Origin of the sequence: Aminobacter sp. MDW-2 (genome assembly GCF_014250155.1) — a bacterium.
Classification (GTDB): Bacteria; Pseudomonadota; Alphaproteobacteria; order Rhizobiales; family Rhizobiaceae; genus Aminobacter; species Aminobacter ciceronei.
This window is the reverse complement of sequence record NZ_CP060197.1, coordinates 1,828,419-1,884,398: the sequence shown is the minus strand read 5'-3', so window position 1 is coordinate 1,884,398 and position 55,980 is coordinate 1,828,419. Positions and strand designations below refer to the sequence as shown.

At 64.2% G+C, this 55,980-nt stretch carries 55 protein-coding genes and 1 riboswitch (1 of these 56 cut by a window edge); of the genes, 30 read left to right on the top strand and 25 right to left on the bottom strand.

The window, feature by feature from the left end:
- Positions 1-353 carry the 5' portion of an alpha-ketoacid dehydrogenase subunit beta gene (locus tag H5P29_RS09235; RefSeq protein ID WP_067957526.1) on the bottom strand. Its footprint begins 661 nt before the window's first position, so only the first 353 of its 1,014 coding nucleotides appear in the window; its start codon is at positions 351-353; the stop codon falls past the left edge of the window.
- A 3-nt stretch (positions 354-356) separates the two neighbouring features.
- Positions 357-1,592, bottom strand: coding sequence for a 3-methyl-2-oxobutanoate dehydrogenase (2-methylpropanoyl-transferring) subunit alpha (locus tag H5P29_RS09230; protein ID WP_185910316.1), 1,236 nt, complete (start codon positions 1,590-1,592; stop codon positions 357-359).
- 188 nt (positions 1,593-1,780) lie between these two features.
- Positions 1,781-1,897: riboswitch (TPP riboswitch) on the top strand.
- Between the two features lie 109 nt (positions 1,898-2,006).
- Between H5P29_RS09230 and thiC the strand changes: the two genes are divergently transcribed.
- Genes thiC through H5P29_RS09200 form a run of 6 tightly spaced genes read left to right on the top strand, consistent with a single transcriptional unit; the run spans position 2,007 to position 7,118 of the window.
- The gene (gene thiC, locus H5P29_RS09225; RefSeq protein ID WP_154385622.1) at positions 2,007-3,833 is read left to right on the top strand and encodes a phosphomethylpyrimidine synthase ThiC; all 1,827 of its coding nucleotides are present in this window, start codon (positions 2,007-2,009) and stop codon (positions 3,831-3,833) included.
- Positions 3,830-4,816: a glycine oxidase ThiO gene (thiO, locus tag H5P29_RS09220; protein WP_154385623.1), complete on the top strand. Its 987-nt coding sequence runs from the start codon at positions 3,830-3,832 to the stop codon at positions 4,814-4,816. Before thiC ends, thiO begins: the two co-directional genes overlap by 4 nt.
- A complete protein-coding gene (thiS, locus tag H5P29_RS09215) occupies positions 4,800-4,997 on the top strand; it encodes a sulfur carrier protein ThiS (RefSeq protein WP_154385624.1) in 198 nt (65 codons plus the stop codon). The genes thiO and thiS overlap by 17 nt, the downstream gene beginning before the upstream one ends.
- Positions 4,998-4,999: 2 nt before the next feature.
- On the top strand, positions 5,000-5,773 hold the full coding sequence (locus H5P29_RS09210; protein ID WP_154385625.1) for a thiazole synthase: 774 nt from the start codon (positions 5,000-5,002) through the stop codon (positions 5,771-5,773).
- Entirely contained in the window at positions 5,770-6,375 is a 606-nt protein-coding gene (locus H5P29_RS09205) for a thiamine phosphate synthase (RefSeq protein WP_154385626.1), read from the top strand. The genes H5P29_RS09210 and H5P29_RS09205 overlap by 4 nt, the downstream gene beginning before the upstream one ends.
- Positions 6,345-7,118: a hydroxymethylpyrimidine/phosphomethylpyrimidine kinase gene (locus tag H5P29_RS09200; RefSeq protein WP_154385627.1), complete on the top strand. Its 774-nt coding sequence runs from the start codon at positions 6,345-6,347 to the stop codon at positions 7,116-7,118. The genes H5P29_RS09205 and H5P29_RS09200 overlap by 31 nt, the downstream gene beginning before the upstream one ends.
- A 16-nt stretch (positions 7,119-7,134) precedes the next feature.
- Here H5P29_RS09200 and fghA read toward each other — a convergent pair whose 3' ends face one another.
- From fghA to H5P29_RS09170, 6 genes are all read right to left on the bottom strand, one after another.
- A complete protein-coding gene (gene fghA, locus H5P29_RS09195) occupies positions 7,135-7,968 on the bottom strand; it encodes an S-formylglutathione hydrolase (protein ID WP_154385628.1) in 834 nt (277 codons plus the stop codon).
- 234 nt (positions 7,969-8,202) lie between these two features.
- Complete coding sequence (locus H5P29_RS09190; protein WP_067957500.1) at positions 8,203-9,330, bottom strand: S-(hydroxymethyl)glutathione dehydrogenase/class III alcohol dehydrogenase; 1,128 nt, start codon at positions 9,328-9,330, stop codon at positions 8,203-8,205.
- Between the two features lie 67 nt (positions 9,331-9,397).
- Complete coding sequence (locus tag H5P29_RS09185; RefSeq protein WP_067957496.1) at positions 9,398-10,045, bottom strand: glutathione S-transferase family protein; 648 nt, start codon at positions 10,043-10,045, stop codon at positions 9,398-9,400.
- Positions 10,046-10,054: 9 nt separating this feature from the next.
- Positions 10,055-11,821, bottom strand: coding sequence for a Rieske 2Fe-2S domain-containing protein (locus tag H5P29_RS09180; RefSeq protein WP_154385629.1), 1,767 nt, complete (start codon positions 11,819-11,821; stop codon positions 10,055-10,057).
- Positions 11,822-11,862: 41 nt separating this feature from the next.
- Entirely contained in the window at positions 11,863-12,768 is a 906-nt protein-coding gene (locus tag H5P29_RS09175; protein WP_067957489.1) for an aromatic ring-hydroxylating dioxygenase subunit alpha, read from the bottom strand.
- Between the two features lie 27 nt (positions 12,769-12,795).
- Positions 12,796-13,662 carry an aromatic ring-hydroxylating dioxygenase subunit alpha gene (locus tag H5P29_RS09170; RefSeq protein ID WP_154385631.1) on the bottom strand — a complete coding sequence of 289 codons (867 nt, stop codon included), beginning with the start codon at positions 13,660-13,662 and terminating at the stop codon, positions 12,796-12,798.
- A 244-nt stretch (positions 13,663-13,906) separates the two neighbouring features.
- Here H5P29_RS09170 and H5P29_RS09165 point away from each other — a divergent pair, with 244 nt between their 5' ends.
- The 5 genes from H5P29_RS09165 to H5P29_RS09145 all read left to right on the top strand — a co-directional run bounded on the left by H5P29_RS09165 (position 13,907) and on the right by H5P29_RS09145 (position 19,526).
- On the top strand, positions 13,907-14,677 hold the full coding sequence (locus H5P29_RS09165; protein ID WP_154385632.1) for a GntR family transcriptional regulator: 771 nt from the start codon (positions 13,907-13,909) through the stop codon (positions 14,675-14,677).
- 46 nt (positions 14,678-14,723) lie between these two features.
- Positions 14,724-15,818 carry a BMP family ABC transporter substrate-binding protein gene (locus H5P29_RS09160; protein WP_067957480.1) on the top strand — a complete coding sequence of 365 codons (1,095 nt, stop codon included), beginning with the start codon at positions 14,724-14,726 and terminating at the stop codon, positions 15,816-15,818.
- A 195-nt stretch (positions 15,819-16,013) separates the two neighbouring features.
- Positions 16,014-17,555 (top strand): ABC transporter ATP-binding protein, encoded by a 1,542-nt coding sequence (locus H5P29_RS09155; RefSeq protein WP_154385633.1) that lies wholly within the window; start codon positions 16,014-16,016, stop codon positions 17,553-17,555.
- A complete protein-coding gene (locus H5P29_RS09150) occupies positions 17,539-18,606 on the top strand; it encodes an ABC transporter permease (protein ID WP_154385634.1) in 1,068 nt (355 codons plus the stop codon). Before H5P29_RS09155 ends, H5P29_RS09150 begins: the two co-directional genes overlap by 17 nt.
- On the top strand, positions 18,606-19,526 hold the full coding sequence (locus H5P29_RS09145; RefSeq protein WP_083948481.1) for an ABC transporter permease: 921 nt from the start codon (positions 18,606-18,608) through the stop codon (positions 19,524-19,526). Before H5P29_RS09150 ends, H5P29_RS09145 begins: the two co-directional genes overlap by 1 nt.
- 32 nt (positions 19,527-19,558) lie before the next feature.
- On the opposite strand, the gene H5P29_RS09140 is transcribed toward H5P29_RS09145, so the two are convergent.
- The 4 genes from H5P29_RS09140 to H5P29_RS09125 all read right to left on the bottom strand — a co-directional run bounded on the left by H5P29_RS09140 (position 19,559) and on the right by H5P29_RS09125 (position 24,070).
- Entirely contained in the window at positions 19,559-21,031 is a 1,473-nt protein-coding gene (locus H5P29_RS09140; RefSeq protein ID WP_154385635.1) for a M81 family metallopeptidase, read from the bottom strand.
- 35 nt (positions 21,032-21,066) lie between these two features.
- Positions 21,067-21,894: a carbohydrate ABC transporter permease gene (locus H5P29_RS09135; protein WP_067957467.1), complete on the bottom strand. Its 828-nt coding sequence runs from the start codon at positions 21,892-21,894 to the stop codon at positions 21,067-21,069.
- Positions 21,891-22,760, bottom strand: coding sequence for a carbohydrate ABC transporter permease (locus H5P29_RS09130; protein ID WP_154385636.1), 870 nt, complete (start codon positions 22,758-22,760; stop codon positions 21,891-21,893). Before H5P29_RS09130 ends, H5P29_RS09135 begins: the two co-directional genes overlap by 4 nt.
- 74 nt (positions 22,761-22,834) lie before the next feature.
- Entirely contained in the window at positions 22,835-24,070 is a 1,236-nt protein-coding gene (locus tag H5P29_RS09125) for a sugar ABC transporter substrate-binding protein (protein WP_154385637.1), read from the bottom strand.
- Between the two features lie 190 nt (positions 24,071-24,260).
- Between H5P29_RS09125 and H5P29_RS09120 the strand changes: the two genes are divergently transcribed.
- The 9 genes from H5P29_RS09120 to H5P29_RS09080 all read left to right on the top strand — a co-directional run bounded on the left by H5P29_RS09120 (position 24,261) and on the right by H5P29_RS09080 (position 33,150).
- Positions 24,261-25,031 (top strand): SDR family oxidoreductase, encoded by a 771-nt coding sequence (locus H5P29_RS09120; RefSeq protein ID WP_185910315.1) that lies wholly within the window; start codon positions 24,261-24,263, stop codon positions 25,029-25,031.
- A 5-nt stretch (positions 25,032-25,036) separates the two neighbouring features.
- A complete protein-coding gene (locus H5P29_RS09115) occupies positions 25,037-26,101 on the top strand; it encodes an ABC transporter ATP-binding protein (protein ID WP_067966113.1) in 1,065 nt (354 codons plus the stop codon).
- On the top strand, positions 26,098-26,979 hold the full coding sequence (locus tag H5P29_RS09110) for a MurR/RpiR family transcriptional regulator (protein ID WP_067957457.1): 882 nt from the start codon (positions 26,098-26,100) through the stop codon (positions 26,977-26,979). Before H5P29_RS09115 ends, H5P29_RS09110 begins: the two co-directional genes overlap by 4 nt.
- Positions 26,980-27,453 (top strand): hypothetical protein, encoded by a 474-nt coding sequence (locus tag H5P29_RS09105; RefSeq protein WP_154385638.1) that lies wholly within the window; start codon positions 26,980-26,982, stop codon positions 27,451-27,453.
- A gap of 156 nt (positions 27,454-27,609) precedes the next feature.
- Positions 27,610-28,449 carry a MurR/RpiR family transcriptional regulator gene (locus tag H5P29_RS09100; RefSeq protein WP_154385639.1) on the top strand — a complete coding sequence of 280 codons (840 nt, stop codon included), beginning with the start codon at positions 27,610-27,612 and terminating at the stop codon, positions 28,447-28,449.
- A gap of 19 nt (positions 28,450-28,468) precedes the next feature.
- Positions 28,469-29,590: an ABC transporter substrate-binding protein gene (locus H5P29_RS09095; protein ID WP_067957449.1), complete on the top strand. Its 1,122-nt coding sequence runs from the start codon at positions 28,469-28,471 to the stop codon at positions 29,588-29,590.
- A gap of 118 nt (positions 29,591-29,708) precedes the next feature.
- Positions 29,709-31,454: an iron ABC transporter permease gene (locus H5P29_RS09090; protein WP_185910314.1), complete on the top strand. Its 1,746-nt coding sequence runs from the start codon at positions 29,709-29,711 to the stop codon at positions 31,452-31,454.
- Positions 31,451-32,545 carry an ABC transporter ATP-binding protein gene (locus tag H5P29_RS09085; protein ID WP_154385640.1) on the top strand — a complete coding sequence of 365 codons (1,095 nt, stop codon included), beginning with the start codon at positions 31,451-31,453 and terminating at the stop codon, positions 32,543-32,545. The genes H5P29_RS09090 and H5P29_RS09085 overlap by 4 nt, the downstream gene beginning before the upstream one ends.
- Entirely contained in the window at positions 32,545-33,150 is a 606-nt protein-coding gene (locus H5P29_RS09080; protein ID WP_067957442.1) for a histidine phosphatase family protein, read from the top strand. Before H5P29_RS09085 ends, H5P29_RS09080 begins: the two co-directional genes overlap by 1 nt.
- Positions 33,151-33,602: 452 nt before the next feature.
- Here the strand turns inward: H5P29_RS09080 and H5P29_RS09075 are convergent, their stop codons facing one another.
- The 7 genes from H5P29_RS09075 to H5P29_RS09045 form a co-directional block, all read right to left on the bottom strand.
- Positions 33,603-33,998 (bottom strand): cytochrome c family protein, encoded by a 396-nt coding sequence (locus H5P29_RS09075; protein ID WP_154385641.1) that lies wholly within the window; start codon positions 33,996-33,998, stop codon positions 33,603-33,605.
- 140 nt (positions 33,999-34,138) lie between these two features.
- A complete protein-coding gene (locus H5P29_RS09070) occupies positions 34,139-34,519 on the bottom strand; it encodes a cytochrome C oxidase subunit IV family protein (RefSeq protein ID WP_154385642.1) in 381 nt (126 codons plus the stop codon).
- A gap of 9 nt (positions 34,520-34,528) precedes the next feature.
- A complete protein-coding gene (locus tag H5P29_RS09065) occupies positions 34,529-35,251 on the bottom strand; it encodes a heme-copper oxidase subunit III family protein (RefSeq protein WP_154385643.1) in 723 nt (240 codons plus the stop codon).
- 12 nt (positions 35,252-35,263) lie between these two features.
- Positions 35,264-35,968 (bottom strand): cytochrome c oxidase subunit 3, encoded by a 705-nt coding sequence (locus tag H5P29_RS09060; RefSeq protein ID WP_154385644.1) that lies wholly within the window; start codon positions 35,966-35,968, stop codon positions 35,264-35,266.
- Complete coding sequence (gene ctaD, locus H5P29_RS09055) at positions 35,965-37,737, bottom strand: cytochrome c oxidase subunit I (RefSeq protein ID WP_154385645.1); 1,773 nt, start codon at positions 37,735-37,737, stop codon at positions 35,965-35,967. The genes H5P29_RS09060 and ctaD overlap by 4 nt, the downstream gene beginning before the upstream one ends.
- A gap of 70 nt (positions 37,738-37,807) precedes the next feature.
- Complete coding sequence (locus H5P29_RS09050; protein ID WP_154385646.1) at positions 37,808-38,653, bottom strand: cytochrome c oxidase subunit II; 846 nt, start codon at positions 38,651-38,653, stop codon at positions 37,808-37,810.
- 238 nt (positions 38,654-38,891) lie between these two features.
- Positions 38,892-39,089 (bottom strand): heavy-metal-associated domain-containing protein, encoded by a 198-nt coding sequence (locus H5P29_RS09045; RefSeq protein WP_067957421.1) that lies wholly within the window; start codon positions 39,087-39,089, stop codon positions 38,892-38,894.
- Between H5P29_RS09045 and H5P29_RS09040 the strand changes: the two genes are divergently transcribed.
- The 8 genes from H5P29_RS09040 (at position 39,064) to H5P29_RS09005 (ending at position 46,380) form a co-directional block, all read left to right on the top strand.
- Positions 39,064-39,297: a hypothetical protein gene (locus tag H5P29_RS09040; RefSeq protein WP_154385647.1), complete on the top strand. Its 234-nt coding sequence runs from the start codon at positions 39,064-39,066 to the stop codon at positions 39,295-39,297. The genes H5P29_RS09045 and H5P29_RS09040 overlap by 26 nt on opposite strands.
- A 63-nt stretch (positions 39,298-39,360) precedes the next feature.
- Positions 39,361-41,883, top strand: coding sequence for a heavy metal translocating P-type ATPase (locus tag H5P29_RS09035; RefSeq protein WP_154385648.1), 2,523 nt, complete (start codon positions 39,361-39,363; stop codon positions 41,881-41,883).
- A 110-nt stretch (positions 41,884-41,993) separates the two neighbouring features.
- Entirely contained in the window at positions 41,994-42,257 is a 264-nt protein-coding gene (locus tag H5P29_RS09030; protein WP_154385649.1) for a glutaredoxin, read from the top strand.
- Positions 42,254-43,273: a 2Fe-2S iron-sulfur cluster-binding protein gene (locus tag H5P29_RS09025; RefSeq protein ID WP_371818622.1), complete on the top strand. Its 1,020-nt coding sequence runs from the start codon at positions 42,254-42,256 to the stop codon at positions 43,271-43,273. Before H5P29_RS09030 ends, H5P29_RS09025 begins: the two co-directional genes overlap by 4 nt.
- 41 nt (positions 43,274-43,314) lie before the next feature.
- Positions 43,315-43,749 (top strand): hypothetical protein, encoded by a 435-nt coding sequence (locus H5P29_RS09020; RefSeq protein ID WP_154385651.1) that lies wholly within the window; start codon positions 43,315-43,317, stop codon positions 43,747-43,749.
- 70 nt (positions 43,750-43,819) lie between these two features.
- Positions 43,820-45,370 (top strand): multicopper oxidase family protein, encoded by a 1,551-nt coding sequence (locus H5P29_RS09015; RefSeq protein WP_154385652.1) that lies wholly within the window; start codon positions 43,820-43,822, stop codon positions 45,368-45,370.
- 166 nt (positions 45,371-45,536) lie between these two features.
- On the top strand, positions 45,537-45,932 hold the full coding sequence (cueR, locus tag H5P29_RS09010; protein WP_154385653.1) for a Cu(I)-responsive transcriptional regulator: 396 nt from the start codon (positions 45,537-45,539) through the stop codon (positions 45,930-45,932).
- Between the two features lie 10 nt (positions 45,933-45,942).
- Positions 45,943-46,380 carry a YqaA family protein gene (locus H5P29_RS09005; protein WP_154385654.1) on the top strand — a complete coding sequence of 146 codons (438 nt, stop codon included), beginning with the start codon at positions 45,943-45,945 and terminating at the stop codon, positions 46,378-46,380.
- A gap of 93 nt (positions 46,381-46,473) precedes the next feature.
- On the opposite strand, the gene H5P29_RS09000 is transcribed toward H5P29_RS09005, so the two are convergent.
- Genes H5P29_RS09000 through H5P29_RS08990 form a run of 3 tightly spaced genes read right to left on the bottom strand, consistent with a single transcriptional unit; the run spans position 46,474 to position 50,828 of the window.
- Positions 46,474-47,544, bottom strand: a complete 1,071-nt coding sequence (locus H5P29_RS09000) for an ABC transporter ATP-binding protein (protein WP_185910313.1) — start codon at positions 47,542-47,544, stop codon at positions 46,474-46,476.
- On the bottom strand, positions 47,544-49,799 hold the full coding sequence (locus H5P29_RS08995) for an iron ABC transporter permease (RefSeq protein ID WP_154385656.1): 2,256 nt from the start codon (positions 49,797-49,799) through the stop codon (positions 47,544-47,546). The genes H5P29_RS09000 and H5P29_RS08995 overlap by 1 nt, the downstream gene beginning before the upstream one ends.
- A gap of 3 nt (positions 49,800-49,802) precedes the next feature.
- On the bottom strand, positions 49,803-50,828 hold the full coding sequence (locus H5P29_RS08990; protein ID WP_154385657.1) for an ABC transporter substrate-binding protein: 1,026 nt from the start codon (positions 50,826-50,828) through the stop codon (positions 49,803-49,805).
- A gap of 196 nt (positions 50,829-51,024) precedes the next feature.
- Between H5P29_RS08990 and H5P29_RS08985 the strand changes: the two genes are divergently transcribed.
- A complete protein-coding gene (locus H5P29_RS08985) occupies positions 51,025-51,504 on the top strand; it encodes an NUDIX hydrolase (RefSeq protein ID WP_154385658.1) in 480 nt (159 codons plus the stop codon).
- A gap of 153 nt (positions 51,505-51,657) precedes the next feature.
- Complete coding sequence (locus H5P29_RS08980) at positions 51,658-52,677, top strand: substrate-binding domain-containing protein (RefSeq protein ID WP_154385659.1); 1,020 nt, start codon at positions 51,658-51,660, stop codon at positions 52,675-52,677.
- Here the strand turns inward: H5P29_RS08980 and H5P29_RS08975 are convergent.
- From H5P29_RS08975 to H5P29_RS08965, 3 genes are read right to left on the bottom strand one after another with little or no spacing between them, the layout of a single operon-like run.
- Positions 52,635-54,362 (bottom strand): metallophosphoesterase, encoded by a 1,728-nt coding sequence (locus tag H5P29_RS08975; RefSeq protein WP_154385660.1) that lies wholly within the window; start codon positions 54,360-54,362, stop codon positions 52,635-52,637. The two genes, H5P29_RS08980 and H5P29_RS08975, sit on opposite strands and share 43 nt — an antisense overlap.
- A gap of 29 nt (positions 54,363-54,391) precedes the next feature.
- Positions 54,392-55,024, bottom strand: a complete 633-nt coding sequence (locus H5P29_RS08970) for a dual specificity protein phosphatase (protein WP_154385661.1) — start codon at positions 55,022-55,024, stop codon at positions 54,392-54,394.
- 35 nt (positions 55,025-55,059) lie between these two features.
- On the bottom strand, positions 55,060-55,878 hold the full coding sequence (locus H5P29_RS08965; protein WP_154385662.1) for an inositol monophosphatase family protein: 819 nt from the start codon (positions 55,876-55,878) through the stop codon (positions 55,060-55,062).
- Positions 55,879-55,980 lie beyond the last annotated feature (102 nt).

Sequence of the window (55,980 nt, the reverse complement as noted above, 5' to 3'; positions counted from 1 at the left end):
GGCATGCGGATGACGATCGGACAGGTGAACTCGCCATTGGAGCGGTATCGCAACCGTGCCGCTTCCGAAACGATCTGGTCATATGCTGGATAGACGTAGTCGGCGAACTGGATTTCGATACATGGCTTGAGGCCATAGGCAGCCATGCCGACGGCGGCGCCGACGATGCCAAGTTCGCTGATCGGCGCGTCGAAACAGCGCTCCCGACCGTATTTCTGCTGAAGACCCTGGGTGCAGCGGAAGACGCCACCGAAATAGCCGACGTCCTCGCCGAAAACGACGACGTTGTCATCGCGGCCCATGGCGACATCCATGGCGCTGCGGATGGCCTCGATCATTGTCATGCGCGGCATCGGCTACACTCCCGCCTTCTGGCGCTGGCGACGGAGATGCGGCGGCATCTCGGCATAGACGCCCTCGAACATGTCACGCGTCGACGGCTTGCCGCCGGCATGCAGCGTGCCGTGGCTCTCGGCTTCCTTCTGCGCCGTGATCACCGCCTCGAGGATTTCCGCCTCGGTCTGCTTGTGGCGCTCGTCCGACCATAGGCCACGCTTGATCAGGTGGTTCTTCAGCCGGATCACCGGGTCACCCAGCGGCCAGGCATCGGACTCTGTCTTGGGCCGGTAAGCGGATGGATCATCTGACGTGGAATGTGCGCCGACACGGTAGGTGACATATTCGACCAGCGTCGGCCCGAGATTGAGCCTGGCCCGCTCCGTCGCCCATTTCGCCACCGCATGGACAGCGAGATAGTCGTTGCCGTCGACACGCAAGGCCGCGATGCCAAACCCAAGCCCACGCGCCGCAAACGTGCCGGAGCCGCCGCGGGCGATGCCCTGGAAGGTCGAGATCGCCCACTGGTTGTTGACGATGTTGAGGACGACGGGCGCCTTGTAGGTCGAGGCGAAGACAAGTGCGGCGTGGAAGTCGCTCTCGGCGGTGGCGCCGTCACCGACCCAGCCGACAGCGATCTTGGTGTCCCCCTTGATGGCGGATGCCATCGCCCAGCCAACCGCCTGGATATACTGGGTGGTCAGGTTGCCGGAAATCGAGAAGAAACCGTGATCCTTGGCCGAATACATGATCGGCAGCTGGCGGCCCTTCAGCGGATCCATCTCGTTGGAATAGATCTGGTTCATCATGTCGACCATCGGATAGCCGCCGGCGATCAGCAGGCCGGCCTGGCGATAGGTCGGGAAGTTCATGTCGCCCTGAACGAGCGCCTTGCGGAAGGCGCAGCTAACCGCCTCCTCGCCCATATGCTGCATGTAGAAAGAGGTCTTGCCCTGGCGCTGCGCCATCTGCATGCGCGCGTCGAAGGAGCGCAGCGTCATCATGTGGCGCAGCCCTTCGATCTGCTCCTCGTCGGTCAGCGTACCGGCCCATGGACCTACGGCATCGCCTTCGCGATTGAGCACGCGGATGATCGAATAAGCCAGGTCGCGGATCGTCCTGGGATCGACGTCGACCGGCGGCCTGTCGACCGAACCCGCCTTGGGGATCGGCACATTGGAGAAGTCGGGGGTGCCGCCCGGGCGCACTTCCGGCTCGGGCACATGGAACTTCAGCGGCGCGGGATTGTCCGTCACGGATGCTCCTCCTGTCGCGTGCGCAGGCCAATTGGTCCTCCCTGCGCGGCAGACAATTTATGTCAGTAACGCTGACCTATTATCCGATCGTCTTCGAAACCGCAATGGGTCTCGATGCTCCCGACTTTGGCATTCTCTCGGCCTCGGCGAAAGGCCGTTGACACGACGCCGGTTCCGCCTCCATGCTTAGGGTTCACCAGGGGGGTCCCGACAAGGGGCTGAGATTCTGCTGGCTCGCGCAGCGCAGTGACCCGTTGAACCTGATCCAGTTCATACTGGCGTAGGGACGGTGCGAGGCGCAGCAGGCCGGATATCCGGCTCAGGCATTCGGGCTCATTCTTGCCCGAAGTCCCCAGGCAAAACCTCTCCTCCTTCTCATCGCATGGACTGGGTCTCCAACCAGGAGGCTCACTCATGAATGCCCACACCCCATCAGTCACCGTTGGCGAACTTCCCGCGTCGCGGAAGGTCTACAAGCCAGGCAAGCTACATCCCGACATCCGTGTGCCGATGCGCGAGATCTCGCTTCATCCGAGCGCCGGCGAGCCGCCGGTCACCGTCTATGATTCGTCAGGCCCCTACACCGACACGTCGGTGACAACAGACATCGAGCGCGGCCTGCCGCGGCTGCGCGAAGACTGGATCATCGCCCGCGGCGACGTCGAGCGTTATGCAGGCCGCGCGGTCAAGGCTGAGGACAATGGCTTCGTCTCCGGCGAAAGGCTGACGCCGGAATTCCCGGTTCGCAACGCCCCGCTGCGTGCCACCGGCGGCCGCGCCGTCACCCAGCTTGCTTATGCCCGCGCCGGCATCGTCACGCCCGAAATGGAATTCGTCGCCATCCGCGAGAACCTCGGCCGCGAGCAGATCCGGGCCAAGCTTCAACGCGACGGCGAGAGCTTCGGCGCCGTCATTCCCGATTTCGTCACCCCGGAATTCGTCCGCGACGAGGTCGCTCGCGGCCGCGCCATCATCCCCTCCAACATCAACCACCCCGAGAGCGAGCCGATGATCATCGGCCGCAATTTCCTGGTCAAGATCAACGCCAATATCGGCAATTCCGCCGTCACCTCGTCGATGGCCGAGGAGGTCGAGAAGATGGTGTGGGCGACGCGCTGGGGCGGCGACACGGTGATGGACTTGTCGACCGGTCGCAACATCCACAACATCCGTGACTGGATCATCCGCAACGCGCCGGTGCCGATCGGCACGGTGCCGCTCTACCAGGCGCTGGAGAAGGTCGGAGGCATCGCCGAGGACCTGACCTGGGAGGTGTTCCGCGACACGCTCATCGAGCAGGCCGAGCAGGGCGTCGACTATTTCACCATCCATGCCGGCGTGCGGCTCGCCTACATCCACCTGACAGTTGACCGCGTCACCGGCATCGTCTCGCGCGGCGGCTCGATCATGGCCAAATGGTGCCTGCATCACCACAAGGAGAGCTTCCTCTACGAGCATTTCGAGGAGATCTGCGACATCTGCCGAACCTATGACGTCGCCTTTTCGCTCGGCGACGGCCTGCGCCCAGGTTCGATTGCAGACGCCAACGATGCCGCCCAGTTCGCCGAACTGGAGACGCTGGGCGAACTTACCAAGATCGCCTGGGCCAAGGACTGCCAGGTGATGATCGAGGGCCCCGGCCACGTGCCGATGCACAAGATCAAGGAAAACATGGACAAGCAGCTCGAGGTCTGCGGCGAAGCGCCCTTCTACACGCTTGGGCCTTTGACCACCGACATCGCGCCCGGCTACGACCACATCACCTCTGGCATCGGCGCTGCAATGATCGGCTGGTTCGGCACGGCCATGCTCTGCTACGTCACGCCCAAGGAGCATCTTGGCCTGCCCGACCGCGACGACGTCAAGGTGGGCGTTATCACCTACAAGATCGCAGCACACGCCGCCGACCTCGCCAAAGGTCATCCGGCCGCCAAGGTCAGGGACGACGCGCTGTCGCGGGCACGCTTCGAGTTCCGCTGGGAGGACCAGTTCAACCTGTCGCTCGACCCGGAGACGGCGCGTTCCTACCACGACCAGACCTTGCCCAAGGAAGCACACAAGGTGGCGCATTTCTGCTCCATGTGCGGCCCGAAATTCTGCTCGATGCGGATCTCCCACGACATCCGCGCCGAGGCGCAGAAGGAAGGGCTGGCAGCGATGGCGGCGAAGTACCGCGACGGCGGCGACCTCTACATGCCGGTGGAAAGCGCCGAACCCGCGGAGACGGCAGGCCAGCCATGAAGGTGCTGATCCGTGGCGCGGGCGTCGCCGGGTTGACGCTCGCGCATGAGCTGGCCACGCGCGGCGCAAGCGTGACCGTGGTCGACATCAGAAGGCAGATCGCCGGCAATGCCTCATGGCAGGCCGGCGGCATGCTGGCGCCCTGGTGCGAACGCGAGAGTGCCGAAGAGACGGTGCTTTCGCTCGGACGCGGTGCCGCCGACTGGTGGTCCGCCGCCCTGCCCGGGCATGTCATGCGCAACGGTACGCTGGTCGTGGCTCCGGCCCGGGACGCGGGTGAACTCGACCGCTTCGGCCGCCGCACCTCTGGATACCGCGCCATCGACGCCGAGGCGATCGCAGCGCTTGAACCCGACCTCGAAGGCAGCTTCACCCGCGCGCTGTTTTTCGCAGAGGAAGCGCATCTCGACCCGCGCCGGGCGCTGCTTGAGCTGCAGCAAAAGCTTGTCGAGATGGGCGTGCGTTTCGAGTTCGGCTACGGCGCGGTGCACAGTCGGTCGGCCGATGTCGAGGCCGACTGCACCGGCATCACAGGCAGGCTGACAGGCCTGCGCGGCGTGCGCGGCGAGATGCTGATCCTCAAGACGTCGGAGGTGGCGCTGGCGCGGCCGGTGCGGCTGCTGCATCCGCGCATCCCTGTCTATGTCGTGCCGCGCTCGGGCAATCTGTTCATGGTCGGCGCAACGATGATCGAAAGCGATGCCGCCGGGCCGATCACCGCGCGTTCGGTGCTGGAGCTGCTCAACGCCGCTTATGCGCTGCATCCGGCCTTCGGCGAGGCCGAGCTTGTCGAGACCGGCACCGGCATCCGCCCGGCCTTTGCAGACAATTTGCCGCGCGTCGAACGCGACGGAAACACCATCCGCATCAACGGCCTTTACCGCCACGGCTTCCTGCTCGCGCCCGCCATGGCGCACAAGGCGGCCGCCATGATCCTGGGCACAGAGACGGAGAAGGAGCGCGCCCATGAAGCTCACCATTAACGGCTGTCAGCACGAGGTGACGGCCACCACGCTCGCCGCCCTGCTTGCCGAGCTCGACTATGACGGCGGCTGGCTCGCCACCGCACTCAATGGCGAGGTCGTGCCGGCCAGGGAACGCGACGGCTGCGCGCTCGCCGATGGCGACCGCATCGAAATCCTCGCACCGATGAAGGGAGGCTGAGCATGCTCGAACTCTACGGACACCAGGTTTCCTCCCGGCTGCTGCTCGGCACCGCACTTTACCCCTCGCCCGCCATCATGGCCGAGGCGATCACGGCATCGGGCGCCGCAATCGTCACTGTCTCGCTGCGCCGCGAGACTTCCGGCGGCAAGACAGGCGGAAAATTCTGGTCGCTGATCCAGTCGCTCGGGGTGCGCGTCTTGCCCAACACCGCCGGCTGCCACTCGGTCAAGGAAGCGGTGACGACGGCGAAAATGGCGCGCGAGGTCTTTGCCACCCCCTGGATCAAGCTCGAGGTCATCGGCAATCACGACACGCTGCAGCCCGACGTGTTCGGCCTCGTCGAAGCCGCGGGGATTCTCGTTGCCGAAGGTTTCGAGGTCTTCCCCTACACGACAGACGACCTGGTCGTCGCCGGGCGGCTGCTCGATGCCGGCTGCAAGGTGCTGATGCCGTGGTGCGCGCCGATCGGCTCCGCCCGCGGGCCGCAGAACCTCGATGCCTTGCGCAGCCTGCGCGGCCATTTCCCCGAGGTGCCGCTGATCGTCGACGCCGGCATCGGCCGGCCATCGCATGCCGCCACCGTCATGGAGCTCGGCTACGACGCCGTGCTGCTCAACACGGCGGTTGCCAAGGCGGGCGACCCCGTCGCCATGGCTTCGGCCTTCGGCAAGGCGGTTGCAGCAGGTCGCCAAGCCTTCCGCGCCGGCCCGCTTGAACCGCGCGACATGGCCGTCCCCTCCACCCCCGTCATCGGCATGGCAGCATTTTCATGAAGCTCGACCCGTTCTACCTGATTGTCGATTCCGCCGCCTGGATCGAGCGCCTGGTGCCGTTGGGCGTCAAGCTGGTGCAGCTGCGCATCAAGGACATGGTTGAGGCCGGCCTGCGCCGCGAAATCGGTGCCGCGAAAACCATCTGCGCGCGCCATGCCTGCCAGCTCATCGTCAACGATTACTGGCGCCTCGCCATCGACGCGGGCTGCGACTTCGTCCATCTCGGCCAGGAGGATCTGGCCGAGGCCGATGTGAAGGCGATCCGCCACGCCGGCATGAAGCTCGGCCTCAGCACCCATGACGACGCCGAACTCGACACAGCACTTGCCGCCGCGCCCGATTATGTCGCGCTTGGTCCCGTCTATCCGACCATCCTCAAGGCGATGAAATGGGCGCCGCAAGGGCTCGACCGCATCGCCCTCTGGAAACGGCGCGTGGGCGCGACACCGCTGGTCGCCATCGGCGGACTCAATGTCGACCGCATAGCAGGCGTCTTCGCGCAAGGCGCCGACGTAGCTGCCGTCGTCACCGACATCACGCTCAACGCTGATCCCGAAGCGAGGACGCGCGAATGGCTGGCAGCGACGGCTCAGTGGCGATGACCCCGCATGTGCTGATCATCGCCGGCTCGGATTCGAGCGGCGGCGCCGGCATCGTCCGCGACGTCGAGACGGTATCGGCCTTCGGTTTGCGTTGCAGCGTCGCCGTCACCGCGGTGACGGTGCAGACACATGCCCGCGTCGAGCGCATCGAACGGATGCCGCCTCAGCTGATTGCCGAGCAGATGCGCGCGGCCATTGCCGCCAATCCGATTGCTGCGGTCAAGATCGGCATGCTGGGAACGGCCGCGACGATCGACACCGTCGCCTCGGTGCTGGCGAGCAGCCTGCCGGTGCCTGTCGTGCTCGATCCGGTGCTTGCTTCGACCTCGGGACGTCAACTGCTCGACGGCGGCGCCGTCGACGCGCTCAAGCGCAATCTGTTTCCGCTCTGCACGTTGGTCACACCCAACCTGCCGGAACTGGCGTTGCTGACCGGCCTGCCGCTGGCCTCCGGCGAAGGCGACATCGTCAGCCAGGCAGCAAAGCTTTTCGAGACCCGAGCGCCCGCCATTCTCGTCAAGGGCGGGCATGCCACGGGAGCGAGCGCCACCGACATGCTGCTCTTGCCCGACCGTGAGCCGATCCGCTTCGAGGCGTCGCGCATCGCGGTTTCCATGCGCGGCACCGGCTGCATGCTTGCAAGCGCAATCGCGGCGCATCTGGCACAATATGAAACGCTGGAGATCAGCATCGGCAAGGCGAAGCGCCATGTCCTCGCCAAGCTGCTGGCGGCCAGGCCGTGAGAGCGACTTTCGGCGTTCAGCCCAGACGGGCGGCGTGCCACCTCAAATGGTCGTCCATGAAGGTCGAGATGAAGTTGTAGGAATGGTCGTAGCCATCCTGCATGCGCAGGGTGAGCCCGATGCCTGCCTTCTTGCAGGCCTCGTCGAGCAGCCAGGGGCGCAGGCCCTCCTGCAGGAAACTGTCAGCCGAGCCCTGGTCGACAAGGAACTCCGGAAACCGCTTGCCGTCCTCGATCAGAAGCGTCGTGTCATAGGCGCGCCATGCAGCTTCATCAGCACCGAGATACTTCTCCAGCGCCGGCTTCGACCAGCCGGCGGTCGACGGCTGGGCGATGGGTGCGAAGGCCGAGCAGCTCTTGAAGCGCTCCGGGTTCTTGAGTGCGATGGTCAGCGCGCCGTGCCCGCCCATCGAGTGGCCAAAGATCGCCTGGCGCGACATATCGGCGGGGAAGTTTGCGGCGATCAGCGCCGGCAGTTCCTCGGTGATATAGGAATACATCCGGTAGTTCGCGGCAAAGGGCTGCTGCGTCGCATCGACATAGAAGCCGGCGCCCGAACCGAACTGCCAGTTGTCCTTTTCGTCGGCCACGCCTTCGCCGCGCGGACTGGTGTCGGGGCAGACGATGATCAGGCCGAGCTCAGCGGCCAGGCGGCGGTATTCGCCCTTGTCCATGACATTGGCGTGGGTGCAGGTCAGGCCCGAGAGATACCACAGCACCGGCACGGGTCCGTTCTTGGCTTGCGGCGGTACGAAGACGGCAAAGGTCATGTCGCAGGCGCAGGCCTCGGAGGCGTGGGAATAGACGCCCTGGATGCCGCCATGCGACTTCGACGTGGAAACGGTCTTCATCTGCTCTGCCTTCTCGTCAAGAATTGCTGCCCCGGCATAACCTCGGGGGCGGCGACCTGCAACCGTTCAAAGAGATGCCGGCGGCGCGGCCGAGGGGTTGTGGAAACCTCGGACACGCCGCCGGTCGACGCCCAGCTTCGGGAACACGCGGGCCAAGCTGGGAGGCTTGAGGGCCGGCGAAAAAGCCGTGGCGTTTGGGGGAGCCGGCCATGGGGGCCTGGCCGGCTTTGGGAGTTAGTAGACGACCACGCTGCGGATGCTTTCGCCTGCATGCATCAGGTCGAAACCCTTGTTGATGTCTTCGAGCTTCAGCGTATGGGTGATCATCGGGTCGATCTGGATCTTGCCCTCCATGTACCAGTCGACGATCTTCGGCACGTCGGTGCGGCCGCGTGCGCCGCCAAAGGCGGTGCCTTTCCAGGTCCGGCCCGTGACCAGCTGGAACGGACGCGTCGCAATCTCCTGGCCGGCGCCGGCGACACCGATGACGATCGACTCGCCCCAGCCGCGATGGCTGGCTTCGAGTGCCTGGCGCATCACCTTGACGTTGCCGGTGCAGTCGAAGGTGTAGTCGGCGCCGCCGATCTGATCGGCACCACGCTTGGTCATGTTGACCAGATAAGGAACGATGTCGCCCTCGACCTCCTTCGGATTGACGAAATGCGTCATGCCGAACTTCTCGCCCCAGGCCTTGCGCTCATTGTTGATGTCGACGCCGATGATCATGTCGGCACCGGCCAGGCGCAGGCCCTGCAGCACGTTGAGGCCGATGCCGCCGAGGCCGAAGACGATGGCCGTCGAGCCGATCTCGACGCGTGCCGTGTTGATGACAGCGCCGATGCCTGTCGTCACCCCGCAGCCGATGTAGCAGATCTTGTCGAAGGGGGCGTCCGGATTGACCTTGGCGAGTGCGATCTCGGGCAGCACGGTGAAGTTCGAGAAGGTCGAGCAGCCCATATAATGGAAGATCTTGTCCTTGCCGATCGAGAAGCGCGAGGTGCCGTCAGGCATCAGCCCCTGGCCTTGCGTCGAGCGGATCGCGGTGCAGAGGTTGGTCTTGCGGCTGAGGCAGGACGGACAGGAGCGGCATTCCGGCGTGTAGAGCGGAATGACGTGGTCGCCCTTCTTCAGCGAGGTGACACCCTTGCCGACATCGACGACGACGCCGGCACCCTCATGGCCGAGAATGGCCGGGAAGATGCCTTCGGGATCGGCGCCCGACAGCGTGAACTCGTCGGTGTGGCAGATGCCAGTCGCCTTGATCTCGACCAGCACCTCGCCCTCGCGCGGCCCCTCGAGGTCCACCTCCATGATCTCGAGCGGCTTTCCGGCTCCAACGGCGACGGCGGCGCGGGTTTTCATTTTCTTCTCACTCCCAATCTGGATTGTCAGCCGTGCATGTCACCGGCTTGAATGTTGTCTTCTGACTTCAGGCCGCCTTGGCAGGCCCTGCGGGGAACACGCCGGACATGACCGTGAAGCCCTTGATGCGTTTGACCCGATCGCACCAGCGGCGGATCGCCGGATAGTCCTGTCTTGAAATGCCGCCCTCTTCCGACAGCATGATGTAGGGGAAGCAGGCGATGTCGGCGATCGTCGGGTGTGACGCCGAGCAGATCCAGTCGCGCCCCTCCTGCTCGCCGAACCACAGATGCTCATCGAGAATGCGGAACAGCCGGTGCGCGCCAGTGCGGGCCGCCTCGACGTCGAAGTCGTAGAACAGAGCGTCGTGCAGGCGGGCGGCGGATGCGGTGGCGGTGATGCCGTCGGCAAAGGCCAGCCACTGGCTGACCTCGCCGAGCAGGGCGGGATTGTCGCGCGGGTACCAGGTTCCTGCCGCGTCATATTTCGAGGCGAGGTAGACGAGGATCGCCTGGGCGTCGCGCAGGATAAGCCCGTCGTCGTCGATGACAGGCAGCTGGCCGAGCGGATTGATCCTGAGGAACCAGTCCGACTTGTGCTCGCGCCCGGGGTAGAAATCGACCGGCACCGTCTTCCAGTCGACGCCGAGCATGCTCATCAAAAGGCGCAGCTTGTAGCAGTTGCCCGACAGTTCGTAGTCGTAGAGCGTGATCATCAAAAACTCCTAGAGGTCGAGCACAAGCCGCGCCGACTTGGCACGCGACACGCAGGTCATGATCTTGGTGCCGGACTTGCGCTCGGCATCGTTGAGATAGACGTCCTGGTGGTCGGGCTCGCCTTCGATGACGGTGGCAAGGCAGGTGCCGCAGGCGCCCTGCTCGCAGGAAGACGGCATGTCGATGCCGGCGTCGCGCATCACCTCGAGGATCGTCTTGCCGGCGGGCACCGTCAGCGTCATGCAGGAGCGCGCCAGCGCCACCTCGAAACTGGTGCTGTCGTCGATGACATTGGTGTTCTTGAAGTATTCGAAATGCACCGCCGTTTCGGGCCAGCCCATCTCAGCCGCGATATGACGCGCCGCCTCCAGCATCGGGCCGGGACCGCAGAGATAGACATGCTTGTCGGGACCGTAGCCGCTGAGGATCTCGCGCAGCTTGGCGCCGGTCTGGTCTGGCGAAAGGCCGAGATGCGGCTTGAGCGAGGCGCCGAGCGTGCTGGTCTTCTCCGGGAAGGCAAGCTGCGCTTCGTTCTGGGCAAAGTAGTGCAGCTCATGCACCAGGTTCTGGTTGTTGAGCGCCTGGGCCATGGCGAGCAACGGCGTGATGCCGATACCGCCGGCGATGAAGATGGTCTTCACCGCGTCGCGGCGCAGCGGGAAATTGTTGCGCGGCTCGGAAATCGCCAGCACGTCGCCTTCGCGCACTGTCTCGTGCAGGCAGGTCGACCCGCCCTTGGAATCGCGCTCCAGCTTGACGCCGATGACGTAGCTGTCGCTTTCGCCCGGGCCGTTGGTGATCGAATATTGCCGGATCAGCCCATTGGGCAGGTGCACGTCGATATGGGCGCCGGGCTGGAAGGTCGGCAGCAGGCCCTTGATCGGGCGAAGCTCGAAGCCGGCGATACCATCGGCGGCCGGCCACTTCCTGGCGACCTCGACACGGATCGTTGCCTTGCGGCCGTGTTTGCTCTCCTCGGGCATCTCGGCGAGTTCGGGCGAGACACGCTCGATCACCGGCTCCAGCGGCGCCGGTGCCGGCTCGCGCGCCGCCTCGGCCTCGACCGCCAGACGCAGCCTGGAGAGCAGCTCATTGTGATGGCGCAGCACGGCAAGGCGCGCAGCGCCTTCGACCTGCCCGTCGAGCACGCCACGGATCACCGAGCGATTGGAATCGACCGGCTGGACGAAAAACACGGCCAGCGTGGTGGCATCAGCCTCGCTCGAACGCAGCACCACCGAAAAGGTGCTTGCAGCTTCGACCGCGACCTTGGCGGCGGAGTCGTCGATCCTGCCGCTCGGCTGGAAGCGGTAGCCCTTCAGCCTGGCGGCGACCACGTCGGCCGGCGCATTGACCGGGATGCCGCGCAGCGCCAGCAGCCGACCCTCGGCGAGCCCTGCCACCTCCGGCACTTCGCCCTGCGGTTCTTCCGCCGACCAGACGAGACCGTAACGCTCGATGGCGGCAAAGGTGCGGTTGGTGATGGTGCGAGCCGGTGCGTCGGCCGGGTGCGCAGGGATGTAGGTGCAGCCGGCCGTGCGGTTCGAGTAGCGCCAACCATGGTACTGGCACTTCAGCTCGCGGCCATCATTGATGCCGATCGACAGGCGGACGCCGCGATGCAGGCAGCGGTTTTCCCAGATGTTGACGTATCCATCATCGGCACGCCAGACGGCGAACTCGCGGCCGAGCAGCTGGCCGTGAAAAACATGACGCAACGGAAGGTCGTGCGCCGCGGCGATGGGATGCCATCTGGATTTGGCTAGGTCGAGCATATGGTCCTCGCTAAGATCTTTTCGTTGGCGCCCTCAGGCGCTCAGGTGGCGGCCGGGATGACCCCGTAGGTCACGCCCTTCTGGCTCAGCCACCGGCGGTAGGCGATCGCCGACTTGTCGGCACGGATTGGTGTTTCGGCGCGCGGATCGAGCGGCAGGCGCTTCGGGAACTGGTTTTCCAGGATCGGCTTGTCCTGCCCGAAGATGGTCTGCTGGAAGCGCTTGATGACCTTGTCCTCATTGTCTTCGTCCAGCACGCACAGCAGCATGTGGGCGCGGACATGCTCCTGGTCGATAGGCTGCAGGAAGACGGCAATGACATCGAGGCGGCTCTCGTCGAGCGGGCTCGACTTGTAGAGCACCGAGCAATAGGGATGCGGCACGCGGTAGATGTAGTCGACGTCGGCGCCGCCGTCCGAGGCCGTCGATGCCATCGGCTGGAAGAAGCGGCAGCGTGTCGCCAGGATTTCGTCGCGATCGACGGAAATCTCGACATCGTATTCCTTCACTTCCGTGTGCGGTTCGGCGCCGAGGATATCGGTGTGGACATAGGGGAAGTGGCCCATATCGAGAAAGTTCTCGATCGCCCGCGGCGCCGAGACATTGACGCCAAAAGTGGCGGCGTTGAGCTTGCGGCGATCGACCTCGTCAAACTCCGGAATCGGGAACAAGTCGGCCGGCGGGTTGCCGAGCGAGGTCCAGATGTAGCCATAGGCGAGCTTCAGCGGCAGCTTGCCGGAAATGACGGCAATATCGACAGGGCTGCCCTCGGCGAGATCGGCGCGATCGCGCCAGACAGCCGCATTTCCCTCACCGTCAATGGCAAAGCTGAGACGCTCCTCGAGCAGCACCGTGTCGACGACGACACCAGCTGCCACTTCCGACAGGGCGGCCAGCGGGTGCCAGAGGTCGAGGATCACCTGATCCGTGCATCGCGTCTTGGTCATATGCATATCCTTCACAAAGGGTGCGGATCACATCTGCGCCGGTATTGCGCCGTAAGTGACCGGTTTGTCGCGCAGCCAGCGCCGGTACAGCACGGCGACGGCATCGGCCCGGATGGGCGTTTCAGCGCGAGGGTCGAGTGGCAGGCGCCTGGGCACCTGGTTCTCCAGGATCGGCTTGTCCTGGGCGAAGATCAGCTGCATGAAGCTGCGAATGCCAGCCTCGTCGATCCCATCCTTGAGGTAGGCAAGGAAGGGATGGGCAACACAATTGTCCTCATCGACCGGCTGGACGAACAGGGTGATGACGTCGAGCCGATCCTTCTGCACCGGATTGCTCTTGTAGAGCGCCACCGTGTAGGGCCGGATCACCTTGTAGATGTAGTCGACGACAAAACCTCCCTTGGCCGTCGGCGAAGCCACCGGCTGGTAGAACTTGCATTCGGTCGCGACCAGCTCGTCGGCGGCCGTCAGCTCGACCTTGTAGGGCGCGACCTCCGTATGTGGCTCGTCGCCGAGCCAGCCGGTGTGAACGAAGGGGAAATGGCCCATGTCGAGAAAGTTCTCGACCATCCTCAAGCCCGACACCTTGACCGCGATCGAGCCACCGGTGACGAGATACCGATCGCCTTCCTCGGCCTCCGGCACAAAAACGATGTCGCGCTCCGGCTTGCCGAGGCAGGCCCAGAGGAAACCGTAGCGCTTGGTCGAAGTGACCAGGGCGCCGGTGTCGTCGCGGACGACTTCCTTGTTGTAGCGCCCGCGGCAATGGATGGTGATGTCGACGCCCAGCAGACGGGTGTGAAACGGCGCGCCGACCGACAGGTTGGCGAGGTCCGCAACCACATGCCAATCGTTAAGCAGGACTCTGTCGCTACAAAGGGCTGCTGTGCTCATCGCACCCTCCCTGTTGGCTAGCACTTCCCCGTGAACCTAGCTCTGTTATGTCCTCATTGGAAACACAGGATTGGATATCAATCAATAAGAAATTGCATGCCGATGTGAGAATTTTGGTTGACAGGCGCCAGCGATTGAATACCGATATGGAAACCGTAACCCGGGATATGCGACGCCGCCGGCGTGGCGCGAACCCGGGCTGGCCGTCAAGCAAGCCGAAGGCGCTGGCGGGAAGGAGAACGCCATGAGCAACCGCTCGCAGGCCATTGCCGACATACTGACGCGGGCGATCCTCGATCACCGCCTCGTGCCCGGCTGCAAGCTTGGCGAGCGCGAGCTGTCGGAGGTCTTCGACGTCAGCCGCATCGTCATCCGCCAGTCGCTGATCCGCCTTGCCGACGACGGCCTTGCCCAAATCGAGCGCAACCGCGGCGCCTTCGTCGCCCGTCCCAGCATGCAGGACGCGATGGAGATCTATGACGCGCTGACCCTTGTCGAACAGGGCGTCGCCGCCCAGCTGAGCGACCGTCTCGGGCCTGCCGGCTGGGCCGAACTGCGCCAGCATGTCGAGCGCCAGCGCAAGGCCGTGGCTTCAGGCAACGACGCACTCGCCGACGTGCTCGGCCAGGAGTTCCACACCGTCTTCGTGCGCCTAAGCCGCAACAAGGTGATGCAGGAAATTCACGCCCAGCTGGTCCGCCGCACCACCTTGCTGCGTTCGCTGATCACCGCCGACTTCGACTATTGCAACCTGCTCGACGACCACGCCAAGCTCATCGAACTTCTCGAAAAGGGCCGGCTCAAGCCGGCAATGGAGCTGATCGACGCGCACCACCGCTCCGTCGTGCGCGGTTACATCATGGACCGCCAGGTCTTTCCCGAGCTGACGCCACGCGAAGCGCTCGAACCCTATCTCGACGGCAAGGCAGGCGAGCCGCCGAAACCGGCACCAAGAAAGAAGGCAGGAGAGAATGGCCGGGCACGGACGCACACCCATGTCCACGTCGTAAAATAGACCCGGCACAAAGCCGGGCGCATCCAACCAACAGAGGGTTACCACCATGTTCAATCTGACCAGACGGCAATTTCTGCAATATTCCGGTGCCGCGGGCGCGGCACTCGGCACCAGCGGCCTTGCCGGCATCGCCAGCGCCCAGGAGCCGCTCAAGATCGGCGTCGTCTACGTCTCGCCGATCGCCGACATCGGCTGGACCAAGCAGCACAGCCTTGGCGTCGATGCCATCAAGGCCGAGTTCGGCGACAAGGTGGCGCTCACCGTCATCGACAACATCTTCATGCCGCAGGACGCCGAACGCGTCTTCCGCGAGCTCGCCGCTTCCGGCAACCAACTAATCTTCGGCACCTCCTTCTCGCATGGCACGCCGATGCAGAAGGTGGCGCCGCGCTTCCCGAAGGTCGCCTTCGAGCATTGCTCCGGTATCGTCCACCTCGCCAATCTCGGCACCTTCGAGGCCAAGTATTACGAAGGCACTTTCGTTGCCGGTGCCGCCGGCGCGCATATGAGCAAGAATGGCAAGATCGGCTTCATCGGCGGCTTTCCGATCCCCGACATCGTCGGCCCGGCCAACGCGCTTCTGCTCGGCGCCCAGAGCGTCAATCCCGAGGCCACCTGCAACGCCATCTTCCTCAATTCCTGGTTCGATCCGGGCAAGGAAAAGGAAGCCGCCAACACGCTTTTGTCGCAGGGCTGCGACGTCATCTGCTCGATGACCGATACCGCCACCGGCGTGCAGGTTGCCGGCGAAGGCGGCGCATGGTCGATTGGTTACGCCAGCGACATGGCCAAGTTCGGCTCGGGCAAGCAGCTCACCGCCTTCACCCTCGACTGGTCGAGCGACTATGTCGGCGCCGCCAAGGGCGTTGCCGCGGGCACCTGGAAGCCCGAGGCGCGCTGGGACGGCCTGGCCGGTGGCGTCGTCAAGATGGCGCCTTACAATGAGGCGATCCCGGCCGACGTGATCACCAAGCTCAAGCAACTCGAGGCGGACATCGGCTCCGGCAAGATCCACCCCTATGCCGGCGAACTCAAGGACCAGGACGGCAACGTCAAGGTCGCGGCCGGCAGCGTGCTGGCCGATGCCGACATCCGCGGCATGAACTGGTTCGTCAAGGGAATGATCGGCAAGCTCGCCTGATCCTCCCTCGCAACCGCTAGCAATTCCACCGGGGCGCTACAGCGCCTGGTGTCCAGTTGGACACGCAAAGGACGCTGTAGCGCTTAAAATGGGTGCACGATCCTTCCCGAAAATCGGTTCCGATTTTCGGGGTCATGCACCGCCCCGGTTGGTCTATGGCTGCGCACCGTCCAACCCTCACGGCAGGACCCGGCTATGCCCCCACGCCTCGAATTGCGCAACATCACCAAAAGTTATCCCGGCATCATCGCCAATGACGACATCTCGATGTCGATCATGCCAGGCGAAATCCACGCCGTGCTCGGCGAAAACGGCGCCGGCAAATCGACCCTGATGAAGATCATCTACGGCGCCGCCCAGGCGGATTCCGGCGAGATCTTCTGCGACGGCAAGCCCATTGCCGCGCACACCCCGGCGACCTCGCGCGCGCTCGGCATCGAAATGGTCTACCAGCATTTCGCGCTGTTTGAATCGGTCACCGTGGTCGAGAACATCGCACTTGCGGTGTCGAGCAGCTTCGACCTCGACACGCTGGCGCGCCAGATCACTGAACTGTCGAACCGCTACGGCATGCCGATCGACCCCTATCGCCGCGTCCACGACCTGTCCGTCGGCGAGCGCCAGCGCGTCGAGATCGTGCGCTGCCTGCTGCAGGCGCCGAAGCTTTTGATCCTCGACGAGCCGACCTCGGTGCTGACGCCGCAGGCCGTCGTCAAGCTGTTCGAGACGCTGCGCCAGCTCGCCGCCGAAGGCTGTTCGATCGTCTACATCAGCCACAAGCTCGATGAAGTGCAGGAGCTCTGCGACACCGCGACAGTGCTGCGCAACGGCAAGGTCACCGGCACCGCAAGACCCAAGGAAAGCACCTCGGCGCAACTTGCGCGGCTGATGGTCGGCGCCGAGCTGCCCGAAATGCACGTCTCACCCTCGGTGCCGAGCGACAAACCGGTGCTCGAGGTGCGCGGGCTCACCGCCCCTGCCCGCGACAAATACGGCGTCGAACTCAAGAACGTCTCCTTCGAGGTACGCGGTGGCGAGATCGTCGGGCTTGCCGGCGTCTCCGGCAATGGCCAGGCCGAGCTGATCTCGCTGCTCAGCGGCGAACGGACACATGCCAATGCGCTGTCGATCCAGATCGGCGGCAAGGCTGCGGCCCATCTCAACGCCAGCGAAAGGCGCAAACTCGGCATGGCCTTCGTGCCGGAAGAGCGGCTTGGCCGCGGCGCGGTGCCGCCGCACGCGCTGTGGCAGAACGCCGTGCTGACGGCCCACCGCTCCGGCCTGGTGCGCAACGGTCTCGTCGACCGCAAGCAGGCAAACAGCTTCGCCGCCAAGATCATCGAGCGTTTCAAGGTCAAGGCCAACGGCCCGCAGTCGAGCGCCCAGAGCCTGTCGGGCGGCAACCTGCAGAAATTCATCGTCGGCCGCGAGATCGCGCTCGAACCGAAGCTGTTCCTGGTGGCGCAGCCGACCTGGGGTGTCGACGTCGGCGCCGCCGCCTTCATCCGCCAGACGCTTGTCGATCTGAGCCGGTCGGGCGCGGCCGTGCTGGTGATTTCGGAGGAGCTCGACGAACTGTTCGAGATCTGCGACCGGCTGCTTGTCATCTGCCAGGGCCAGGTCTCGCCGCCACTGATCAGGACAAAAACCAACCGCGAGGAAATCGGCCTGCTGATGACAAGGGTCGACCGCGGCAACGGCACCAATGGGAGAGGCGAAGTTGCGATTCAGGATTGAACAAAGACCGGAACCATCCGCCAGGATGCGGGTGGCGGCGCCGGTCATCGCGACCGTGCTCACCCTTCTCGTCGGCTCGCTTTTGTTTGCCGTGCTCGGCTACGACCCGCTGGCGACATTGCAAGCCTTCTTCATCACCCCGCTCAATTCGCTGAACGGGCTGTCCGAGTGGCTGCTCAAGGCGTCGCCGCTCATCCTCATCGCCTGCGGCCTTGCCGTCGGCTTCCGCGCCAATGTCTGGAACATCGGCGCCGAGGGCCAGTTGATCATCGGCGCCCTCGCCGCCTGCGGCGTGGGCTTGTTCTACCCCAATCCCGACAGCTGGCTGCTGCTGCCGCTGATGTTCTTCGCCGGCGCCATCGCCGGCATGGCCTGGGCCGCCATCCCTGCCTTCCTCAGGGCGCGGATGAACACCAACGAAATCCTGGTCACGCTGATGCTGACCTATATCGCGACGCTCTTGTTGTCGTGGCTGGTGCACGGCCCCTGGCGCGACCCGGCCGGCTTCAACTATCCGCAGACGGCCCTGCTGTCGGCGGCGGCGATGTTCGAGCCTTTCGACTATGCCTACCGGCTCAACGCCTCGGTGTTCATCACCGTGGTCGCCGTGTTCCTGATGTGGCTGTTCACTGACCGCAGCTTCCTTGGCTACAAGATGTCGGTCTCGGGCGCAGCCCCTCTGGCAGCACGCTACGCCGGCTTCCGCGAATCCGCTGCCGTGTGGACCGGTTTGCTTGCCGGTGGCGCTGCCGCTGGCATCGCCGGCATGGCCGAGGTCTCCGGCCCGCTCGGACAGCTGTCGCCGCAAATCTCGCCCGGCTATGGTTTCGCGGCGATCATCGTCGCCTTCATCGGCCGTCTTAACGCTTTTGGCATCGTGCTGGGCGGATTGCTGATGTCGCTCTTGTTCCTCGGCGGCGAAGCAGTGCAAATGAACCTCGGCCTGTCGGCTGCGCTCACCCGCATCTTCCAAGGCATATTGCTGTTCTTCTTGCTTGCCGCTGACTTCTTCATCTTCTACCGGCTTCGCCGCATTCCGGAGCATGCCTGATGGACTTGTTCATTGCCATCTTCACCGGCACCATCATTGCCGCAACACCATTGATCTTTGCAGCGCTCGGCGAACTCGTCGTCGAGAAATCGGGCGTCCTCAACCTCGGCATCGAAGGCATGATGCTGATGGGTGCCGCCTTCGCCTTCTGGGCCATCGTCGCCGGGCTGCCGATGCCGGTCGCCATCCTGGCCGGCGCGCTTGCAGGGGCCGCCGCATCGCTGCTGTTCGGCGTGCTGGCGCTGACCTTCCTGACCAACCAGTATGCCGCCGGCCTGGCGCTCGCCATCTTCGGCTCGGGCGTGTCGGCATTTCTCGGCCGCAATTTCGGCTCGGCGCCGATCGACGCACTGAAGAAGATCTACATCCCCTATCTCTCCGACATTCCGGTGATCGGGCCGATGCTATTCCGCTTCGACCCGATGGTCTATTTCGCCATCATCATGTTCTTCGTCATCAGTTGGTTCCTGTACCGCACAAAGGGCGGGCTGGTGCTGCGCACCATCGGCGAGTCACCCGAGACGGCGCATGCCATCGGCTATCCGGTGATCAGGATCCGCTATCTCGCCGTGCTGTTCGGCGGGCTGATGGCCGGACTTGCCGGCGCCTATCTGTCGGTTGCCTACACCCCACTCTGGGTCGAGAACATGACCGCCGGCAAGGGCTGGATCTCGCTGGCGCTGGTTGTCTTCGCGACATGGCGACCACTGCGCGTGCTGCTCGGCGCCTGGCTGTTCGGCGGCATGACCATCCTGCAGCTGCAGGGCCAGGCGCTTGGTATCGCGGTGCCTTCGGAACTGCTCTCCGCCCTGCCTTATCTGGCAACGATCGTGGTGCTGGTCATCATCTCGCAGAACCGCCAGATGCTGGCGCTGCACTTCCCGGCTTCGCTCGCCAAGCCGTTCCGGCCAGCGACCTGACGGACGAAAGGCGGGGCTAAACGCCCCGCCGCTCACGCCCAGGGATCGCTCACCCGGGGCCAGATCGGACGGACAAGCTTGGTGTAATTGGTCACGCGCGGATTGCTCGGATAGGAGCTCGGCGCGTCGACATAGACGATCTCGGCCGCCACCGGCGCGAAACCGGCATAGAAATGGTTGGTCGACTTGACGAGCAAAATGTCCTTGTCCGCAGGATCAACGCCGAGATTTGAGAAAATGTCGGGCTCGAAGGTCTGGGTGCGGTTGGTGTTGAGGATGACGTCGACCTCGGTACCGACAATACGCACCAGCGCCGTCATCCCGAGCGTGACACGGCTCGGTCCGAAACTCTGCCAGCCTTCCTCGACGGTCTTCAGCACCTGAACCCTGCCGTCGATCGGCTCGCCGGCCTGCGGGCCTGCCTTGCCGCCGAAGCGCAGGTCGATGATGGCGCCTTCTCCGGCGGCATGGCAGAAGGTCACCGCGATCGGATCCCAGATGGTGGCGACACCAACCTTGTCGAGGCCACGCTCCAGCATCCGGCGCAGAACGAAGGTGCCGTCGCCGGCAACGCCGCCGCCCGGATTGTCCCAGACATCGGCGATGACTGCCGGCTTGGTCGGGTTGGCCTTGCGCGCGGCCAGCGCCCGGTCGATGCCGGCGTCAGTGTCGAGCATCTCCATCGCCGTCTTTTCGCGCATGGCATAGAGTTCGCGGCCGAGCTTTTCGGCCAGCGCATCGCCCTTGGCCTTGTCATTGTCGGTGACGACCACGATGCGCGAACCCATCTCCGGCACGTCGGAGCCCATGAAACCATGGATCACCGACACCGACAGGATGCCGTCCTTGCCGTGCAGCGCCTTGATGCGGTCGACGAAGGAGCGCATCGGCTCGCGGCTGGTCGGCAACACCGTGATCATGCGGCAGTCGAAGGTCGAGATGACTGGCTTGATCTCGCCGCGCGCAGCGGCCAGTCCAAGCTCGACGACATGTTCGCCGCGCTCATAGAAATCGGTATGCGGGAACTCGAGGAAGGCCGCGAGCACGTTGCAGGCGGCGACGCGTTTCGGCGTCAGATGGCTGTGCGGATCGAACTCGGAAGCGACAACGACGTCGGGCCCGACGATGTCACGGACCCGGGCGAGCAGGTCGCCTTCGCAGTCGTCATAACCCTGCGCCACCATGGCGCCGTGCAGGCCGAGGATGACGGCATCGACAGGCATGGCAGCCCGGAGCTGGTCGAGGATCTCGTCGCGCAGCGCCTCGAAGGTCTGGCGCTGCACCAGTCCGCCCGGCTCGGCCCAGGTCGCCGTGCCCTCGATGACGGTCAGGCGATCGGCCTCGGCGCGACGGCGCAGCGCCACGATCGGCGACGAGCACAAGGTCGGCGTCTCCGGATGCTGGCCCGGCCCGGCATAGAACGCCATCTCGAACGATGCACGGTCTGTCGGCACCGGCGAGAAGGTATTGGTTTCTGTCGCCAGCGAGGCGGTGAAGATGCGCATCTTGGGTTCGTTTCTTTGTTGTCGGGAGGTAAGGGTTACTTGACGGCGCCGAGGGCCAGCCCGCGGACCAGGTAGCGCTGCAGCCAGACGAACAGGATGGCGACCGGCACGGTGGCGACGAGCGTTGCAGCCATGACGTAGTGCCATTCGACGGTATAGCGGCCGGCGACGAGCGAAAACACCTGGATCGGCAGCGTGTAGCTTTCCTGGCTGCGCAGCATGGTCAGTGCGACGACGAACTCGTTCCACGCATTGATGAAGGTGAAGATGGCGGTGACGGCGATTGCCGGCACGCAGAGCGGCAAAAACACCTTGCGCAGGGTCAGCCAGCGGCTGCCACCTTCCATCCACGAGGCTTCCTCGAGATCGCGCGGGATGGTGTCGAAATAGCTCTGCAGCATCCACACGGTGAAGGCGATGTTGAAGGCCATGTAGACGCCGCCGACGGCATTCAGGCTTTCGACAAGACCGAAGGAAGCGAGCAGCCGGAACAGGCCGAGCACCAGCACGATCGGCGAGATCATCTGCGACACAAGCAGGAAATGCCGGAAGGCGCCATGCCCGGCAAAGCGGAAACGCGACATGGCATAGGCGGCGGGAATAGAGACGAGGATGGCGCCGATGGTGGCGATCAGCGACACGCGCAACGAGTTGACCAGCGCCTGGCCGAAACCGGCCGCGACCCACATGTCGTAGAAATTGCGCCAGCGGAATTCGCTCGGCCACCAGCTTGGCGTCAGCACTTCCTGGGCCGGCTTGACGGCGGTCAGGAACATCACCGCGAACGGGAACAGCGTGACCACGACCAGCGGCGCGAGCAGCGCCCAGGCGATGAAGGTGCGCTTGAGCTTCGGCGAGATCATGCCCGTTCTCCCCGCATGGCGAGCCTGATGTAGATGGCGGTGAAGACGAGCAGGATCGCCAGCATCACCAGCGAGACGGCCGAGGCCTCGCCGAGTTTGCCAACACGGAAAGCCAGCTTGTAGAGATGGGTGACGAGGATGTCGGTCGAATTGGCCGGCCCGCCTTGCGTCATCACCCAGATGATCGGGAACGAATTGAAGACATAGATCGTGTTGAGCACGATGGCGATGTTGACGAAGGGTTTGAGCAGCGGAAAAGTGATCCGCTTGAACTGCTGCACCGGCCCCGCACCTTCGAGGGCGGCGGCTTCGTAGAGGTCGTCGGGGATCGACGACAGCCCACCCAGAAAGATGGTGGTGGTGAACGGCACCGTCACCAAGATGCCGATCATGATCTGCATCGGGAATGCGGTCGCAGCACTAGCCAACCACTGGATGTTCTGGTCGGCGAGGCCGAGCCCGCGCAGGGCAGAGTTCAGCATGCCGCTTTCGCCGTTCAGCGCCCAGCGCCAGACGATGGCCGTCATCGTCAGTGACACCGCCCAGGGCAGCATGACGATGACCCGCGCCACCGAGCGGCCGTAGAAGTCAGTGTTGAGGATGACCGCCACGGGGATCGAGACCAGGAGCGCGCCGCCAACCACGGCGGCCGTCCACACCCCGGTCCGCAGCAGCGCCTTGATGAAATCGGGATCGGCGACCAGCGCCGAGAAATTGGCCACGCCGTTGAAGTCGCGCAGCTGGCCGAAGCGGCTGACGTCGTGGGTGGCGATCTGGATCAGGTCGACGACGGGCCAGAAGATCACCACCGCGGCCAGGATCAGGCTCGGCAGCGTCAGCAGATATGGCAGGGCGCGATTGTGCATGAGAGCCTTGGCCGGAGCACGGGAAAGGGAACCGGCGGCGCACCCAGTGCGCCACCGGCGGAAGGGAGAAGAGACTACTTCTTCAGGATGCCGTCGGCCTTGGCCGCTGCTTCCTTGAGAAGGGCTTCCGGATCGCCCTCGCCAAGATAGACCTTCTGCATCGCATCAGAGGTGATCTGGGCGATTTCTTCCCAGCCCGGAATGACCGGCGCGAAGCGGGCGTCGGGCAGGAGTGCCGTGAAGGCGGCGAGGTCGGCGTTGTTGACGTAGTAGTCCATCTTGGCCTCTTCCTTGTTCACCGGCAGGAAGCCCTCGCCCTGGGTGAACTTGGCGCGCCAGTCGGTCTGGAACAGGAAGTCGAGCAGCTTCCAGGCCTCGTCCTTGTTCTTCGAGTTCTTGAACATGACGATGGAATCGGTGACGCCATAGGTACCGCGTGCACCCGTCGGTCCAGCCGGGATGGCAGCGACACCATATTTCAGGTTCGGCGCTTCTTCCTTGATCTGGTTGGACAGGAAGGGGGCTGTAATCATCATGCCGACCTTGCCCTGCTTGAACAGGTTCTGCACGTCCTCACGCGCATAGGAGGTGACGCCGGGTTGGGTCAGCCCCTCGTCGATCAGCGACTTGTAGAGCTTGGCCGCCTCGATGGCGCCGGCGCTGTCGAGGCCCGAGCTGCCATCCTTGTCGAGGATCTCCGAGCCCTGCGACCACATCGCGTAATAATAATAGACGTCGGTCTCGATTTCCTTGCCCTGCAAGCCGTAGCCATAGTTCTCGCCGCCCAGCGCCTTGATCTTGGCGGCAGCGTCCTTGAGCTCGGCCCAGGTCGCCGGCGGGTTGGCGACACCTGCCTTTTCGAGCAGTTCCTTGTTGTAATACATGGCGCGCGCCGAAGCGGCGATCGGCAGGCCGTAGGTCTTGCCGTCCATGATCGAGGGCGACAGGAAGGTATCGATGAAACGGCCCTTGAAGTCGGGCGTGATGTAGCTGTCGAGCGGCTCAGCGACGTCCTGCTGGACGAAGTCGATCAGCCAGCGCGTACCGATGATCGACAGGTCCGCATTGGTGCCGGCGGTGATGTCGGTGGTCAGCTTCTGCAGCAGCACATCCCACGGCACGACCTCGAACTTGACGTCGATGCCGGGATTGGCCGCCTCGAACGCCTTTTCCACTTCCTGGAAATAGGGGCCGGTCTTCGAGCTGTATTCGGCGACCGTCACCCGGACCTCGCCGGCATTCGCCTGGGCTGCCAAGGCCAGCACGCTCAACCCGGCCAGCAGGCCGCTCTTCCACTTTGAAATCGCCATGTCGGTGTTCCCTTGCTCCCGCGGGCGCAGGCCCGCTCCTCCAGCGCTTCACGCGCCTGTTTGATTAAGTGACTTTCTTACATTATCGGCGATTTTCGGCATATCAAGCGATTTTCTTTGTTGCTTAATTACATTTTCAGCCATAGTCCTGAAGGCAGAAAGCGGCCAAGATCGCTGTGGGAGCACAGAATTGAACCTAGACGACGAGTTTCGGCAAAAGTCCGTCCTGATCACCGGAGCCGGCGGCGGCCTCGGCCGGGTGCTGGTAACTATTTTTGCCGCGCGTGGCGCCCGCGTCATCGGCTGCGACCAGTCGATCGAAGCGATGGACGGGCTCGATCTCGCCGGCCGCCACAGCTTCGACCTGACCGATCGCGCCAGACTGGAAGCCGCCTCGCGCAAGCTGGTCGAAGCTGACGGCGTGCCCGACATCGTCATCAACAATGCCGGCTGGACGCGCGCCGAAATCATGCCGGCGCTGACCCAGGAGCGGATCGAAACCGAGATCGACCTCAACCTGACCGGCGTCGCCAGCCTCACCAACGCATTGCTCAAGCCGATGGTCAAGCGCGCCTCGGGTACCTTCGTCTTCATCTCCTCGGTCAACGCGCTGTCGCACTTCGGCAATCCGGCCTATGCGGCTGCCAAGGCCGGCATCAATGCCCTGTCGCGCGCCATTGCTGTCGAGCACGGCCGCCAGGGCATCCGCGCCAACGTCGTCTGCCCGGGCTCTATCCATACGCCCGCCTGGGATCATCGCCTTGCCAAGGACCCCGCGATCCTGGGCAAGCTGCAGCGGCTCTATCCGCTTGGCCGCATCGTCAATGCGCAGGAGGTGGCCGAAGCGGTCGCTTTCCTCGCCTCGCCGCGCGCCTCAGGCATTACCGGCACGGTGCTGCCTGTCGACGCCGGGCTGACCGCCGGCTGCCTGCCTTTCATCGACGACATATTGGGAGCGTGAAGACCATGACCGGCGTGACCTTCCGCAACCTGTCCAAGTCGTTCGGCCAGCACAGCGTGCTCGACAACATCAATCTCGACATTCCGAGCGGCGAGTTCGTCGTGCTCGTCGGCCCCTCCGGCTGCGGCAAGTCGACCTTGCTGCGTATGCTGGCTGGGCTCGAACCGATCAGCCATGGCGATCTTCTGATCGGCGGCGTGCGCGCCAACGACCTGCCGCCGCAGAAGCGCAACATCGCCATGGTTTTCCAGTCCTATGCGCTGTTTCCCCATCTCACCGCGGCCGAAAACATCGGCTTCGGCCCGAAGATCAGAGGTGAGGCAGCGGCGGCGATCGATGCCAAGGTGAAGAACGCCGCTGCCATCCTCAACTTGCATTCCTATCTCGACCGCTATCCGCGCCAGCTCTCCGGTGGCCAGCGCCAGCGCGTCGCCATGGGCCGCGCCATCGTGCGCGAACCCTCGGTGTTCCTGTTCGACGAACCGCTTTCCAATCTCGACGCCCAGTTGCGCGTCCAGATGCGCACCGAGATCAAGGCGCTGCATCAGCGCTTGAAATCGACGGTGGTTTACGTGACACACGATCAGATCGAGGCCATGACCATGGCCGACCGCATCGTCGTCATGAACCAGGGAAAGATCCAGCAGGTGGGTGCACCGCTCGAACTCTACGACAGACCGGCCAACAAGTTCGTCGCGAGCTTCATCGGCTCGCCGTCGATGAGCTTCGTCTCGGGCAGGCTCGGTGCGGCGGGCGCCTATTTCGAGACGGCCGACGGCGAAAGACTGAAGCTGAACGGCGGCCGCGCGTCGGCCTTCGCAGGCGCGGTCGAGGCAGGCATCCGGCCGGAGCACTTCGTCATCAGCGGCACCGATGCGGCGATGAAGCTCAGGATCGACGTCGTCGAGCCGACCGGTTCCGAAACGCACATCTATGGCGCGGTCGGCGGCGAGCAGGTGCGCGCCGTGTTCCGCGACCGCGTGTCGGTCAAGCCGGGCGAGACGCTGCCGGTGACCGCCGATCCCAGGAACATCCATCTTTTCGACAAGGCAACCGGCCTGCCCGTATGAGCAACATCGCCGACATCATCACCCGGCTTCAGGTCATGGCGCAGGACGGCTCCAAGTCCGACAAGCGCCTGGCCAGCCTTGTGCTGTCGGATCTCGACTTCGCTTCCAAGGCCGCCATTTCGGAGATCGCCGCGCGTGTCGGCGTCAGCGAACCGACAGTTACCCGCTTCTGTCGCAACCTCGGCTGCGACGGCGTGCGCGATTTCAAGTTCTTCCTGGCACAGGCCATAGCCATCGGCGGCCAGTATCTCAAGCCCGAGCCGCTGAGCCGCGACGCACGCGAGCAGCGCATCGCCTCCGCCGTCACCGAAGCCGCTGTCGTGGCGATCCAGCGCGCTTCGGACAGTCTCGACATGGGCACGCTGATCTCGGTGGCCGAGCGGCTTTCGGCCTCGCCGCACATCTTGTGCTTCGGCTCCGGCGGCATCTCATCGATGATGGCGACGGAGTTGCAGAACCGCCTGTTTCGCCTCGGCCTGTCTGCCGTGGCCCAGGTCGACGGCCAGCTGCAGCGCATGTACGCGGCGGTCGCCAGGCCCGAGTCGACCGTCGTTGCCTTCTCCGTTTCCGGCCATGCCAAGTCGGTGATCGATGCCGTGCAGGTCGCCCGCCAATATGGCGCGCAGACCGTCGCCATAACCGCGCCCGGATCGGCACTGGCCAAAGTCGCCGACATCGTCATCCCGTTCCAGCCGATCGAGGACGGCAACATCTACAAGCCAACCTCATCGCGTTTCGCCCTGCTCGCCATCCTCGACATGATCGCGACAGCCACCGCCGAATCCCGCGGCACCAACGTGCTCGAAGGCCTGCGCCGCATCAAGCAAAGCCTCAGCATGCTGAAGGTCGACGACCCAAGACTTCCCCTAGGTGACTGAATGAACTCCAGGCAGAACCCCTTCCCCGACGACATCGACCGCGCCCGGATCTGGGAGATGCTGGTCGAGCGCGATATCGCAGCCTTTGTCGATCAGGACTGGTCGATGGTCGCGGACGACTTCGACGAACAGCGCTTCCTCGGCATCCATGCCCACAACGCTGCCAATCCTGACGACTGGAATGCCGCCTTTCCGTCGCTCGGGACCTATCGCGACGAGTGGCTGCGCCAGGCGGCCGAGACGGCTGCAACCGCCTATGCCGAGCCGCTTGCCGACGGCATTTTCCGCGCCACGAACCTGACCGAGATCGACATATCAGGCGATGTTGCCCTGGCGCGCAAGAAGTTCGACGGCACCATCCGCCGCGCTGACGGCAGCGACGACGTGATGAACTGGCAGACGCTCTACTTCTGCCGCAAGCAGAACGACCGCTGGAGGATCACCGGCTTCGTCGGCTACATGAAATACAAATAGGCTTGCGGCCTGTCCGAACTCTCCAGGCGCCCCGAGGGCGCCTTTTTCGTTTTCCGCCATCTGGTCCCTGCAAGGCAGAAAGTCTGATCTTGCAACCTTTGCACTTGACTGCAAGATATCTTGCATCTTAAGAGTCGAGTGCAATATGGATGCAAGATGATGACGCTGCTGGATCGCATCAAAAGCCATTCGACCCGCCTCACCGGGGCCGACCAGCGGCTCGTCTCGGCCTTGCTCGAAAACGCCGCCGAGGCAGCCTTCCTCTCGAGCGCCCGGCTTGCCGAACGCGCCAGCGTGCATGAGGCGGCAACGACCCGCCTCGCCCAGAAGCTCGGCTTCAAGGGCTATCCAGAACTGCGCTCACAGCTGCAGCGCGAGCTTGTCGAGAGCCAGGACGCCGCCGAGCGAATGCGCCGCTCCGTCGCCAAGGTCGAGCATGGCGACTTTCTGCTCGACCTGATCGACAGCGAGATCGCAGCGCTCGAGCACCTCCGCCTTGCCGTTTCGCAAGACAGCATCAACCGCGCCGCCGACATGATCGTCGATGCCAAACGCATCTTCCTGTTCGGCCAGGGCCATGCCCAGTCGATCACCCAGTTCCTGCGCCGCCGGCTCGACCGCTTCGGCATGACCACCATCGTGCTCGAAGGCCGTGGCCGCGACATCGCCGAGCGTGTCGTCGGCATGCAGCAGGGCGACCTCGTGCTGGCGCTCGCCTTCCGCAAGCAACCAGCGAGCTATGCACCACTGGTCGAGCATTGCCACGCGCAGGGCGCCAAGGCGGTGCTCGTGACCGACCTCGCCGGCACGATGATGCAGCCGGCTGTCGACCTCGTGCTGGCGGCACCGCGCGGCCGCTCGGGCAGCGAGTTCCAGACGCCGACGGTGCCGTTCGCCATCGTCAACGCCATTCTTCTGACCATCGCCGGCCGGCACCAGACCCGCGTCATGGGCGCGCTGGAGCGCCTGTCCGGCCTGTTCGACGAATTCGATTGAGAAAACCTGGGAGGGAAAGATGCTCAAGTCGATGAAATGGGCGCTGTTTGCAGCGGTCGCCATACTGCCCCTGACGGCAAGCGCCGCCGAACTCGACGCGATGAGCGTCAAGGAACTGCTGCCGCTGGCACAGAAGGAAGGCAAGGTCACCGTCTTCTCGCTGTCGAGCCGTATCGCCAAGGTGGAGAAAGCATTCGAGGAGGCCTATCCCGGCATTGACCTGGTCGGCATCGACATGAGCTCGGTCAAGCAGATCGCCCGCGTCGTCGCCGAGCAGACCGCCGGCGTCAACGCCGTCGACGTGCTCTACATCGCCGACACGCCGGTGGTCTATGAGGACCTGGTCAAGACCAACCGTGTCGTGCCCTACATTCCGCCACGCGTGGCGGGCGAACTCGCCGACGAGCACAAGACGCCGCTTCTGACCCAGCGCCTGTCGACCAAGGTTTTGATGTACAACGAAGTTGCCAATCCCAATGGCGCGCCGGTCAAGAACCTGTGGGCACTGACGACGCCGGAATGGAAGGGCCGCGTGCTGATGGTCGATCCTCTGCAGCGCGGCGAGCTGCTCGACCTCTTGGTCGAGTTCTCGCTCCGCCCCGACGAAATGGCCAAGGCCTATGAGGCGCAGTTCGGCAAGCCGATATCAGTCGACAGCGACCTGCAGGGCGCCGGCGAGCAATTCGTCCGCGACCTCTTTGCCAACGATCTCGTCCTGGTGCCCAACTCCGATGTCATCAACAAGGCGATCGGCGACAAGACCGCCAAGAACCCGCCAGTCGGCTTCGCCACCTATTCCGACCGCCGCGACAACGAGAAGGAAGGCTGGGCACTACAGGTCGCCAACGACGTCGAGCCGTCCAACGGCATCCTGTTCCCGGCGGTTCTCGCACTGGTCGACAAGGCGCCGAGCCCGGCGGCAGCGCGGCTTTTGATCGACTTCATGATGGGCGACGATTCTGCCACCGGCGGACCGGCCTTCGAGCCCTTCAACGTCGCCGGCGACTATGCCGTGCGGCCGTCGATCAAGGACAACGCCGACTCCGTGCCGCTCAAGGAGCTCAAGGCCTGGCGCATCGATCCGGTGAAGACAGCCGCTGCCCGCAAGCGTATTGCAGACCTGGTGCTGACGCTGCAATGACCGCGGCCGGACCGGCGCCTTGGGGGAGGCGCCGGTCTGTTCTCCGTGCCCAGTTGTCCGCCGCCTCGTGTTGCCGCGGCACCGTTGCCCGCGCACTGCAATTCCCGGAAAGAATGTCATGTCCGCCGTAACAACATCCGTGTTGTCCCGGAGAGGCTTTTTGCGCTCCGAAACACTCGTTCCCATCATCCTGATCCTTGTCGTCGGCATCCTGGTCATCGCGCCGCTGGTCAAGATTGTCCTGTCGACGCTGACCATCGAAGGTCGTGACGCCTGGCAGGCGGTGCTGGCCTCGAAAATGTCCGAAAACCTGTGGTGGCGCCCGCTCTTGAACACGGTGCTGCTCGGCATCGGCGTTGCCACAGGCTGCCTTTTGATGGGCGGCTTCCTTGCCTGGCTCGTCGTGCTCACGGACGTGCCGGCGCCAAGGACGCTCGGCCTGCTCGCCACTCTGCCCTTCATGATCCCGAGCTTTGCCGCGGCCCTTGCCTGGGGTGCTTTATTCCGTAACAGCCGGCTCGGCGGCTCGGTCGGCTTCTTCGAGGCGAACGGCTACATCGTGCCCGATTGGCTCGCCTGGGGCCTGTTGCCGACATTGATCGTGCTCATCGCCCACTATTATTCGCTTGCTTTCACCGTCATCTCGGCGGCCTTGAGCTCCATCGGCGCCGATCTCGTCGAGGCAGCGCAGGTCGCGGGTGCCAAGCGCTCGCGCATCTTCTTCGGCATCATCCTGCCGGTGGTCACACCGGCGCTGATCGCCGCCGCATCGCTGACATTTGCCGGTGCCGTCTCCAACTTCGCCGCCCCTGCCCTGCTCGGCCTGCCGGTCAGGATGCAGACGCTGTCGACGCGCCTGTTCGGGATGATCGAGACCGGCCAAACCGAACGCGGCTTCGTCATCGCCCTGCTTTTGATCGTCGTCTCCGCCTCCTTCCTCTGGCTCGGCGAGCGCCTTGTCGCCGGCCGCAAGAACTTCGTCACCGTCACCGGCAAGGGCGGCCGCACCAAACGCTTTCCGCTCGGCAGATGGCGCTGGCCGCTGTTTGCAGTCGCTGTCCTGCTCTGCCTGCTCACCACCTTCCTGCCGGCGCTGATCCTCACCGCCTCCAGCTTCGCCTTGCAGAACGGTTCGCTGTTCTCCAACTGGACGACGCATTTCTGGATCGGCGAAGGCGGCACCGACATGGCCCAGGGCCAGGCCGGCATCTTCCGCAATCCGGTGCTGATCGAGGCGCTGTGGATGACGCTGAAGCTGGCTGTCACGGTGGCGATCACCACCATGGCGCTCGGCCTGGCGCTGGCCCACACCATCGCCCGCAACAAGGGCAGCGTGCTCGCAACCGTCCTCGGCCAGGTCTCGTTCACCCCGATCCTGATTCCCTCGATCGCCTTCGCCGCCGCCTATATCGCGCTGTTCGGGGCGCCGATCGGACCGTTGCCGTCGCTCTACGGCACCTTCCTCCTCCTGGTGCTTGCAGCCTCGGCGCATCTCTTGCCTTATGCCGTGCAGTCGGGCCGCTCGGTGCTCGGCCAGATCTCGGCCGACATCGAAGAAAGCGCGCGACTGACCGGCGCCGGCTTCTTCCGCCGCATGGGCGCGATCATCATGCCGCTCGCCATCCGCGGCCTGCTCGCCGGCGCCCTGCTGGTCTTCGTCAAGATCGTCCGCGACCTGTCGCTGGTGGTGCTTTTGTTCACCTCGACCTCGCCGGTGCTCAGCATGCTTGCCTACCGCTATGCCGCCGAAGGCTTCATGCAGTTCGCCAACGCCATCACCATGGTGATCCTCGTCCTCTGCGTCATCGCCACGCTCCTGGCGCACCGCCTGCAGAACCGTGTCCAGAAGTGGAAATCCGCATGAACCCCGCCAACGGCAATCCGGCTGCGATCGCGATCCGCAACGTCAGCAAGCGTTTCGGCAGCTTCACCGCCGTCGACAATGTCGACATCTCGGTGCCGCAGGGCGCGTTCCTGGTGCTTGTCGGCCCGTCCGGCTGCGGCAAGTCCACGCTGCTCAGGATGCTCGCCGGACTGGAAACACCGAGCGAAGGCGAGATGGCCTTCATGGGCCGCACCGTCTCCGACGGCACGCGCGGCCTTGTCGCCGACGCCGGCGGCCGCGACGCCGGCCTCGTCTTCCAGAGTTATGCATTGTGGCCGCATATGACGGTCGCCGGCAACATCGAGTGGCCGCTCAGGGTGGCCAAGTGGAGCAAGGCGGATCGTGCCGCGCGCGTCGACGAAGTGCTCGGTCTGCTTGGCATCTCGGCGCTGAAGGAACGCTACCCGGCCGAGATCTCCGGCGGCCAGCAGCAGCGCGTGGCGATTGCCCGCACCATCGGCCCCAAGCCGAGCATCCTGTTGTTCGACGAGCCTTTGTCCAACCTCGACGCCAAGCTGCGCATCGAGATGCGCAGCGAACTGATGCGCATCCACCGCGCCACAGGTGCCACCTCTGTCTACGTCACCCACGACCAGGTCGAGGCGATGACAATGGCGAGCCATGTCGCTGTGCTCAATAACGGCAAGGTCGACCAGTTCGGCGCGCCGCTCGAGCTTTTGGAAAACCCGCGCACGACCTTCGTCGCCACCTTCCTCGGCACGCCGCCGGCCAATCTCATCTCGGTGACGAAACAGGACGGTGGCCTCGTCTATGATGGCCTACGGCTGGCCGATGCGCAGCGCGCCAAGGCGCATGACGGCGTCCAGCTTCTCTACCGCGCCCATGACATCAAGGTCGGCGACATCGAGGGGCAACCTGCGATCACCGCGCGCTTCGAGGAAGCCGCCCCTATCGCAGGGCGCACCATGGTGACGGCATTTTCCAACGGCCAACGGCTGACCGCCATGGCCGACGGCTATTTCAGCGCGGCGATCGGCGACCAGATCCGCCTCAGTTTCCTGGGCGAGCCGAGCGCGGTTTTTGCAATGACTGGTGAAAGGATCGACTGATGAGATTGGTAATGGTGCGCCATGGCGAGACCACCTGGAATGCCGAGCACAGGCTCCAGGGCCACGACAACGCGCCGCTATCGCCGCGGGGCATCAGGCAGGTCGAGAGTTTTGCGTCCTTCGCCAGGGCGATGGCGCCCGACCGCGTCGTGGTCTCCGACCTCGGCCGTACGCGCCAGACAGCAAGCCTGCTCGGCTATGGCGACGCGCCGCTCGACCCGCGCCTGCGCGAGATCGATATGGGCAACTGGACCGGCCGTATCAAGCACGAGCTCGAGGCCGAGCGTCCGCACGAGTATCTCGCCTGGCGCGCCGGCACCTTCACCCCCGACAGCGGCGAGGCATGGGCGGATTTCTGCGCCCGCATCGTCGAAGGGTTGCGGGACTGCCTGAAGAAGTGCAACGGCGACACGCTCGCCATCGTCCATGGCGGTGTCATCCGCGCTGCCTGCCACGCCTTCCTGGGGCTGCCGCCCTCACGTGTCGTGCCGGTGACGCCTGGTACTGCAACGATACTGAGCTTCGATACGGCCTACGCCCCGACGGCACGGCTCGAAGCCTACAATATCGCGGCTGTGGCGCCCGATTTCGACGCACCGGACTAGCGCAATTCCAGCAAAAAGTGTGCGGCGGTTTTCCGTCCGGAATTGCGCAAAAACAAGAAGATAGAGAGTTTCCGCGAAGAGAAGAAAGAGGAAACGCTCTCGACGCTCGCAACTGGTCTGAACAGGCCCGTGCCTAAGGAAATGGTGCGGCTTCCGTGGTCTCCCAAGGAATGCCGCAATTTCCCCCCGCAAAGAGGCACCAATAGCTAGATATTTAAAACGCAAACCTGCAATATAGACCGGGTCTACAATCGCAGCGCCGCCATCCGCAATGCCGCCCGGAAAATGCATTTGCATCCGCCGGGCGCTAGGGCGCCCGCCCAGTCATGAACACCATTTGGGCAGCGGCGGCATCCCCCGTTTGGAGGATGCCGCACAATAAATGTGCATATGTTGCAGAAACTGCTCGCGAGGCACGAGCTGCCTGCGAGCATCCGGCTGCCGTTTTGCGGCTACTTCGACATCTCTTCGATATATGCAATCACATTGGCGATGTCGGTATCGTCCTTGAGACCGGCAAAAGCCATCTTGTTGCCCGGGACCTTTTCTTTCGGCATCTTCATGTAGGCGGCGATGTTGGCCTCGTCCCAGACCAGGCCGCCAGCACCCGCCTGCTTCATCGCATCGGAATATTTGGCTTCAAAACTCGGCAGCGTGCCGGCCGTGCGGCCGATGACACCATGCAGCGATGGGCCGATCTTGTTCTTGTCGACCGCCATGTCGTGGCAGGCCATGCATTTGGTGAAGACCTTTTTGCCGGCGGCCGCATCGCCCGCCGCATGAACCGGATTAGTGGCTAGAACCGAAGCTGCAAAAAGGGCTTGAGCGCCCCATGCCGTCAGTTTCATGGCTATCTCCTCACTGTGGCCGGCGCATTGCGCCAACGGGCGCGATACTAATCCGGCGCAAGGCAACGCGCCATGCGCCATTCCGTTGCAGCTTGCCGTTGCAACTGCCGCGGCAAGGAAGGGCGGCTGGTGGACGTGGCTTATCCCGCGCCGAAGGACAGCACGCGGGTGATTTCGGTGTAGCGGGATTCGATCACCATGATTGCGACGAACACCAGGATCACCAGCGGCGGCACGATGATGGCGTAGCTCAGCGCAAGCCGCTCCCAGGCCATGTGCATGAACACGGCAACGATCAGTCCCGCCTTCAGCATCATGAAGATCAGGATCAGGCTCCATCTCAGCATGCCCTGAAGGGCGAAATAATCGACCGCGTAAGAGCAGGCGCTGAGGATGAACAGCCAGCCCCAGACCACCAGATAGAGCTTGATCGGGTGCTGTTGCCCTTCGGCATGCGCCATTGCCGGAGCGGGAGCCGCATGTCCGTGCAGCCCGTGATCCTGCGCCTCTGCCTGTGCCATCGCTTCACCTCACCAAAGATAGAAGAACGCGAAAATGAACACCCACACCAGATCGACGAAGTGCCAGTAGAGCCCCATGATCTCGACGCTCTCATACTGGCCGCGCCGGCTGGTGAAGAACCCCCGCTCGCCGGTCTCGTAATCGCCGCGCCAGACCTTGCGCGCGACGATCAGCAGGAAGATCACGCCGATCGTCACGTGGGTGCCGTGGAAGCCGGTGATCATGAAGAAGGTCGAGCCGAACTGTGCCGCACCCCACGGGTTCTCCCATGGCCGCACGCCCTCGCTGATCAGCTTGGTCCACTCGAAGGCCTGCATGCCGACGAAGGTGGCGCCAAGTAGCGCGGTCAACAGCATCAGGACCGCCGTCTTCCTGCGGTCGCGGCGGTAGCCGAAATTGACCGCCATCGCCATCGTGCCGGACGACGAAATCAGCACGAAGGTCATGATCGCGATCAGGATCAGCGGGATGTTCTGGCCGAACAGATGCAGGGCGAAGACCTCGCTCGGGTTCGGCCACGGCACGACCGTCGACATGCGCGCGGTCATGTAGGACAGCAGGAAGCAGCCGAAAATGAAGGTGTCGCTGAGCAGGAAGATCCACATCATCGCCTTCCCCCAGGACACGCCCTTGAAGGCGCGCTGGTCCGACGACCAGTCGGCGATGAAGCCGCGCAGGCCCGGCGGCCGCGGCGCGGTGTGGTCGACATGTCCCAGCGAGGTCTCGGCCATCGGCGTGTCCTCCTAGCTCAGCAATCTGCGGCAGATGTCGATGAAGTCGGCCGCCCAGCCCATCAGTACGGCAAACAGCACCAGCCAGACGACGAGCAGCGCGTGCCAGTACATGGCGCACAGCTCTGTCGTCAGCACGAGCCGCGCAAGCTTGTCGCCGCGCCATGCCCTGACATTCGCCCGGCCAAGTACGAACAGCCCGCCGATGATGTGCAGGCCATGCATCGCGGTGATCAGGTAGAAGAAACTGACCGCCGGGTTGTCGGCGGCGTAGTAGCCGCCAGCGGCAAGATCGCGCCATGCCAGCAGCTGGCCGCCCAGAAATGCCACCGACGTCAGCGCTCCGGTCAGCAGCGCGAACTTGAGATTGTCGAGCTGGCCCTTGTGCGCGGCCACCACCGCGCATTGCAACGCCACGCTCGCCAGCACCAGCATGCCGGTGTTGAGCCACAAAAGCCACGGCATCGGCGTCGCTTGCCAGTCGGCATAGGCCATGCGCATGAAATAGGCGCTGATCAAAAGCGCGAAAATCGCGCCGACGACAGCGAGGAAGACCCCGAGCCCGATCTTCGCCGGATGCATGACCGGCGCTTCCGTCTCGGGAAAGGCGTCGATCGGACCGACCTCGAGCCAAGGCTTCGACATCAGCCGCTGCCGCGCCAGCCACCAGCCGGCAATCGCGGTGACCAGGCCCAGGAAGATCAGGATGGCGCTCATGCATGCCCGCCTTGCGTCACCGGGCGCGGGTCGTTCTGCGCGATGAAGTCCTCGGGCGCGCCGGGCACGCTGTAGTCATATGCCCAGCGATAGACGACCGGCAGCTCCTTGCCGAAATTGCCGTGCGGCGGCGGCGTGCCGGCGGTCTGCCATTCCAGCGTCGTCGCCCGCCATGGATTGTCACCCGCCTCCTTGCCGTGGCGGATGCTCCAGAACAGGTTGAACAGGAACACCAGCTGGGCGAAGCCGACGGTGAGTGCCGCAACCGTGATGAACTCGTTCAGCGTGTGAACCGACGGCGGGATGAAGGCGGTGTCGCCGAGCTCGGGATAACGCCGGGGAACGCCGACCAGCCCGACATAATGCATCGGAAAGAAGATCAGATAGGCGCCGATGAAGGTGACCCAGAAATGGAACCGGCCCATGAACTCGTTGAGCATCCGGCCTGATATCTTGGGATACCAGTGATAGATCGCGCCGAAGACCACGAGGATCGGCGCCACGCCCATCACCATATGGAAGTGGGCAACCACGAACATGGTGTCCGACAACGGCACGTCGACGACGACGTTGCCGAGGAACAGGCCGGTCAGCCCGCCATTGACGAAGGTGACGATGAAGGCGAGCGCAAACAGCATCGGAATGGTCAGGTGGATGTCGCCGCGCCACAATGTCAGCACCCAGTTGTAGACCTTGATCGCCGTCGGCACCGCGATGATCAGCGTCGTGGTGGCGAAGAAGAAGCCGAAATAGGGGTGCATGCCCGAGACATACATATGGTGCGCCCAGACCACGAAGCTGAGTGCGCCGATACCGACGATGGCCCACACCATCATGCGGTAGCCGAAGATGTTCTTGCGGGCGTGCGTGCTGATCAGGTCGGAAACGATGCCGAAGGCCGGCAGCGCCACGATGTAGACCTCGGGGTGGCCGAAGAACCAGAACAGGTGCTGGAACATGATCGGGCTGCCGCCATTGTGCGGCGACTGCTCGCCCATCTCGACGATCGCCGGCATGAAGAAGCTCGAGCCGATGGCGCGGTCGAACAACATCATCACGCAGGCGACGAACAGCGCAGGAAAAGCCAGCAGCGCCATGACGGTCGCCGTGAAGATGCCCCACACCGTCAACGGCAGCCGCATCAGTGTCATGCCGCGCGTCCGCGCCTGCAGCACGGTCACGACATAGTTGAGGCCACCCATGGTGAAGCCGATGATGAACAGGATCAAAGACACCAGCATCAGGATGATGCCCGGCCCCGTGCCCCCCGGCGTGCCAGACAAGATCGCCTGCGGCGGGTAGAGCGTCCAGCCGGCGCCGGTCGGCCCGCCGGGCGCAAAGAAGCTTGCCACCAGCACCAGCACGGCGAGCAGGTAGATCCAGTAACTCAGCATGTTGACGTAGGGAAACACCATGTCCCTGGCGCCGACCATCAGTGGGATCAGGTAATTGCCGAAGCCGCCGAGGAACAGCGCGGTTAGCAGGTAGATGACCATGATCATGCCGTGCATGGTCATGAACTGATAATAGGCCTCGGGCGTGATGAAATCGAAGGTGCCGGGAAAACCGAGCTGCAGCCGCATCAGCCAGGACAGCACCAGCGCGACGAGCCCGATGGCCAGTGCCGTACCCGAATACTGGATCGCAATGACCTTGGCGTCCTGCGAGAAGACGTACTTCGTCCACCAGCTGTGCGGATGGTAAAGCTCCATCTCGCCCACTTCGGCCGGCGGGATGAGGTCTGCTCCATGCGGCGTGACATCGACCATGCGTGCACCCTGTTGCTCTATGCCTCTGCTTTCGCGGTGAGGCCGCCTTCGAGCGGTCGCGCCGTGTCTCCTATTCCATGCTGGCCGTGACTTTGCCCCGGTCGACCAGCACGCCAACCTTTGCGGGGCCGCTCAACTGGGCAAAGGTCGACTGCTGCTGCAGCCATGTCGTGTAGTCCTGCGCGGTGTCGACCATGACTATGCCGCGCATGAAGCCGTGCCCGGTGCCGCAGAGTTCCGCGCACAGCACCTCGAAGGTTCCCGTCCGTGTCGGGGTAAACCAGAAATAGGTGACCATGCCCGGCACCATATCCATCTTGGCGCGGAACTCGGGCACGTAGAAATCATGCAGCACGTCGATAGAGCGCAACAGCATCTTGACTGGCTTGTCGATCGGCAGATGCAGGTCGGCGGCCTCGACCACGATGTCGTCCTGGCCGTTCGGGTCGTCGGGATTGATGCCGAGCGGATTGTCGGAGCTGACAAGGCGGGCATTGGAGGTGCCGAGCTTGCCGTCGGCGCCGGGCAGCCGGAAGCTCCACTGCCATTGCTGGGCAACGACCTCGACCTCGGTCGCATCCTTGGGCACGGTGACGAATTGCTTCCAGACATAGAGACCAGGCGCCAACATCGCCGCCACGCCAATGGCAGTGATCGCTGTCAGCCAGGATTCGAGCTTCTTGCTTTCAGGCTCGTAGGCGGCCTTCTGCCCTTCCTTGTGGCGGAAGCGATAGACGCAATAGGCCATGAACAGAACGACCGCCGAGAAGACGGCGCCGGTGATCCAGAAGGTCGCAACGAGAGTGCTGTCGATGTAGCCCCAGTTGGAGGCTATCGGCGTCCACCACCAAGGGCTCAGCACGTGGAACAGCACCGAGCCAATGACAACAAGAACGAGTACGAGCGCTATGGCCATCCTCTGTCCTCCCGGCATTCCAGGGGACGCTGTCCCTTGAGGAAGGCCAGCCGCATCATAGCTTGATTTGGCGCGGAAATACTAGGGGATGAGGGCGGTTGCAGGTTGCGTCATGTTCGCGCGGCCACTTGTGGCTGCGGAAACTCTTGCGCGGCAAGGTTTATGCTGTCGAAGGCGAAGTCAAACCAAGCGGGCGGCGCACCGCCCCCGGTCGCGCCGCCCTTCCGGAAGGCAGGCTTCAGACAGCCTGGGCCGGATAGCCGGCGGCGTCGAGCGCCTGGGCCACCTTGGCGGCATCCGCCGCAGTTTCGATCGAGACGGTTTGCGCCTTCAGGTCGATGTCGATGCGGGCGGCAGCGTCCACGCTCTGCACGGCCTTGGTCACCATGCCGGCGCAATGACCGCAGGTCATGTCGGGAACATTCATCTTCAGCATTCAAGAAATCCTTGGTTGGGCCGGCATCGCGCCGTTCCTGCAATCTGGTGTTTCCAGCTACAGGAAGGTCAATCGATTTGTCGATCACGGATATGTTACCAGCTTGGGATTGCGCGAAAACCCGGAAGATCCGGCACTCTCCATCAGGAAAGTTCAGTATTTTCAGCATGTTGACCAAATCGACGATAATCGCAAAAAGTTCTATTGACCTTCCCAACGCTGGAACCCTTAGACCTCTGGGCCGAAAGTGATTAACTAGAGGTCCGCACCGATGAACGCTCCCTTGAACCTGGCAACGACAAGACAAAGCTTCCCGATCGAGGGCATGACCTGCGCGTCCTGCGTGCGCCGCGTCGAGAAGGCGATTGCGGCTGTCCCCGGCGTCGTCACGGCATCGGTCAACCTCGCCACCGAAAGCGCCGATGTGAGCTTCGACGCCGACGTCAATTCCGACGGCGTCATCGCCGCGATCCGCAATGCCGGCTACGACGTGCCGGCCGAGACGATCGCAGTCGAGATCGAGGGCATGACCTGTGCCTCCTGCGTGCGTCGGGTCGAAAAGGCCATCGCCGCAGTGCCCGGCGTGACGACGGCTTCAGTCAATCTTGCCACCGAACGCGCCACTATCGAGACGCTGGGCGGCACCGCCCGCTCGGCCATCGACGCCGCCATCCGCAAGGCCGGCTACGAGCCGCGCCGGACCGACCCGTCGGTCGCGGCCGCCAGCAGCGACAGCCGCGAAGAGGCGCGCAATCGCGAGTTCTCCCACCTCAAGCGCGACTTCGCCGTCGCCGCCACCCTCACCCTGCCGATCTTCGTGCTGGAGATGGGCCGGCATGCCATCCCGGCGCTGCACCACTGGTTGATGATGAACGTCCCCCAGCAGCAGCTCTACATCGCCTTCTTCGTGCTGGCGACCATCGTCCAGTTCGGTCCCGGCCTGCGCTTCTACAGGAAGGGTGTGCCGGCACTGCTGCGCTTGGCACCAGACATGAATTCGCTGGTCGTGCTCGGCTCCACCGCCGCATGGGCCTATTCGGTCGTCGCCACCTTTGCGTCGGGCCTGCTGCCGGCCGGCACCGCCAACGTCTATTACGAAGCGTCGGCCGTCATCGTCACGCTGATCCTGCTCGGTCGCGTGCTCGAGGCCAAGGCCAAGGGCCGCACCTCCGAGGCGATCAAGCGGCTTGTGGGCCTCCAGGCGAAGTCGGCGCGTATCGAGCGCAACGGCAGCTTCGTCGACGTCCCGCTCGATGAGGTTGTCTTCGGCGACGTCGTCCAGGTGCGTCCCGGCGACAAGGTTCCGGTCGACGGCATCGTGCTTTCAGGCTCGTCCTTCGTCGACGAATCGATGATTTCGGGCGAACCCATTCCCGTCAGCAAGGGCGAGGGTGCGGAGGTCGTCGGCGGCACGATCAACAAGACCGGTAGCTTCACCTACCGCGCCACCAAGGTCGGTGCCGACACGCTGCTGGCCCAGATCATCCGCATGGTCGAAACGGCCCAGGGCTCGAAGCTGCCGATCCAGGCAATGGTCGACAAGGTCACCGCCTGGTTCGTGCCTGCCGTGATGGTGGCAGCGGCTGCGACCTTCCTCGTCTGGCTGGTCTTCGGCCCCCAGCCGGCCGCCACCTTCGCGCTGGTCAACGCCGTTGCCGTCCTGATCATCGCCTGCCCCTGTGCCATGGGTCTCGCCACGCCGACCTCGATCATGGTCGGCACCGGCCGCGCCGCCGAACTCGGCGTCCTGTTCCGCAACGGCGAGGCGCTGCAGTCGCTGAAATCGACCGAGGTCGTAGCGCTCGACAAGACCGGTACACTAACCGCCGGCAAGCCTGTCATGACCGATCTGGACGTCGCCCAAGGTTTCAACCGCACCAAGGTGCTGGCGCTGGTGGCAGCCGTCGAGTCCCAGTCGGAGCATCCGGTTGCGGCAGCCATCGTCGCAGCGGCCAAGGATGAAGGCCTTGTTCTGGCCGAGGTTGGTTCCTTCGAGGCGGTGCCCGGCTTCGGCGTCAGTGCCAGCGTCGGCACCCACCACGTCGCCGTCGGCGCCGACCGCTACATGGCCAAGCTCGGCATCTCGGTGCAGGGCTTCGCCGAGACGGCGATCCGCATGGGGCTCAAGGCCAAGACCCCGCTCTATGCGGCGGTCGACGGCAAGCTGGCTGCGGTGATTGCGGTCTCCGACCCGATCAAACCGACGACGCCGCAGGCGATCCGCGCCCTGCACGACTTGGGCTTGAAGGTGGCGATGATCACCGGCGACAACCGTCGCACGGCCGAAGCCATCGCCGCCCAGCTCGGCATCGACGAGGTCGTCGCCGAGGTTCTGCCCGACGGCAAGGTCGACGCCGTCAAGCGCCTGCGTGCCGGTGGCCGGGCAGTGACCTTTGTCGGCGACGGCATCAACGATGCGCCGGCGCTCGCCGAGGCCGATGTCGGCATCGCCATCGGCACCGGCACTGACGTTGCGATCGAAAGCGCCGACGTGGTGCTGATGTCGGGCGACTTGCTCGGCGTGACCAACGCCATCGCCCTGTCGAAGGCGACGATTGCCAACATCAGGCAGAACCTGTTCTGGGCGTTCGCCTACAACGCCGCTCTCATCCCGGTCGCGGCGGGCGTGCTCTACCCGGTCAGCGGCACGCTGCTGTCGCCGATGCTGGCGGCGGGCGCGATGGCAATGTCGAGCGTCTTCGTGCTGGGCAACGCGATGCGGCTGAAGCGCTTCAAGGCTCCGGCCCGTGCTACCACCGTATCCGGCGCACCGTCGTTGGTCCCGGCCGAATAAGTCAGTCCAGCGGCCTGCTTGGGGGCGCGTGCGACCGGAACCTTCCGGCGGCACGCTCGCGCAATGAAGCAGGCCGCTTCTTCCCAACCCCTCAATCACGCGAGGCCACCATGCCGAACGCTCCCTGGATCGAGATCTACACCACGCCCACCTGCCCCGACTGCCTGGCGCTGAAGCGCTGGCTCAACGCTGAGAACCTGCCTTTCGTCGAGCGCGATCTGCGCAACCCTGAAATCGCCGACGAAGCCAAGCGCCGCACCGGCGTGCGGGTCGCACCGATCACCATTATCGACGGCAAGCACGTCTTCTTCGGCACCTTCCCGACCCAGCGCGCCGAGATAGCGGCGCTGCTCGACCTGACACGGGCGGCATGACCATGACCTACCTGACCCTGCCCCAACCGGGCCGCCGCATCGCGGTCGGCGATAGCAAGACGATCCTGCAGGCAGCGCTCGATGCCGGCATCGCCTACCCCCACAGCTGCCGTTCCGGCCGCTGTGGCGCCTGCAAGTCGCGCCTGGTCTCAGGCCATGTCGAGCTCGGCAAACACTCGCCCTTCGCGCTCTCCGAACAGGACCGCGCCGACGGCTTCATCCTTGCCTGCCGTGCAGTGCCGAGCGACGACGTCGTCGTCGAATGGCTGGCCGAAGCCTTCGCTGCTCAGCCGGCAGAGGCACAGAAGGCCGAGGTGGTCGCCATCGAGCGCATGACGCACGACATCCTTTCGATCCGCCTCGCGCTCGCCGATCGTACAAGCTTCCGCTTCGCCGCCGGCCAATATCTGTCGCTGGCGGTGCCGGGTGCACCGGCGCGCAACTATTCGATGGCCAGCCGGCCGAACGAGGAGCTTGTCGAGCTGCATGTCAGGGCCGTGCCGGGCGGCCTGACCAGCGGCCGGATCCACGCTTCGCTTGCTGCGGGCGACACCGTCCAGATAGATGGCCCGGCCGGTTCCGCCTATCTCCGCGAGGTGCATTCAGGCCCGATCGTCGCCCTTGCCGGCGGCAGCGGCCTTGCGCCGATCAAGTCGATCGTCGAGACGGCACTGCATCAGGGCATGGCCCAGCCGATCCATGTCTATTTCGGCGTCCGCGCCGAGCGTGACCTCTATCTGGTCGAGCATTTCCGTGCGCTGGAAAGACAGTTTCGCAACCTGAGCTTCATGCCGGTGCTGTCCCAGACCGCATCCGATGGCTGGCGTAACGGCTTCGTCGCCGATGCGCTGGCACAGGACCACAGCGACCTCAACGGCGCCAAGGCCTATGTCGCCGGACCGCCTGCGATGGTCGATTCCTGTTTGGCGGCACTTGGAGCGCTTGGGGTGCATGCCTTCGACATTCACGCCGACGTCTTCTTCACCCCCGAGGGCAGCGACAACAACGGCGCTTGACCTTGCAGGGGTGCAATCCCCATTGATAGGATATGCAATCCATGCGGCACATCGCAGACACAACCCGCCCTTTCCTCGCCAACCGGCGCGGGCAGATTGGCGCGCGCATTGCCGTCATGGACGACGGCAGGGCCAAGGCGTTCAAGATCCTGCGGCTGATGTTGCCGCTGGCGCTGCTGTTTGTCCTCGCGCTAGGCCAGGCAGCTTCCGCGCATCAGGGCGGCAGCCAGCATCAGCCACATGCTGCCCAGAGCGTATCGCATCATGCCAAGGCTGACATTGCCTGCTGTGGCGACCTCACGCAGGACGAGAAGGCATGCCTGGCGCAGTGCCTCGTCTCGTGCAGCTATTGCGCGCCGTTGCCTATGGCGACGGCCTTCCCCGACCTGACAGGCATTTCGCCGGCTCCGGCCAGAACCGAACCGCTCCACGGATCGATCGCCTCGCCGCATCTCCGGCCACCGTCCCTCTCCTGAACTGACGCGTTTGGACGCGCACGCCCCGGCACATTCCCGTGCCGGGAGACATCAGTTTGGAGACAATGAAATGAACACCCTTTCGCGCCGCGGCTTCCTCGCGGCATCAGCGGCAACGCTTTGTGCTGCCGCAGTCCCGTCCCTGCTCATGCCGGTCCGCCCGGCCCGTGCCGACGGCCACAAGGTCATCACCGCCGGCAAGCGCGTCATCGAGGTCAAGGGCAAGGCCGCCAATGTCTTCGGCCTTCATCAAGCCGACGGCTCTTCCGGCATCGTCATGAATGCCGGCGAAAACTTCCGCGTCCGGTTGAAGAACCTCATCGGCGAGCCGACCGTCATCCATTGGCACGGCCTCACCCCGCCATGGCAGCAGGACGGTGTCGCCGACATCTCGCAGGAGCCGATCCCCGACGGCGGCAGCCACGACTACGACTTCCCCCTCGCCCGCCCTGGCACCTTCTGGATGCATTCACATTTCGGCCTTCAGGAGCAGTTGATGCTCGCAGCTCCGCTGATCGTTCGCGACCCTGACGAAGCAGGCCAGGACGTGCAGGAGGTGGTGGTTCTGTTCCACGACTTCACCTTCCGCGACCCGCAGGAGATCCTCGCCGAACTCAAGGCGGGCGGCCACGACATGAGCGCCATGGCGCCCGCTCCCGCACCCGCGCCAGCAGCCGGCGGCGGCCACGAGGGCCACAACATGTCCGGCACGGCGATGCCCAGCGGCCAGACAAGCCACGACACGATGGACCATGGCGCGATGGGCGCCATGCAGATGAGTGGCCAGGCGGCCGGCCAGATGGGCGGCATGTCCCACCTGCAGGACGTGCAGTACGACGCGCTTCTGGCCAACGATCGCACCCTCGACAACCCAGAAATATTCTCCGTCGAGCCAGGCGGACGTGTCAGGCTGCGCCTCATCAACGGCGCCGCCTCGACCAACATGTGGCTCGACCTCGGCAAGCTCCAGGGCAAACTCTTTGCGGTCGACGGCATGCCGGTCGAACCGGTTGAAGGCACGCGCTTCGAGTTCGCCGTCGCCCAGCGACTCGACATCCTGCTCGAACTGCCGAAGGAAGCCTCTGCCTGGCCGGTCTTCGCCGTGCAGGAAGGTGGCCGCATGCGCACCGGTGTCGTGCTCGCCGCCAAGGGCGCGTCGGTCGGCAAGCTTGCCGACATGGCCGACGAGGATTTCCCCGCCGTGGGCGTCAACCTTGAGCAAAGGCTGCGTGCCACCAAGCCGCTGTCCGAGAAGGCAGCAACTCGCAAGCACACGATGATGCTCGGCGAAGGCCCCAACTATGTCTGGACGCTCGATGGCGCCATGCACGGCCAGGACAAGCCGCTGGCGGTGGCGAGCGGCGACCGTTTCGAGCTGACCTTCATGAACCACACCACGATGTCGCACCCGATGCATCTGCACGGCCACCATTTCCAGGTGGTCGCCGTCAACGGCAAGCGTTTTGCCGGCGCGGTGCGTGACACGGTGCTGGTGCCGGCCAACATGGGTATGGTGACCATCGCCTTCGACGCCGACAATGCCGGCAAATGGGCGCTGCATTGCCACCATCTCTACCACATGGTTGGCGGCATGATGACGTCGATGGCCTACGCCGACTGAGCCTGAAAGTGGGTCGGGGCGGCATCAGCTGCCCCGGCCCATCACGATTTCGCCAGCCCCTTGAACTTCCAGTTACTGGAAGCTTTATATGACAACAACTCGCTCTCGAGCGCGGTGCATCCGGATGGACGCACAAGGCCGCTCCAGGATGCGCAAGGAGTGACAGATGAACATTGGTACCGCTTCGGAAAAGTCGGGCCTGCCGGCCAAGACCATCCGCTATTACGAGGACATCGGCCTGTTGCGCCCCGACCGCGCCGACAACGGCTATCGCGATTATTCGATGTCGGACGTGCACCGCCTGCGTTTCCTGCAGCGCTCGCGCAGCCTCGGCTTTTCGGTCGAGGAATGCCGCCAGCTGTTGTCGCTTTATGGCGACAAGGAGCGCGAAAGTGCTGACGTCAAGGCCCTTGCCGAGACCAAGCTTACCGAGATCGACCGCAAGCTCGCCGAGCTGACCGAGCTGCGCAACACGCTGCGCCACCTCGTGCATAACTGCCATGGCGACAGCCGCCCGGACTGCCCGATCATCGACGGCCTGTCCGGCCGCGTCACCCAGTAGCCGGCTTTCGATGACCAGCCTCGCCGCCTATGGCGGCCTCTTCGTCGCGGCCTTCGCCGCCGCGACGCTTTTGCCCGCCCAGTCCGAAGCCCTGCTCGCCGGGCTGGTCGTCAATGGCGGCTACTCGCTCGCCCTGCTGATCGCCGTCGCCACCCTCGGCAACGCGCTCGGTTCGCTCGTCAACTGGTTGCTCGGCCGCCAGGTCGAGCGCTTCAAGGACCGCCGCTGGTTTCCCGCCAGTCCGGGCGCTCTCGCCCGCGCCGAGGCCTGGTACCACCGCTACGGCCGCTGGTCGCTGCTGCTCTCCTGGGTGCCTGTTATCGGCGACCCGCTGACCTTGATCGCCGGCATGCTGAAAGAGCCGTTGTGGAGTTTTCTGGGGTTGGTCGGGGCCGCCAAGCTGCTGCGCTACCTCGCAGTGGCGGCGGCAGCGCAGAGTTTCATCTGAGACCAACCCGTCTAGACTGGTCTCCTGAGGCAAGGTCTTGGTCACGGCATGGCAACTGTGTTCAAGCGAAGCGCTTCGGTGCAACAGGCAACCTCAGGCCCTGATCAACACCGGTCCCCGTGCGGCGAACCCCACGCCAACGTCCTGCCCCGGCACGAACGGCGCATCGACGTCGGGCGACACGGCAAAGACCTCGCCGAACTCGGTGCCGATCATGAACTCGAGGTCGGAGCCGACATAGGTGACCTTATCGAGCCTCCCGGGAATGGTGCTCGGCGCGCCCACCGCCCGGATCTGGATCCGGCTTGGCCGCACCGCCAGCTTCGCCGGCCCCGGCCGCATGCCGCGCGCGTCGAGCTGCGTTTCGAAACCGCCTAGCCGCACAGTGGCAAGCTCACCTTCTACCGAGGCGATATCGCAATCGAAGATATTGGCCTCGCCGATGAAGTCGGCGACGAAGGCATCCGCCGGCGCGTCGTAGAGTTCGCGCGGCGTGCCGTCCTGGGCGATGACGGCATTGTTCATGACGATGATGCGGTCGGAGACGGCCAAGGCCTCCTCCTGGTCATGGGTGACGTAGACTACCGTCAGGCCGAGCTTGGTCTGGATGTCGCGGATTTCCTCGCGTACCCGGCGCCTGAGCTTGGCATCAAGATTGGACAGTGGCTCGTCGAACAGCAGCACCTGCGGCTCCAGCACAAGCGCCCGCGCCACGGCGACGCGCTGCTGCTGGCCGCCGGACAGCTCGCTCGGCAGACGGTTGCCATACCCCCCGAGGCCGACGAGTTCGAGCCCGGCGCGGGCACGATCGCCGATTTCCCGCTTGGCGAAGCCGGAGAATTTCAGCCCGTATTCGACGTTCTCATTGACCGTCATATGCGGAAACAGTGCATAGGACTGGAACACCATCGACACGTCGCGGTCGGTCGCCGGCAGATGCGTAACGTCGGTCCCGCCGATAAGGATTTGTCCGCGCGTCGCCATTTCCAGCCCCGCGATCATGCGCAAAGTCGTCGTCTTGCCGCAGCCGGACGGGCCGAGCAGCGTCACCAGTTTGCCTGCCTCGACAAACAAAGACACGTCGTTGACCGCCGGCGCCGGGCTCTTGCCGTAGACCTTGGTGACCGCGCGAAACTCCACCGAAGCGGCGTTGCTCTTGATCATCAGCTCCCTCCCGAAAATGCCGGTTGGCTCACATTGGTGCGCGACTGCGAGAGTTCATGGCCACGGCGACCGATGTTGCGGCGACCGACAAGCAGCTGCATCAGCCCGACCACCGCCAGCATGACGCCGATCAGCACCGCCGAATAGGCGATCGCGATACCGTACTCGTTGTTTTCGACACGGCCGACGATGTAGCTCGTCGACATGTCGTAGCGGGCGCTGACCAGGAAGATGATGGCGCTGATCGCCGTCATGGCGCGCACGAAGGAATAGACGAGTGCTGCGACGATCGCCGGCCGGAGCAGCGGCAGCACCACCTTGCGGAAGGTCTGCCACGAATTGGCGCCCAGCGTCAGCGATGACTCGTCCAGGCTCTTGTCGATCTGCGACATCGACGCAACCCCTGCCCGCACGCCGACCGGCATGTTGCGGAAGATGAAGGACAGAACGAGGATGATGCCGGTGCCGGTCAGCTCGATCGGCGGCACGTTGAAGGCGATGACATAGCTCACACCGATGACGGTGCCCGGAATGGCAAAGGACAGCATGGTGCCGAACTCGAAAGCGTTCTTGCCGGCAAAATTCTGCCGCACCAGAAGATAGGCGGTGAGCAGGCCGACGGCCGCCGTCAGCGGCGACGAGATCAAGGCGATCTGCAAAGTCGTCCAGAACGAGCTCCAGGCCGAGCCCTTCCAGTGGATGCCGAACTCGTTCCAGCCCACCGCGAATGCCTTCACATAATGGGCGAAGGTCAGGCTGTGATCGACGCCCCACAGCTTGACGAAGCTGCCGTAGAAGATGGTGGCGTAGACGAAGATGGTGAAGGCGACCCAGAAGCCAGCCGTGGCGTAGACGGCGCGCTTGAGGCCCGCGGGCAGCTGCGGATGAACGCCAGCATCGCCCTTTCCGGACATCGTCGTATACGACTTCTTGCCGAGCCAGAAACGCTGGGCGTAAAAGGCAAGCAGCGTGAAGACGAGCAGCACGATGGCGAGCACCGCTGCCTGCGCCTCGTCATTCTGCGCGCCGACGATGGCGAAGAAGATTTCCGTCGACAGCACGTCGAAATTGCCGCCCAGCACAAGCGGGTTGCCGAAGTCGGCCATGCTCTCGATGAAGCCGAGCAGGAAGGCATTGGCGAGGCCCGGTCGCATCAGCGGCAGCGACACCGTCCAGAAGGTCTGCCAGCGATTGGCGCGCAGCGTCTGTGCCGCCTCCTCCATTGACGGGCTGACGCCTTCGACGACGCCGATAAGCACCAGGAAGGCGATCGGTGTGAAGGCGAGCAGCTGCGCGATCAACAGGCCCGGCAGGCCATAGATCCAGCGCGTCGGCTGGATGCCAAACAGCTCCGAAAAGGTCTGCGTGACAGCACCGGATAGGCCGAAGAGCAGGATGATGGCGAGGCCGATGACGAAGGGCGGCGTGATGATCGGCAGCACCGTCAGTGCGCGCAGCAGCTTGCCATGGCGGAAGCCGGTGCGGGTCACCATCAGCGCAAAGACGAGGCCGAGCACCGTCGTCAGCACCCCGACGAGCACCGCGAGGAACAGCGAGTTCCAGGCGACGCCGCAGCGGCTGCCGCCGGCCAGGCAGTCGAGGCTCCAAAGCCGCGGACTGAACAGCTTTCCGAGGAAGGTGGTGACCGAATAGCCGCCGTCCTCGGTGACCAGCGCATTGGCCAGCATCTGCAGAATCGGCATGAAGATGAAAAGGCCGACCGCCGCCACCACGAAAGCGATTGTCGAGACGACGAAGACGTCGCCGCCGACGGCGCCGCGCGCGGCAAGACCGACGGAAAACAGGAACAGGAAGGCGAGGCCGACCAGCAGCGCGCCATAACCCATGCCGAACTGGCGATCGCCAAGCTCGCCGAACAGTCCTTCGAGCCAGCCGAACTGCCAGCCCCGCAAGCCGATGGCGAAACCCTGGAACAGCAGCCAGGCAAAACCCGCGGCACCGACCGCAACCAGCAGCTTGCCGAAGATCGGATCGGATTTCGTCCGCCCCCACAAGAACAGCGGCGCGGCCAGGAGCAGACCGAGCGGCGCCAGCCACAGCTTCTCACCCTTGAGGTTGAGGATCAGCACCGGTGCGAACTCGCTGTCGAGCGGATAACCCTCGAACAGCCAGGAAAAGCCGAAGAACCCGTCTTCGACGCCATACCAGGGCAGCACGGCAAAGCCGAGCAATCCGACCACCGTCCAGAGGACGACGGTCGGATGCAGGCGGCCGCTTACGTCGCGGGAGCGCATGGATTATTGCGGCAGCGAGGAGACCTCCGTGTCCCATTTGCCAAGCAGCCGCTTGCGCTCCTCGCTGGAGCCGTACTTCTTGAAGTCGTAGTCGATCAGCTTGATCGTCGAGAGATCAGGCGTCAGCTCGGAGACGGTCGCCGCCTTGTTCGACGGCAGCTGGAACGACTTCACGTCCTTGGCCTTGCCCTGCATGTCGGCGGACAGCGCCCAGTCGTAGAACTTCTTGGCCGCCTCAGCATTGCGCGCGCCCTTGATGATCGACATCGAGCCGATCTCGTAGCCGGTGCCCTCGCAGGGGGCGACCGTCACGATCGGGAAGCCAGCGGCCGTCTGCGCCACCGCATCATGCATGAACACGATGCCGACGGTGGTCTCGCCGAGGCCGGCGGCCTTGATCGGCGCCGAGCCCGACTTGGTGTACTGGTTGACGTTCTTGTGCAGGGCTTTCATAAACTCGAAGCCCTTATCCTCGCCCATCAGCTGCACCATCGTCGCCAGCGTCGTGTAGGCGGTGCCCGACGAATTCGGGTTGGCGATCTGGATCTGGCCCTTGAATTCGGGCTTGGTCAGATCGGCCCAGCACTTCGGCTCACGCAAGCCGTTCTTGGCGAGCAAGTCCTTGTTGTAACCGAAGCCAAGCGCGCCGGAGTAGACGCCGATCGTCTTGTTGCCGGCCGCCTCGGCCTGCTTGATCGCCCAGTCGTGCAACTCGCCGCGCATCGGCGAGACATATTCCTCGGTCAGGTTTTCCTCGGCTGCCTGCAGATGCGGGTCGCCGGTGCCGCCCCACCACACGTCGCCCTTGGGGTTGCTCGCTTCGGCGCGCACCTGGGCATAGGTCTCGCCCGAGCTCTTGCGGGTCATATCGACGGTGATGCCGGTCTTTTCCTCGAAGCCGGTCTTGATCTGCTGGCACCAGGCCTCGTCGGCGCTGCAATAGAGCGTCAGGCTTTCAGCATGCGCCGACGCGCCGCCGGCCATCATCAACCCGGCCAGCGCGGCCGAACGCAAAAGGGCAGTTTTCATATCTCGATTCCCTCCACACAATTATTCGCCGTCTAACGATCTGTTGTCGCTTTGGTCACTTGCAGAGTGAGTGCTTTTTGCGCATTTTGCAATAGTGTTCATTGCACTATCTTGAGCGTCATGAACCCTAACGGGCCGAGGCGATACAATCGAAGCCGACAGTGCTTCATACCGACAAAGGAATGAACGGGCGAAAATGCCGAAGGACAAGAAGACCATCCGCAAGGCGAGCAAGGGCGAGCGCATTGCCCAGGTCGCTGCTATCCCGTTCCGCGTGAACGAGGGCGGCGAGCTTCAGGTCATGCTTGTGACGTCGCGCGGCACGCGCCGTTTCATCGTCCCCAAAGGCTGGCCGATGAAGGGCAAGAGCGGACGCCAGGCCGCGCTGATCGAGGCGCGCGAAGAGGCCGGCGTGCGCGGCAAAGCCCTGAAAAAGCCCGCAGGCAGCTATTGCTACTGGAAGCGGCTGTCGACCAGCTTCGTCCACGTCGTGGTCACGGCCTATCTTATCGAGGTGACCGAGGAGCTTGAAGCCTGGCAGGAAGCGGGTGCCCGCCAACGCGCCTGGCTGACGCCAACCGACGCGGCCGTGCTCATCGACGAGCCCGAGCTGTCGACCCTGATCCGCAATCTCACGCTCGCCGATCTCCTCCAGCCCGAACCCGTCGCCGCCTGACAGCGGGCGGCGGGGAATTCGGCTCGCCGACATTGCAAGATTCCGGTTCCAGGATTGCAGACTGCCCGATCCGATTGTATCAGGGGAACAGTCCTTGCACATTTGTGCAAGCAGCCAAATGCGGTCGACGACCGACCCAAACTGGAGTCGCCGATGTCCGAACTCAAGCCGGGCAGGTCATTCGTAAGCGCACAGCAGGTCGCCGAATTGGCCGGCGTTTCACGCTCGGCCGTGTCCCGGACCTTCACCGACGGCGCCAGCGTCTCCGAAACCACGCGCAAGAAGGTGCTCGAGGCCGCCGAAACGCTCGGCTACCACGTCAATCACCTCGCCCGCAGCCTGATCCATGAGGACAGCGGCATCGTCTGCCTCATCGGCGCCGACATCAACACGCCCTACCATTCGCGCCTGATCGACGCGATCACCCGGCGCCTGCAGGCGATCAACCGCGTCGCCATGGTCATCAACACCTCTGGCGACACAGACAGCGTCGAAGCAGCGCTGCGCCAGACGCTGAACTACCGCGCCAACGCGACGGTCGTCCTGTCGGGCACGCCCCCGACATCGTTGATCAACACCTGCCTCAACAGCGGCCAACATGTCATCCTGATCAACCGCGACGATCATCTCGACGGGCCGGAAAACATCAGCGTCGACAATGCGGCGGCCGCCCGCGAGGCCTTCCACATGCTGCACCGTGCCGGCAGCCGGCGCATTGCCGTGGTGTCGTCGCAGGCCGGAACGCCGAGCCTGGTGGCGCGCGAGCGCGCCTTCGAGACGGCCGCTGGTGAAGCGGGGCTGGATGTTACCATCACGCGCGCCGGCCCCACCGGCTACGGCGCAGGTTTCGAGGCCGGACGACTTCTGCTCAGCGGCTCGCACCGGCCGGACGCCGCCTTCTGCGTCACCGACCTTTTGGCCTGCGGTTTCATGGATGCGGCACGCGTCGAGTTCGGCATGAATGTGCCGGAGGAACTCTGCGTCGTCGGTTTCGACGACATCGAGCAGGCAGGCTGGGCGTCATACCAGCTGACCACCTTCCGCCAACCGATCATGCAGGTGGCCGATCACATCACTATGCTGCTCGACGGCGAGGATCCGCTGCGCCAGCGTGGCGGCAGCGTCAGCTTTCACGCCGACCCGGTCTGGCGCCGGACCGTACGGCCCAAATGATCCCTTGGCATCACCTCGCCAGTGGCGAGGTCGACGGAAAAGTCGCGTGACGGGGCACTGGCCAGCCAGTCGCTCAGCATCCGCATGAACGATGCCAGCCTGTCCTGAAGGCTTCCCGCTGGCCAGGCGCCGGCGGCGAAACGCGCGGCGAGATGACGATAGACCGCGATGCGCGCGGGCTCGATGAAGTCGAGCGCCAGCTCGCGGCCCTTGCGCAGCCTGTACCAGTCGACGATCATCTCAAAGAACGGCAAGTCCTGCAGCTTCGTCGGTCCGGTTCTGGACACCGAAGCAACGACCGAGGGTAGATCTTTCGGAGTCAGCGGCGCCACGGTCCTCGCCAGCATCTCCAGGTCGCCGAGGCAAAGCTGCGGCACGAGCGCAGCCAGGTCCTGCGGCCACTCCTTGGGCAGGTAACGGTGCCTGACCATCTCGGCGAGATGCCGGCTGAGGAAATCGGCATGGCCGGTCGCTTCGGTCACAGCAGCCGACGTTCCCTCCTGCTCCGCCTCTACACGATAGAGGGCAAAGGCAATGTCATATGACGGCACGTCGCTGACGACCACCGTCTCGACCTCAAGTCTTTCGCCGGACATCTCCACGACCTTGTAGGCCGGTGGAAAGCCGACCATCGACGGCACGGCGATGTTGACCAGCCAGTCGTCGCCGTCGCGGAAGACGGCGGTGTCGTTGATATGCAGGTGGCCGCTGAAATGCACGTTGATGCCTGTGGCAGCTGCCGCCTTCGACACCTCCGCCCGCGGCGTGCGGCGCAGGAAACTGGTGTCGTTGAGCAGCCTCGCCTCGTCCGCCCAGGTACCGTTGAGCGGGTCGATAACAGGGTAGTGCGAGAAGGCGACCAGCCGTTTGCCCAACGCTTCGGCGCGCGCAGCAACGTCCTTCATCCAGTCGAGGACAAAACCTTTGTTGCGCGGCATCGCGTTCCAGCCGGCGTCCGTGCTGTCGTGGTAACTCTTCTCCAGCGTCGGATCGAGGTCGCCGTTCTTCGGCTCGAAGACATTGGCGTCAATCGACAAGAGCCACAGCCCCTCGACCGGTTCGACGAGGAACGAGGCGTCAATCATCCGCCGCATCGTCTGCCCATCCCCGGACACGATCTCGAAGGTCCGCGCCTCCAGCCTGTCGTCGGTGCCGAACGGGCATTCCCAATGAAGGTCGCCGTCGCGCCTGAAGAAGCCGAGATCACCCAGTGCCGGGATAGCTGCGCCATACCCGCCGCAATACATGTCGTCCGAGACGATGCGCTCGACCGAGCCGCCCTGCTCCGCCAAGGGATCGCTCGTCACCAGCATGTGCGATCCGTCCGGGTTGAGGAAGCGCTTGCTCTGGTGGCGGCCGTGGATCGCATAGAGATCGTGATTGCCGGGCGTCGCCACGAAGCGCAGGCCGAAGCGCCTGGAATACTCGGCAAGCAGCGCCGTCGCCGCGGCCATCGTCGACTGCTGGCCGTCATCGGTCAGGTCGCCGGCGATGATGACAAGCGAGATGCCGCGCCTGACGATGTCGTCGAGCAGTGCGTGCGTGGCATGGAAGCTTTCGTTGAACACCCGCGTCGACGCATTGGTGTCGGCCAGCGTCCGCAACGCCACCCTGTCCCCACGCCCCACGCTCTGGCGATTGTCGATGTCGTGGAAATGCGGGTCGGCGATGACGGCAATCTTCATGTCAGTCTCACAGCAAAACGAGCGCGCCGTCAGTCCTTGGAGGCCAGGGCCGGCGCAGGCAAGCCCTTGTCAATCATGGCGATCCATTGCGCTGCCTTGCGTGCGGCCTCGACCAGCATCGGCTTGGGCGCTTCATGCCATTCGTCGCGGCGCAAATCACGCCGGGTGCGCACATGGTCGAGCGCTGCATCCAGCGTCGGGAACTTGGCCGGCATCTCGACATACAGGAACAGCGCCACCAGCGACACCGAGCGGCTGCGGCCGCCACGGCAGTTGACCAGCACATTGCCTTTTTCGCGACGCTTGTAGGTGGCCTTGTCAGGCAGCACCTGGCTCAGCGCTCCGCGCAGCAGGTAGAAGCCCGACAACATCATGGTCTCGGGATTGCCGTGGCCATCGATCAGGCCGAGCTTGTAGTAGCGCACGGCGCCGATGCCGTAGATCGCGTCAGCCGCCTCCCCTTCGCCGAACGGCTCGGTGGCGTAGTTGAAGTCGAGATTGACGGCGCAGTTCACCACCGTGGTGATGTTCTTTTCCCTGAGCAGTTCGAGGTCGCCCGCGCCGTCCATACCGCCGACATAGATGTCGATGCCGTAGCCGGCGATGTCACGCTCGATCAGGCTGAGCGCCGGGCGCTCATATCGCGGGCTGTTGCTGTCCATCTGGCGGCCTTGACGCTTGAGGGTATCTGGGACTCTCACTTGCCGGCCTCGAGCGCGATGCCTGTGGCCTCGCTCATGCCGAGCGCCACGCCGGGCGCCGCAGCCAGAACGGCCCCGCCCTCGGTCAAGCCGCCGACCGAAAGGAACGGCGCGACGACGCCTCCGGCCTCCCTGACCATCAGCAGCCCCGCCAGGCAATCCCAGGCATGCATGTGGAGCTCGGCATAGGCATCCGAGCGGCCATCGGCGACATAGGCGAGCCCCAACGCGCCCGAGGCGCCGCGACGGACGTTGGCGCCGCGCTCGAGGATGTTGGAGAGCACGTCGAGATAACGCGTGTTGGTCTTGCGATTCGACCAGCCGAACTCGACGCAGGCAGCATCGAAATCGCGCGTCTTGGCAACTGACAACGGCTTGCCATTGCGGGTGCCGCCATGTCCGCGGCGGGCGAAATACAGCTCGTCCAACACCGGGTTGTAGATCGCGCCGATCTCGGTCTCGCCATTGCTGACGAACGCGATCGAAATGCAGAAATGCGGAATGTCGCGGGCGAAATTCGCCGTGCCGTCGATCGGGTCGACAACCCAGATGTCCGCCTTGATCGCCCCGCCGCCTTCCTCGCCGAGGAAACCGTCCTCGGGGAATTCTTCGGCGATACGCGCCTTGAGGTGCCGCTCCACAGCCGCGTCCGTCTCGGTCAGGAAATCCTGCGGCCCCTTCATGTCGAAACCGGCCACGCGATTGGTGAACCCATCGAGCGCCACCGCGCCCGCCGAACGCGCAATGTCGCGGCAGAATGCTGCACGCCGGTCGAGGCCGGTTTCTGCAGTGGTGGCTGTTGCGTGAACCGTCATTTCTATGCCGCCTGTGGTGTGGTTGACGTCAGATTGCACAGCTGTGCAACATCGTCAACGCATTAAGTTGGATAATATTTCTGCAGTCGACAGAGGCGCAGA

Coding starts and splice junctions, on each gene's coding strand:
- thiC (WP_154385622.1), top strand. CDS start 2,007: ATGAATGCCCACACCCCATCAGTCACCGTTGGCGAACTTCCCGCGTCG.
- thiO (WP_154385623.1), top strand. CDS start 3,830: ATGAAGGTGCTGATCCGTGGCGCGGGCGTCGCCGGGTTGACGCTCGCG.
- thiS (WP_154385624.1), top strand. CDS start 4,800: ATGAAGCTCACCATTAACGGCTGTCAGCACGAGGTGACGGCCACCACG.
- H5P29_RS09210 (WP_154385625.1), top strand. CDS start 5,000: ATGCTCGAACTCTACGGACACCAGGTTTCCTCCCGGCTGCTGCTCGGC.
- H5P29_RS09205 (WP_154385626.1), top strand. CDS start 5,770: ATGAAGCTCGACCCGTTCTACCTGATTGTCGATTCCGCCGCCTGGATC.
- H5P29_RS09200 (WP_154385627.1), top strand. CDS start 6,345: ATGGCTGGCAGCGACGGCTCAGTGGCGATGACCCCGCATGTGCTGATC.
- fghA (WP_154385628.1), bottom strand. CDS start 7,968: ATGAAGACCGTTTCCACGTCGAAGTCGCATGGCGGCATCCAGGGCGTC.
- H5P29_RS09190 (WP_067957500.1), bottom strand. CDS start 9,330: ATGAAAACCCGCGCCGCCGTCGCCGTTGGAGCCGGAAAGCCGCTCGAG.
- H5P29_RS09185 (WP_067957496.1), bottom strand. CDS start 10,045: ATGATCACGCTCTACGACTACGAACTGTCGGGCAACTGCTACAAGCTG.
- H5P29_RS09180 (WP_154385629.1), bottom strand. CDS start 11,821: ATGCTCGACCTAGCCAAATCCAGATGGCATCCCATCGCCGCGGCGCAC.
- H5P29_RS09175 (WP_067957489.1), bottom strand. CDS start 12,768: ATGACCAAGACGCGATGCACGGATCAGGTGATCCTCGACCTCTGGCAC.
- H5P29_RS09170 (WP_154385631.1), bottom strand. CDS start 13,662: ATGAGCACAGCAGCCCTTTGTAGCGACAGAGTCCTGCTTAACGATTGG.
- H5P29_RS09165 (WP_154385632.1), top strand. CDS start 13,907: ATGAGCAACCGCTCGCAGGCCATTGCCGACATACTGACGCGGGCGATC.
- H5P29_RS09160 (WP_067957480.1), top strand. CDS start 14,724: ATGTTCAATCTGACCAGACGGCAATTTCTGCAATATTCCGGTGCCGCG.
- H5P29_RS09155 (WP_154385633.1), top strand. CDS start 16,014: ATGCCCCCACGCCTCGAATTGCGCAACATCACCAAAAGTTATCCCGGC.
- H5P29_RS09145 (WP_083948481.1), top strand. CDS start 18,606: ATGGACTTGTTCATTGCCATCTTCACCGGCACCATCATTGCCGCAACA.
- H5P29_RS09140 (WP_154385635.1), bottom strand. CDS start 21,031: ATGCGCATCTTCACCGCCTCGCTGGCGACAGAAACCAATACCTTCTCG.
- H5P29_RS09135 (WP_067957467.1), bottom strand. CDS start 21,894: ATGATCTCGCCGAAGCTCAAGCGCACCTTCATCGCCTGGGCGCTGCTC.
- H5P29_RS09130 (WP_154385636.1), bottom strand. CDS start 22,760: ATGCACAATCGCGCCCTGCCATATCTGCTGACGCTGCCGAGCCTGATC.
- H5P29_RS09125 (WP_154385637.1), bottom strand. CDS start 24,070: ATGGCGATTTCAAAGTGGAAGAGCGGCCTGCTGGCCGGGTTGAGCGTG.
- H5P29_RS09115 (WP_067966113.1), top strand. CDS start 25,037: ATGACCGGCGTGACCTTCCGCAACCTGTCCAAGTCGTTCGGCCAGCAC.
- H5P29_RS09110 (WP_067957457.1), top strand. CDS start 26,098: ATGAGCAACATCGCCGACATCATCACCCGGCTTCAGGTCATGGCGCAG.
- H5P29_RS09105 (WP_154385638.1), top strand. CDS start 26,980: ATGAACTCCAGGCAGAACCCCTTCCCCGACGACATCGACCGCGCCCGG.
- H5P29_RS09100 (WP_154385639.1), top strand. CDS start 27,610: ATGATGACGCTGCTGGATCGCATCAAAAGCCATTCGACCCGCCTCACC.
- H5P29_RS09095 (WP_067957449.1), top strand. CDS start 28,469: ATGCTCAAGTCGATGAAATGGGCGCTGTTTGCAGCGGTCGCCATACTG.
- H5P29_RS09090 (WP_185910314.1), top strand. CDS start 29,709: ATGTCCGCCGTAACAACATCCGTGTTGTCCCGGAGAGGCTTTTTGCGC.
- H5P29_RS09085 (WP_154385640.1), top strand. CDS start 31,451: ATGAACCCCGCCAACGGCAATCCGGCTGCGATCGCGATCCGCAACGTC.
- H5P29_RS09080 (WP_067957442.1), top strand. CDS start 32,545: ATGAGATTGGTAATGGTGCGCCATGGCGAGACCACCTGGAATGCCGAG.
- H5P29_RS09075 (WP_154385641.1), bottom strand. CDS start 33,998: ATGAAACTGACGGCATGGGGCGCTCAAGCCCTTTTTGCAGCTTCGGTT.
- H5P29_RS09070 (WP_154385642.1), bottom strand. CDS start 34,519: ATGGCACAGGCAGAGGCGCAGGATCACGGGCTGCACGGACATGCGGCT.
- H5P29_RS09065 (WP_154385643.1), bottom strand. CDS start 35,251: ATGGCCGAGACCTCGCTGGGACATGTCGACCACACCGCGCCGCGGCCG.
- H5P29_RS09060 (WP_154385644.1), bottom strand. CDS start 35,968: ATGAGCGCCATCCTGATCTTCCTGGGCCTGGTCACCGCGATTGCCGGC.
- ctaD (WP_154385645.1), bottom strand. CDS start 37,737: ATGGTCGATGTCACGCCGCATGGAGCAGACCTCATCCCGCCGGCCGAA.
- H5P29_RS09050 (WP_154385646.1), bottom strand. CDS start 38,653: ATGGCCATAGCGCTCGTACTCGTTCTTGTTGTCATTGGCTCGGTGCTG.
- H5P29_RS09040 (WP_154385647.1), top strand. CDS start 39,064: ATGTCGGGAACATTCATCTTCAGCATTCAAGAAATCCTTGGTTGGGCC.
- H5P29_RS09045 (WP_067957421.1), bottom strand. CDS start 39,089: ATGCTGAAGATGAATGTTCCCGACATGACCTGCGGTCATTGCGCCGGC.
- H5P29_RS09035 (WP_154385648.1), top strand. CDS start 39,361: ATGAACGCTCCCTTGAACCTGGCAACGACAAGACAAAGCTTCCCGATC.
- H5P29_RS09030 (WP_154385649.1), top strand. CDS start 41,994: ATGCCGAACGCTCCCTGGATCGAGATCTACACCACGCCCACCTGCCCC.
- H5P29_RS09025 (WP_371818622.1), top strand. CDS start 42,254: ATGACCATGACCTACCTGACCCTGCCCCAACCGGGCCGCCGCATCGCG.
- H5P29_RS09020 (WP_154385651.1), top strand. CDS start 43,315: ATGCGGCACATCGCAGACACAACCCGCCCTTTCCTCGCCAACCGGCGC.
- H5P29_RS09015 (WP_154385652.1), top strand. CDS start 43,820: ATGAACACCCTTTCGCGCCGCGGCTTCCTCGCGGCATCAGCGGCAACG.
- cueR (WP_154385653.1), top strand. CDS start 45,537: ATGAACATTGGTACCGCTTCGGAAAAGTCGGGCCTGCCGGCCAAGACC.
- H5P29_RS09005 (WP_154385654.1), top strand. CDS start 45,943: ATGACCAGCCTCGCCGCCTATGGCGGCCTCTTCGTCGCGGCCTTCGCC.
- H5P29_RS09000 (WP_185910313.1), bottom strand. CDS start 47,544: ATGATCAAGAGCAACGCCGCTTCGGTGGAGTTTCGCGCGGTCACCAAG.
- H5P29_RS08995 (WP_154385656.1), bottom strand. CDS start 49,799: ATGCGCTCCCGCGACGTAAGCGGCCGCCTGCATCCGACCGTCGTCCTC.
- H5P29_RS08990 (WP_154385657.1), bottom strand. CDS start 50,828: ATGAAAACTGCCCTTTTGCGTTCGGCCGCGCTGGCCGGGTTGATGATG.
- H5P29_RS08985 (WP_154385658.1), top strand. CDS start 51,025: ATGCCGAAGGACAAGAAGACCATCCGCAAGGCGAGCAAGGGCGAGCGC.
- H5P29_RS08980 (WP_154385659.1), top strand. CDS start 51,658: ATGTCCGAACTCAAGCCGGGCAGGTCATTCGTAAGCGCACAGCAGGTC.
- H5P29_RS08975 (WP_154385660.1), bottom strand. CDS start 54,362: ATGAAGATTGCCGTCATCGCCGACCCGCATTTCCACGACATCGACAAT.
- H5P29_RS08970 (WP_154385661.1), bottom strand. CDS start 55,024: ATGGACAGCAACAGCCCGCGATATGAGCGCCCGGCGCTCAGCCTGATC.
- H5P29_RS08965 (WP_154385662.1), bottom strand. CDS start 55,878: ATGACGGTTCACGCAACAGCCACCACTGCAGAAACCGGCCTCGACCGG.